52 protein-coding genes (1 of these 52 only partly in view) are annotated in these 55,962 nt (G+C 66.9%); 27 read left to right on the top strand and 25 right to left on the bottom strand.

Annotation, left to right across the window (positions count from 1 at the left end):
- Positions 1–522, top strand: a 522-nt coding sequence (locus Q0071_RS16790) for a response regulator transcription factor (RefSeq protein ID WP_298172088.1), incomplete at its 5' end; no start/stop codon positions are given.
- An 80-nt stretch (positions 523–602) separates the two neighbouring features.
- Here the strand turns inward: Q0071_RS16790 and Q0071_RS16795 are convergent.
- Entirely contained in the window at positions 603–1,448 is an 846-nt protein-coding gene (locus tag Q0071_RS16795; protein WP_298172091.1) for a helix-turn-helix transcriptional regulator, read from the bottom strand.
- A gap of 94 nt (positions 1,449–1,542) precedes the next feature.
- On the opposite strand from Q0071_RS16795, the gene Q0071_RS16800 reads away from it, so the two are divergent.
- Positions 1,543–3,885, top strand: a complete 2,343-nt coding sequence (locus tag Q0071_RS16800) for a TonB-dependent receptor (RefSeq protein WP_298172093.1) — start codon at positions 1,543–1,545, stop codon at positions 3,883–3,885.
- A gap of 55 nt (positions 3,886–3,940) precedes the next feature.
- Entirely contained in the window at positions 3,941–4,669 is a 729-nt protein-coding gene (locus tag Q0071_RS16805; protein ID WP_298172096.1) for a tRNA (guanine(46)-N(7))-methyltransferase TrmB, read from the top strand.
- On the opposite strand, the gene Q0071_RS16810 is transcribed toward Q0071_RS16805, so the two are convergent.
- The 3 genes from Q0071_RS16810 to Q0071_RS16820 form a co-directional block, all read right to left on the bottom strand.
- The gene (locus Q0071_RS16810) at positions 4,666–6,030 is read right to left on the bottom strand and encodes a PepSY domain-containing protein (protein WP_298172099.1); all 1,365 of its coding nucleotides are present in this window, start codon (positions 6,028–6,030) and stop codon (positions 4,666–4,668) included. The two genes, Q0071_RS16805 and Q0071_RS16810, sit on opposite strands and share 4 nt — an antisense overlap.
- Before the next feature lie 14 nt (positions 6,031–6,044).
- Positions 6,045–8,114 carry a TonB-dependent receptor gene (locus Q0071_RS16815; protein ID WP_298172102.1) on the bottom strand — a complete coding sequence of 690 codons (2,070 nt, stop codon included), beginning with the start codon at positions 8,112–8,114 and terminating at the stop codon, positions 6,045–6,047.
- Between the two features lie 92 nt (positions 8,115–8,206).
- Positions 8,207–8,620, bottom strand: a complete 414-nt coding sequence (locus Q0071_RS16820) for a hypothetical protein (protein WP_298172105.1) — start codon at positions 8,618–8,620, stop codon at positions 8,207–8,209.
- A gap of 187 nt (positions 8,621–8,807) precedes the next feature.
- Between Q0071_RS16820 and Q0071_RS16825 the strand changes: the two genes are divergently transcribed.
- Positions 8,808–9,356, top strand: coding sequence for a hypothetical protein (locus Q0071_RS16825; RefSeq protein WP_298172107.1), 549 nt, complete (start codon positions 8,808–8,810; stop codon positions 9,354–9,356).
- A 70-nt stretch (positions 9,357–9,426) separates the two neighbouring features.
- Here the strand turns inward: Q0071_RS16825 and Q0071_RS16830 are convergent, their stop codons facing one another.
- Complete coding sequence (locus Q0071_RS16830) at positions 9,427–11,163, bottom strand: DEAD/DEAH box helicase (RefSeq protein ID WP_298172110.1); 1,737 nt, start codon at positions 11,161–11,163, stop codon at positions 9,427–9,429.
- Between the two features lie 203 nt (positions 11,164–11,366).
- Here Q0071_RS16830 and Q0071_RS16835 point away from each other — a divergent pair, with 203 nt between their 5' ends.
- Positions 11,367–13,367, top strand: a complete 2,001-nt coding sequence (locus Q0071_RS16835; RefSeq protein ID WP_298172113.1) for an alkyl sulfatase dimerization domain-containing protein — start codon at positions 11,367–11,369, stop codon at positions 13,365–13,367.
- Positions 13,368–13,373: 6 nt separating this feature from the next.
- On the opposite strand, the gene Q0071_RS16840 is transcribed toward Q0071_RS16835, so the two are convergent.
- From Q0071_RS16840 to Q0071_RS16865, 6 genes are all read right to left on the bottom strand, one after another.
- Positions 13,374–13,868: a hypothetical protein gene (locus Q0071_RS16840; RefSeq protein WP_298172115.1), complete on the bottom strand. Its 495-nt coding sequence runs from the start codon at positions 13,866–13,868 to the stop codon at positions 13,374–13,376.
- A 29-nt stretch (positions 13,869–13,897) separates the two neighbouring features.
- A complete protein-coding gene (locus Q0071_RS16845) occupies positions 13,898–14,284 on the bottom strand; it encodes a type II toxin-antitoxin system VapC family toxin (protein ID WP_298172118.1) in 387 nt (128 codons plus the stop codon).
- A complete protein-coding gene (locus Q0071_RS16850) occupies positions 14,281–14,580 on the bottom strand; it encodes a type II toxin-antitoxin system prevent-host-death family antitoxin (protein WP_298172372.1) in 300 nt (99 codons plus the stop codon). Before Q0071_RS16850 ends, Q0071_RS16845 begins: the two co-directional genes overlap by 4 nt.
- A 24-nt stretch (positions 14,581–14,604) precedes the next feature.
- Complete coding sequence (locus tag Q0071_RS16855; RefSeq protein ID WP_298172121.1) at positions 14,605–16,449, bottom strand: long-chain fatty acid--CoA ligase; 1,845 nt, start codon at positions 16,447–16,449, stop codon at positions 14,605–14,607.
- A gap of 107 nt (positions 16,450–16,556) precedes the next feature.
- Positions 16,557–18,314 (bottom strand): gamma-glutamyltransferase family protein, encoded by a 1,758-nt coding sequence (locus tag Q0071_RS16860; RefSeq protein ID WP_298172123.1) that lies wholly within the window; start codon positions 18,312–18,314, stop codon positions 16,557–16,559.
- A 9-nt stretch (positions 18,315–18,323) separates the two neighbouring features.
- The gene (locus Q0071_RS16865; RefSeq protein ID WP_298172126.1) at positions 18,324–19,355 is read right to left on the bottom strand and encodes a quinone-dependent dihydroorotate dehydrogenase; all 1,032 of its coding nucleotides are present in this window, start codon (positions 19,353–19,355) and stop codon (positions 18,324–18,326) included.
- A gap of 442 nt (positions 19,356–19,797) precedes the next feature.
- Between Q0071_RS16865 and Q0071_RS16870 the strand changes: the two genes are divergently transcribed.
- Genes Q0071_RS16870 through Q0071_RS16915 form a run of 10 tightly spaced genes read left to right on the top strand, consistent with a single transcriptional unit; the run spans position 19,798 to position 27,986 of the window.
- Positions 19,798–20,250 carry an Rrf2 family transcriptional regulator gene (locus Q0071_RS16870; protein WP_298172129.1) on the top strand — a complete coding sequence of 151 codons (453 nt, stop codon included), beginning with the start codon at positions 19,798–19,800 and terminating at the stop codon, positions 20,248–20,250.
- Entirely contained in the window at positions 20,247–21,746 is a 1,500-nt protein-coding gene (gene sufB, locus Q0071_RS16875; protein WP_298172132.1) for a Fe-S cluster assembly protein SufB, read from the top strand. The genes Q0071_RS16870 and sufB overlap by 4 nt, the downstream gene beginning before the upstream one ends.
- Positions 21,743–22,741, top strand: coding sequence for a GNAT family N-acetyltransferase (locus tag Q0071_RS16880; protein ID WP_298172134.1), 999 nt, complete (start codon positions 21,743–21,745; stop codon positions 22,739–22,741). Before sufB ends, Q0071_RS16880 begins: the two co-directional genes overlap by 4 nt.
- Positions 22,741–23,484, top strand: a complete 744-nt coding sequence (gene sufC / locus Q0071_RS16885; protein WP_298172137.1) for a Fe-S cluster assembly ATPase SufC — start codon at positions 22,741–22,743, stop codon at positions 23,482–23,484. The genes Q0071_RS16880 and sufC overlap by 1 nt, the downstream gene beginning before the upstream one ends.
- Positions 23,481–23,867 carry a hypothetical protein gene (locus tag Q0071_RS16890; RefSeq protein ID WP_298172140.1) on the top strand — a complete coding sequence of 129 codons (387 nt, stop codon included), beginning with the start codon at positions 23,481–23,483 and terminating at the stop codon, positions 23,865–23,867. The genes sufC and Q0071_RS16890 overlap by 4 nt, the downstream gene beginning before the upstream one ends.
- Positions 23,860–24,594 (top strand): SufD family Fe-S cluster assembly protein, encoded by a 735-nt coding sequence (locus tag Q0071_RS16895; RefSeq protein WP_298172143.1) that lies wholly within the window; start codon positions 23,860–23,862, stop codon positions 24,592–24,594. Before Q0071_RS16890 ends, Q0071_RS16895 begins: the two co-directional genes overlap by 8 nt.
- A complete protein-coding gene (locus tag Q0071_RS16900; RefSeq protein WP_298172146.1) occupies positions 24,591–25,802 on the top strand; it encodes a cysteine desulfurase in 1,212 nt (403 codons plus the stop codon). Before Q0071_RS16895 ends, Q0071_RS16900 begins: the two co-directional genes overlap by 4 nt.
- The gene (locus Q0071_RS16905; protein ID WP_298172149.1) at positions 25,799–26,266 is read left to right on the top strand and encodes an SUF system Fe-S cluster assembly protein; all 468 of its coding nucleotides are present in this window, start codon (positions 25,799–25,801) and stop codon (positions 26,264–26,266) included. The genes Q0071_RS16900 and Q0071_RS16905 overlap by 4 nt, the downstream gene beginning before the upstream one ends.
- A 23-nt stretch (positions 26,267–26,289) precedes the next feature.
- On the top strand, positions 26,290–26,661 hold the full coding sequence (locus tag Q0071_RS16910; protein ID WP_298172151.1) for an iron-sulfur cluster assembly accessory protein: 372 nt from the start codon (positions 26,290–26,292) through the stop codon (positions 26,659–26,661).
- A gap of 5 nt (positions 26,662–26,666) precedes the next feature.
- A complete protein-coding gene (locus tag Q0071_RS16915) occupies positions 26,667–27,986 on the top strand; it encodes an oxygenase MpaB family protein (RefSeq protein WP_298172154.1) in 1,320 nt (439 codons plus the stop codon).
- Positions 27,987–28,050: 64 nt separating this feature from the next.
- Here Q0071_RS16915 and Q0071_RS16920 read toward each other — a convergent pair whose 3' ends face one another.
- The 4 genes from Q0071_RS16920 to thrS all read right to left on the bottom strand — a co-directional run bounded on the left by Q0071_RS16920 (position 28,051) and on the right by thrS (position 32,246).
- On the bottom strand, positions 28,051–28,359 hold the full coding sequence (locus tag Q0071_RS16920; protein ID WP_298172157.1) for a PilZ domain-containing protein: 309 nt from the start codon (positions 28,357–28,359) through the stop codon (positions 28,051–28,053).
- A gap of 107 nt (positions 28,360–28,466) precedes the next feature.
- Complete coding sequence (locus Q0071_RS16925) at positions 28,467–29,417, bottom strand: hypothetical protein (protein WP_298172160.1); 951 nt, start codon at positions 29,415–29,417, stop codon at positions 28,467–28,469.
- A gap of 91 nt (positions 29,418–29,508) precedes the next feature.
- A complete protein-coding gene (locus Q0071_RS16930; protein WP_298172163.1) occupies positions 29,509–30,210 on the bottom strand; it encodes a sulfite exporter TauE/SafE family protein in 702 nt (233 codons plus the stop codon).
- A 41-nt stretch (positions 30,211–30,251) separates the two neighbouring features.
- On the bottom strand, positions 30,252–32,246 hold the full coding sequence (thrS, locus tag Q0071_RS16935; protein WP_298172165.1) for a threonine--tRNA ligase: 1,995 nt from the start codon (positions 32,244–32,246) through the stop codon (positions 30,252–30,254).
- A gap of 161 nt (positions 32,247–32,407) precedes the next feature.
- Between thrS and Q0071_RS16940 the strand changes: the two genes are divergently transcribed.
- The 5 genes from Q0071_RS16940 to Q0071_RS16960 all read left to right on the top strand — a co-directional run bounded on the left by Q0071_RS16940 (position 32,408) and on the right by Q0071_RS16960 (position 41,432).
- The gene (locus Q0071_RS16940) at positions 32,408–33,139 is read left to right on the top strand and encodes an alpha/beta hydrolase (protein WP_298172168.1); all 732 of its coding nucleotides are present in this window, start codon (positions 32,408–32,410) and stop codon (positions 33,137–33,139) included.
- A 10-nt stretch (positions 33,140–33,149) separates the two neighbouring features.
- Positions 33,150–34,178 carry a hypothetical protein gene (locus Q0071_RS16945; protein ID WP_298172171.1) on the top strand — a complete coding sequence of 343 codons (1,029 nt, stop codon included), beginning with the start codon at positions 33,150–33,152 and terminating at the stop codon, positions 34,176–34,178.
- Positions 34,175–35,203 (top strand): LLM class flavin-dependent oxidoreductase, encoded by a 1,029-nt coding sequence (locus Q0071_RS16950; protein WP_298172174.1) that lies wholly within the window; start codon positions 34,175–34,177, stop codon positions 35,201–35,203. Before Q0071_RS16945 ends, Q0071_RS16950 begins: the two co-directional genes overlap by 4 nt.
- Positions 35,204–35,384: 181 nt before the next feature.
- Positions 35,385–40,103: an NAD-glutamate dehydrogenase domain-containing protein gene (locus tag Q0071_RS16955; protein ID WP_298172177.1), complete on the top strand. Its 4,719-nt coding sequence runs from the start codon at positions 35,385–35,387 to the stop codon at positions 40,101–40,103.
- Between the two features lie 90 nt (positions 40,104–40,193).
- Complete coding sequence (locus Q0071_RS16960) at positions 40,194–41,432, top strand: FAD-dependent oxidoreductase (protein ID WP_298172180.1); 1,239 nt, start codon at positions 40,194–40,196, stop codon at positions 41,430–41,432.
- Here the strand turns inward: Q0071_RS16960 and queG are convergent.
- On the bottom strand, positions 41,416–42,483 hold the full coding sequence (gene queG / locus Q0071_RS16965) for a tRNA epoxyqueuosine(34) reductase QueG (RefSeq protein WP_298172183.1): 1,068 nt from the start codon (positions 42,481–42,483) through the stop codon (positions 41,416–41,418). The two genes, Q0071_RS16960 and queG, sit on opposite strands and share 17 nt — an antisense overlap.
- A 46-nt stretch (positions 42,484–42,529) precedes the next feature.
- Between queG and Q0071_RS16970 the strand changes: the two genes are divergently transcribed.
- The 5 genes from Q0071_RS16970 to Q0071_RS16990 all read left to right on the top strand — a co-directional run bounded on the left by Q0071_RS16970 (position 42,530) and on the right by Q0071_RS16990 (position 47,942).
- Positions 42,530–43,564, top strand: a complete 1,035-nt coding sequence (locus Q0071_RS16970) for an ATP-binding cassette domain-containing protein (protein ID WP_298172186.1) — start codon at positions 42,530–42,532, stop codon at positions 43,562–43,564.
- Positions 43,564–44,787: an ABC transporter permease gene (locus tag Q0071_RS16975; RefSeq protein ID WP_298172188.1), complete on the top strand. Its 1,224-nt coding sequence runs from the start codon at positions 43,564–43,566 to the stop codon at positions 44,785–44,787. The genes Q0071_RS16970 and Q0071_RS16975 overlap by 1 nt, the downstream gene beginning before the upstream one ends.
- 91 nt (positions 44,788–44,878) lie before the next feature.
- Positions 44,879–46,213 carry a cytochrome P450 gene (locus Q0071_RS16980; RefSeq protein ID WP_298172191.1) on the top strand — a complete coding sequence of 445 codons (1,335 nt, stop codon included), beginning with the start codon at positions 44,879–44,881 and terminating at the stop codon, positions 46,211–46,213.
- Between the two features lie 220 nt (positions 46,214–46,433).
- Positions 46,434–46,922 (top strand): peptide-methionine (R)-S-oxide reductase MsrB, encoded by a 489-nt coding sequence (gene msrB, locus Q0071_RS16985; protein WP_298172194.1) that lies wholly within the window; start codon positions 46,434–46,436, stop codon positions 46,920–46,922.
- A 42-nt stretch (positions 46,923–46,964) separates the two neighbouring features.
- The gene (locus tag Q0071_RS16990) at positions 46,965–47,942 is read left to right on the top strand and encodes an esterase-like activity of phytase family protein (protein WP_298172197.1); all 978 of its coding nucleotides are present in this window, start codon (positions 46,965–46,967) and stop codon (positions 47,940–47,942) included.
- Positions 47,943–47,990: 48 nt separating this feature from the next.
- Here Q0071_RS16990 and rpmB read toward each other — a convergent pair whose 3' ends face one another.
- Complete coding sequence (gene rpmB, locus Q0071_RS16995) at positions 47,991–48,275, bottom strand: 50S ribosomal protein L28 (protein WP_298172200.1); 285 nt, start codon at positions 48,273–48,275, stop codon at positions 47,991–47,993.
- A 125-nt stretch (positions 48,276–48,400) separates the two neighbouring features.
- Here rpmB and Q0071_RS17000 point away from each other — a divergent pair, with 125 nt between their 5' ends.
- Entirely contained in the window at positions 48,401–48,856 is a 456-nt protein-coding gene (locus Q0071_RS17000) for a nucleoside deaminase (RefSeq protein WP_298172203.1), read from the top strand.
- Here Q0071_RS17000 and Q0071_RS17005 read toward each other — a convergent pair.
- The 5 genes from Q0071_RS17005 to Q0071_RS17025 all read right to left on the bottom strand — a co-directional run bounded on the left by Q0071_RS17005 (position 48,853) and on the right by Q0071_RS17025 (position 53,055).
- Positions 48,853–49,548, bottom strand: a complete 696-nt coding sequence (locus Q0071_RS17005; protein ID WP_298172206.1) for a ribonuclease T2 — start codon at positions 49,546–49,548, stop codon at positions 48,853–48,855. The genes Q0071_RS17000 and Q0071_RS17005 overlap by 4 nt on opposite strands.
- On the bottom strand, positions 49,548–49,976 hold the full coding sequence (locus tag Q0071_RS17010) for a hypothetical protein (RefSeq protein WP_298172211.1): 429 nt from the start codon (positions 49,974–49,976) through the stop codon (positions 49,548–49,550). The genes Q0071_RS17005 and Q0071_RS17010 overlap by 1 nt, the downstream gene beginning before the upstream one ends.
- A gap of 70 nt (positions 49,977–50,046) precedes the next feature.
- Positions 50,047–50,910, bottom strand: a complete 864-nt coding sequence (gene nadC, locus Q0071_RS17015; protein ID WP_298172214.1) for a carboxylating nicotinate-nucleotide diphosphorylase — start codon at positions 50,908–50,910, stop codon at positions 50,047–50,049.
- A 186-nt stretch (positions 50,911–51,096) separates the two neighbouring features.
- A complete protein-coding gene (locus Q0071_RS17020) occupies positions 51,097–51,894 on the bottom strand; it encodes a LytTR family transcriptional regulator DNA-binding domain-containing protein (protein WP_298172216.1) in 798 nt (265 codons plus the stop codon).
- Between the two features lie 3 nt (positions 51,895–51,897).
- The gene (locus Q0071_RS17025; protein ID WP_298172218.1) at positions 51,898–53,055 is read right to left on the bottom strand and encodes a histidine kinase; all 1,158 of its coding nucleotides are present in this window, start codon (positions 53,053–53,055) and stop codon (positions 51,898–51,900) included.
- Positions 53,056–53,149: 94 nt separating this feature from the next.
- Here Q0071_RS17025 and Q0071_RS17030 point away from each other — a divergent pair, with 94 nt between their 5' ends.
- Positions 53,150–53,773 carry an HD domain-containing protein gene (locus Q0071_RS17030; RefSeq protein ID WP_298172221.1) on the top strand — a complete coding sequence of 208 codons (624 nt, stop codon included), beginning with the start codon at positions 53,150–53,152 and terminating at the stop codon, positions 53,771–53,773.
- Here Q0071_RS17030 and Q0071_RS17035 read toward each other — a convergent pair.
- The 3 genes in view from Q0071_RS17035 to Q0071_RS17045 are tightly spaced (at most 33 nt apart) and all read right to left on the bottom strand, a layout consistent with a single transcriptional unit that may run on beyond the window.
- Positions 53,770–54,678, bottom strand: coding sequence for a hypothetical protein (locus tag Q0071_RS17035; protein WP_298172225.1), 909 nt, complete (start codon positions 54,676–54,678; stop codon positions 53,770–53,772). The two genes, Q0071_RS17030 and Q0071_RS17035, sit on opposite strands and share 4 nt — an antisense overlap.
- Positions 54,678–55,463: a thioredoxin domain-containing protein gene (locus Q0071_RS17040; protein WP_298172228.1), complete on the bottom strand. Its 786-nt coding sequence runs from the start codon at positions 55,461–55,463 to the stop codon at positions 54,678–54,680. Before Q0071_RS17040 ends, Q0071_RS17035 begins: the two co-directional genes overlap by 1 nt.
- A 33-nt stretch (positions 55,464–55,496) precedes the next feature.
- A protein-coding gene (locus Q0071_RS17045; protein WP_298172376.1) for a M48 family metalloprotease crosses the window boundary here: on the bottom strand, positions 55,497–55,962 show its final stretch. The gene runs 815 nt beyond the window's last position; 466 of the gene's 1,281 nt are visible here — the last part of the coding sequence; the start codon falls outside the window, past its right edge; the stop codon is at positions 55,497–55,499.

Raw genomic sequence — 55,962 nt, forward strand, 5'->3', positions numbered from 1 at the left:
GACGTGCTCAAGAAGCTGCGCGTCGCCAAGGTGCAGACGCCGGTGCTGATCCTCTCCGGCATTGCCGAGATGGACTCCAAGGTCCGCAGCTTCGGCTTCGGTGCCGACGATTATGTCACCAAGCCATTCCACCGCGAAGAACTCATCGCCCGCATCCACGCCGTGGTGCGCCGCTCGAAGGGCCACTCGCAGTCGGTCATCCGCACTGGCAAGCTTTCGGTCAATCTCGATGCCAAGACGGTCGAGGTCGACAGCGCCCGCGTCCACCTGACGGGCAAGGAATACGCGATGCTTGAGCTGCTTTCGCTGCGCAAGGGCACCACGCTGACCAAGGAAATGTTCCTCAATCATCTCTATGGCGGGATGGACGAGCCGGAACTCAAGATCATCGACGTGTTCATCTGCAAGCTGCGCAAGAAGCTTGCCCATGCCTGCGATGGTGAAAACTACATCGAAACCGTCTGGGGCCGCGGCTATGTGCTGCGCGATCCGGATGAAAAGCTGGAAGTCGAAGCGGCCTGATCGGCCCAAAATCCCCCCGGTGATCGACCTCCCGTGCGCAGCGGCCCGTCAGCAATGGCGGGCCGCTTGCGTTTGGGGGCTCAGCCGATCCGGTGGAAGGTATTGGTTTCCAGCTTGGGCATGGCCGTACCGGCCCAGATGATCGTCTCGGTCATCGAGCGACGATCACGCGATACGGTATAGACCCGCGTCGAAACCGGTGCGCCGTCCTTGCCCAGCGTCATCACCAGTGTTCCCGGCGCAGGCTGGCGCAGCGAGCCGCTGTCGATGAAGCCCATGTTGCCGGTCACCGGTACGGGTGCGGCGTCGAGCGCGGCAGTGGATTCGGCATGCAGCGTGCCGCCATCGGGGTTCACGATCTCGACCGCCGTGGTCCAGCGCTGATCTGGTGCCACGTTGAAACTGATGGTGACGCTGCGCGGCCGTTCCTCGGCGGGCACGCTGGCCACATCAAGCGCCCAGCGGCCGACCAGCGGCGAGATGTGCGCGGCGCCTGCGGCCGCCGGGGCAGCCTGCGGACGGGCCGCGTTGAACGGTGCGTCCGCTGCCATGAGCAGCGACCCTGCGGCGATGAGTGGCATGGCGATGAGCATGGCAATCTTTCCTTTCGGTCCTGACAGCCCGCGGCTTGCGGGCTGGACCGATCCCTCCGCCCCGGCGGATGTCATTGCCAGATCAGGATTTCTGTCCCAGATTTTCTGGGCACCCAGCTGCCGCGCCAGTTCGCGGCTGCTGCCCACCCCGGTTTTGCGGCGGGCATCGCGTAGCCGTTCGTTGATCGAGGCTTCGGTCCGGTCGAGCTTGACGGCGATCGATTTGATCGTGTGCCCCTCGGCCAGCAGCCGCAGCACTTCTAGCTCGCGCGCGCTCAGCTTCTCCGCAAGCGAACCCGGCCCACGCGCGGGGGCACCGGTCAGACGTTCCATGGCCGACATGGCCTTTGAGTGACCACATGCCCTGCCGGGCGTCCATCCCAAATTTCTTGTCTGGCGCGCCGGGAGCGAATACCAGGCCTCCTTGATGAGAGGGTCGCTCACCGCATACCTTGCCGGATGTTCCGCTGTTGCTGGCCTGCTGGCGTGGGGCTTGCCGGATGCCGCGCGCGCGCAGGAAGCAGCGGAGCAGTCCATCCTCGTTACCGCGCCCGGTGCCGGGGTGGACAGCGACGACGCGCTGGGCCTTTCGCGCGAAGATCTGGCCCGCAGCGGACGCCCCGATCTCATCGGCGCGCTCACGCGCCAGCTGCCCGGTGTCACCTTGCAGGATGCGCAGGGCAATCCCTGGCAGCCGGTGCTGGTCTATCGCGGTCAGACCGCCTCGGGCGCGCAGGGCCAGTCGCAGGGTCTGGCGGCATACCTCGACGGTGCCCGGTTCAACCTGCCGTTCGGCGATACCGTGTCGCTCGATCTCCTGCCCGATGCGGCGCTGCGTGACGTCGAATTGGTCGATTCGAGCCCGGTCTACGGCCTTAATGCGCTCGGCGGAGCGCTGGTGCTCGAAACCGCGACCGGGCGCAGTGCGCCCGGCGTGACTGGCAGCGCCTCGCTCGGCGCTTATGGTGCGCATGACGCAAGCCTCGCAGCGGGCGGCGCAGCGGGCCGGTGGAGTGTGTTTGCCGCCGTGCAATCGCGCGGCGAGAAGGGTTGGCGCGATTTCAGCAGCTCGCGCCTGGCCAGTGGCTATGCCGATCTCGGCTATGATGGCGTGGCTGCCGGGCTCCACGCCAAGCTGATCGTGGCAAGCACCGGCCTCAGCGGCAATGGCGCCTCGCCCGAGGATCTGCTCGCCGTGCGGCGCGCGGCGGTGTTCACGCATCCCGACCGCACCGAGAACCGCTTCACCCGCGTCAGCCTCCACCCCTGGGCCGATCTCGCGCCCACCACGCGGCTGCAGGCGGCCGTCTATGCGCAGTGGCAGACCAGCCGTGCGCTTAATGGCGATGCCGCCGATATCGAACCCTGCGAGGATGAACCGGGTCTGCTCTGCCTCGAAATCGAGAACGAGGGTGAGGAGGAGGCCGAAGTGCTCACCGATCGGCTGGGCCGTCCGATCGGTGCGCTGGCGGGCGATCCCACTTATGCCGTGCTCAATCGCGGCGAGCTGCACTCGCGCGCATTTGGCCTGCTTGCGCAGATCACCGACCGGCGGCCATTGCTGGGGGGCAGCAACGTGCTGACGCTTGGCACCAGCCTTGATTACGGGCGCAGCGCCTTTGCCGCGACGACTGCGCTCGGCACGCTTGATGAGACACGCGGTGTGCAGGCCGCTGGCCCGGTAATCGCACAGGATGATAACGCGATTGCGCCGGTCTCGGTCGTGACCCGCAATCTCTACGCCGGGTTCTTCGCGGCGGAGACGCTGCCACTTGGACCGAACCTGCGGCTCGAAGCGGGACTGCGCTACAACTACGCGGCGATCCAGCTGGACGACCAGCTGGGAACGGCGCTCGATGGGCGGCATTTCTTCACCCGGCTGAACCCGGGGGTCGAGCTCGACTGGGACGCTGCCCCCGGCCTCTCGCTGCGTGCTGGCTATGCCGAGACGAACCGCGCGCCCACCCCGGCGGAGCTTTCCTGTGCCGATCCCGAAGCGCCATGCAGCCTCGCCAACTTCTTCGTCGCCGATCCGCCCCTGCGGCAAGTCGTGGCGCGGACGTGGGAGCTGGGCGCATCGGGCAAGGGTGCGGCGGGCGGTTGGCGGCTGACGTGGCTCGCCTCGGTCTACCGCGCGGACAGCCGCGACGAGATCCGCCGCATCGCCTCGGGCGTGCGCGGCCGGGCCTATTTCCAGAACCTTGGCGACGCGCGGCGGCAGGGCGTCGAGCTCTCGCTGACGGCACAGCGCGGCGGGTTCAGGGTAGGCGCGACTTATGCCTTCACTGATGCCACCAACCGCTCGCTGGTGCGGATCGCCAGCCACGGCAATCCGGATGCGGAAGCGGACGGCGCGATCACGGTGCGGCCCGGCGATCGGCTGCCCGGCGTGCCGCGCCACAGCGCCAATCTCAATCTGGACTATGCCGGGAAGATGGGGGCCGGCAAGGCGGGGTCGTGGCGGCGTTTCAGCCTTGGCGGTACGCTGTCAGCGCGGTCCGGGCAGGTCTTGCTGGGCGACGAAGCGAACCGCGCCCCGCTGGTGCCGGGCTATGTACTGGTGGATGTGCGCGCCGGGATCGAACTCTTGCGCGATGTCGTGCTGTTCGGTGAAGTGCGCAACCTGTTTGACCGCGCGCACGCCACGTTCGGCACCTTTGGCGAGATCGGCTCGGTTCCACTCGCCGAAGCGCCGGGGGCTTCCTCGCCGCGCTTCCTTGGCCCGGGCGCGCCGCGCCGCTGGACGATCGGGATCAGGCGCGGGTTCTGAGCGGCCCGATCATGCGCATTGACCATTTGGGGCCTCGCTGCCACAGGCGCGCACCATGACCGCGCACAAGCCGGGCGATCCGCTCACCATCAACCGTCTCTATGGCCGCGCCAAGGGCAAGCCTCTGCGTGCAGGTCAGCAGGCCCTGATCGATACGCTGCTGCCGCAGATCGCGGTGCCTGATGAAGGGCCGGTCACGGCGGAGGCGTTGTTCGGCGACGCGCGCCCGCTGCATTTCGAGATCGGCTTCGGCGGCGGCGAGCATATGGCGGGGCGGGCGGACATGCTGCCCGATCATGGTTTCATCGGTGCCGAGCCTTTCCTCAACGGCGTGGCGCAGGCGCTGGTCCACGTCGATGGCGGGCGCGGGTCTGATGGCAGCGCCACCGGCATGCCGATCCGCAACGTGCGCATCCACCACGGCGATGCGCTGGAAGTGCTGGCGCGCGTGCCCGATGGCGCGCTGTCGTTCGTCTATCTGCTCCACCCCGATCCCTGGCCCAAGGCGCGCCACGCCAAGCGCCGGATGATGAACGACGGGCCGGTGGACCTCATCGCGCGCAAGCTGAAGCCGGACGGCGAATTCCGTTTCGGCACCGATCACCCGGTCTATCTGCGCCATGCCTTGATGATCATGCGCGGCCACACCGACCAGTTCGAATGGCTCGCGCAGAAGGCCGCGGATTTCCAGACCCGCCCCGGCGGCTGGCCCGAGACCCGCTACGAGGCCAAGGCCCGCGCGCAGGGGCACGAGGTCTGGTACTTCCGCTACCGCCGCCGCTAACGGCGCAAACGGCCCCACGCGAGCGCGGGCAGCATCGTCGCCCCGACCAGCGGAAACAGCACGGCCAGCACCGCCAGCAGCACCTTGACGCCGACCGGCATGCGATCCCCCGGCTGCAACGTCGGTGCGCCGAGTTCGCCTTGCGGACGGCGACGCCACCAAAGCACAAGGCCTGCCGAGACGCTGCCGACGAGCATCAGGCACACCGCCAGATTGGCGAGCTGGTTGGCGAGGCCATACTGCCGCCCCATGTGCGTCATCACGCCCCATTCGACCGCCTTGGCGACCGGGCTGTAATCCGCCCACGCCACATTGCCCAGCACGCGCCCGGTGCCGGGGTCCATGTAGAGCGTGCGCTGCCCCTCGGCCTTGTCGGGCACGTAGGACACGGTGAACACGCCCTTGGGCCCCTGCGGGTAGATGATCCGCACGCCTTCGCCGAAGTGGGCGCGGTCGAGCAGGGGGAGCAGCGCCTCCACGCGCGCGATGCCGATGGGGCCGCTGCCCGAACCTTGCGGCATGGCGCTGTGGCGGATCGTCCACGGCAGCTTCGGATCGGCAGGGGGCATGGCCATCATCTTGTGCATGGCATGCGGATCGGCGGCGGGCCGGCCGTCCGCCTCGGGCGGTGCGTGGAAGTTGGGCGAGGGCGCGATGAAGGGCACGACTTCACCCAGCTTTGCGAACTGCGCGCCCCAGAATGCGGACCACGGCAGCCCCGTCAGCACCAGCAGGATCACGAACCCTGCAAGGAAGATGGAGGGTATGGCATGAAGATCGCGCCATCTCCGGCGGCCGCCAGCGGAGAGGCGCGGGACAAACACGCCCCGCACCTTCCACTTGCGCGGCCACCACAGCCACACGCCTGTCGCCATCATCACCAGTGTCCAGCAGGCCACGATTTCGACCACATGGCTGCCGATTTCCCCGGCGAAGAAAGTGCCATGCACCTTGCGCACCAGATTGGTCGGCTGGAGCGCCGGGTCCGCCGTGCCGGTGATGCGGCCGCGCCCTGCATCGAGGAACACGTCCTGCGCGGAGCCCTCCGCCTGCCGCACCGTCCAGATCGTCGCCTCGTCCGCCGTGAAGGGCAGACGCACCCGCAACACCGTCGCGCCCGGATGCGCTGCCTTCACGATTGCCTCCTGCCGTTCGAGCGGCAGCGCGGCGAGGCCGGGTGCAGGCGCAAGCGTCTGCACGCTGCGGTTCCACCACGCGTCGATCTCGCGGTCGAACAGGTAGATCGCGCCGCTCAAGGTCAGCACGATCAGCAGCGGTGCAGTCCACAGCGCGGCGTAGAAATGCCAGCGCCACACCGCGCGGTAGCCATGCGGGCGGACAGGTTCATCTGCGTTTGCCATGGACCGCACCTCCTTCAGAAGCCGACCGACACGCGCACGCTCAGCGTACGCGGATCGCCGGGATAGACCGCGAATCCGTTGCCCGATGCGGTGAAGTACCGCTCGTCCAGCAGGTTGCTCAGCGTGGCATCGATGCGGAAAGGCTTGAGCGACAGGCCCACCCCGATATCCGCCAGCGTATAGGCGGGCAGCGTGGTATCGCTCCCGTCAACCAGCGCGCGGCTCGTCACATGGTTGACCCCGCCGCGCAGGGTGAGCGGCGTGCCCGGCACCGCAATGCTGGTCCGCGCGGTCAGGCTGTGGCGCGGCAGGTCGCCGATCCGCTTGCCCGCGATGCCATCATTGCTGCGGGTGACCTTGCCGTCCATCAGCGCATAGCCTGCACTCAGCTCCCACCAGCTCACCGGCTGCCATTCGCCCTCGAACTCGATCCCGCGCACACGCTGTTCGCCCGCGTTGACGCTGAAATCGGGATCGACCGGATCGGCGGTGACCGCATTGACGCGCTTGATCTGGAACACCGCGAGGCTCGCGCGCAGCGTGCCCGTGCGCACCCTCAACCCCGCTTCGGCCTGGTTCGAGCGTTCGGGCTGGAGCGGCGTCCCGGTGCGGGTGCGCGCCCCCGCGGTGTTCTCCACGTCGAAGCCGGTGTTGTATCCGGCGTAGAGCGAGACGGCGTCCGTCACGCGGTAGGTCGATCCCAGCTGCCAGATCGTCGTGCTCGTCTTCGCGCGGTTGTTGGTCGCTCCGCCATAGTCGCCGTCGCGCGCGTCGATCCAGCTATGCCGCGCCGCCCCGATCACATTCCAGCGCGGGGTGATATCGATCTGGTCCTGCGCATAGAGCGCATGGCCGTCGATATTATAGAACCCATCGAAGGCGAAGGTGCCGGCAGGGGCCGTGCTGCTGAAGCCATAGACAGGCGCCAGCACGTTGATCGGGGTTACGTTGGTAAGGTTGTACTGGGTGAAGCGGCTGCGTTCGTGGTCGTATTCATAGCCCATCAGCAGCTTGTGGGTGAACGGGCCCGTCACCAAGCGGCCCGCCAGATCGAGCTGTGCGATGGTGTAACTGTCATCCTCGCGCCCACGGCGGCCGTTGCGGTTGATGAGCGCCGGGTTTGCTGCATCGGGCGCGCGCAGGCGGATCTGCGTGAACGCGCTGTTGAATTCCTGGTATTGCAGCCGCGGTGTGACCGTCCAGCCATCGGCGAGCCGCACATCGACCCAGGTCTGCACCAGCGGTGCATCTGCGGTGAGCGTATCGACCGCCGGTTCGCCAAGGTAGAGCCCGCGCCGCAGTGCCGGAACTCCATCCTTGACCGTGCCCGCCAACGGCAAGCCCGGATTGCGCCGCGTATCGCGCTCGACATATTCGGCGACGAGATGCGCGGTCACGCTGTCTGACGGCGCGTAGCGCAAGTTCAGCGCCACGTTCTTGCGATTGAGATCCTGAAAATCGACGAACGTGCCCGAACGTTCGACTTCGCCCGTCACACGCACCGCAAGGCCGGGAGCGAGGCCGGTGTTCATGTCGAAGGTCAGCATTTTCTGGTCGAACTGCCCCGCCGTCAGCGCGAAGCTGCCGAACTGCCGCTCTTCCGGCTGGCGCGTCACCACGCTGACGATGCCGCCCACTGCCGATTGGCCGTAGAGCACGCCCGAGGGGCCCTTGAGTACTTCGACCCGCTCGATGTTCGAGAGCGCAGAGGCATCGACGTCCTCGTAGTAGCGCTGGCGGATGCCGTTGCGCATCTGGTCGGCTAGAAAGCCGCGCACCTTGAGGCTGAAGGACTGATACGGGCCGACGCGCGAGAAGCCGGGGTTGGCGCTGGGCACGGTGCGCAGGAGATCGCCGACCGAACGCGCGCCGCGCTCTATGATATCCTCGGCGGTGATGATCTGGATCGATTGCGGCAGCCGCGCGATGGGTATGCCGGACTTGGCGCCGAAATCGCCGGAAAGCTTGGTGCCGGTGACGATGATGTCGCGGTTGTCGGTGCTTTCGGGGGCTGCGGCCTCTTCGGCGCGCGCAGGAGTGGCCACCGCCATGATGGCGGCAAGGGCAATGAGTGACGTCTTCATGGGAAATCATGCTCCGCACCGGCGCGCCGTGGCGCGCGCGGTTCATCGGGAAAGGGTGCCCGGCGCGCAGGAGGGCCGGGCGGTCTGTTCCGTCAGAGGGAGAGCGGCGGTCCGCGCAATGGGGGGCGCAGGCGGGCAAGCCGCCGGCGGCGCGGGGCGGGTGTGGGCGCAAAGCCCAGCGTGAGGATGAAGGCGAGCGCGAGCGCCAGCAGGATCCCATCGGCACCGCCCGTTGCGGCCATCGACAGCGAGGAGAACGCGCATTCGCCCTTGCCCGAACTGCCTCCCGAACTGCCGCTCTTGCCCGCCGTCCCCTTCATCGGAACGGCAACTTGTGCGATCGCATCGTGATCGAGACTGTCCACGCAAATGCGGATTGTCAGGACCTTCGCCTCGGGCGCGACCATGACGCCTGCCGGCATGACCATGCGCAGGCACAGCGCCGCCCCGACCAGCACCATGGCCAGCAGGTGGTGACGCAGGACGAGGGCGCGCAAAACGGTCATTGCCGGGAGGCCCTAGCGCCGGGGCAGTCGGCTGTCACCCTGCCATGTCTTGAAAAGTATTGCCCGGAATCACCCGGCACGTAGCGCATTAACCAATTAATCTCTTCCTAACCGAGCAAGCTTACCATCTGCCCATACACCGGACGGGAACGGGATTGTCCGGCGGGAAAAGCGAAGCGAGGGGCTCATGGCCACGACGAAGACAGCGCAGACCATTCTGACCGAAATGCGGGAGTTTGCCGGATTTTCGCCGTGCGAGCAGCGTTATATCCGGCGCAGCCTCGATGTCGGCCTCGCCCGCCATGACGCCTTCCGGCGTTGGGCACGCGGACCTGCCGAAGCGGCCTCGATCCGCACCCAGTACGTGATCTATCAAGACCTCAAGCTGCTGCGCAGCCTGCTGAAAAACGAGCTCGAAACCGGCGAGGGCGCTGGCCTCGAGGACCTTGAAACCGTGATGGGCCCGCTGCTGCGTGTCACCACGTTCGATCTGGCGCAGGGCCGGATCGAATGCTTCTCTGCCTATCGCTTCCTCTACGAACGCCTGCTTGGCGCCGAAGTGCGTCCTTGGCTGCCAGGCGCGTTCTGCGGCGCCGCCGCCCTGCCGCACATCCGCCCGGAACGCCGCAAGGAACTGCTCCAGTCGATCAGCGAAGCTGCCGCGACCGCGCCTGCCTGGTCGATGTGCGCGCCGCGGTTCTTCCCGGACTATGTCGAAATGGAAGAAGCCGCCTGAGGCTGACCGTCCCTTCGTCATTGCATCACTACGTTTGCAATGACGAAGTTAGTTGTCTGCCTCTTCGCTGTTACTTCGCCCGGTCGGGCTTCGCGCGCCATGTGCCCTTGCGGTGCGGCTTCTTCGGCGCTTCGGGGCGGCCGGCCTGGCGATAGGGCTTGGGCGCGTGGTTCGGCTTGCCTTCGCGGCGATGCTTGCGGGCTTCCTCGCGCGGGGCACCGTCCATCGGCCCGATCTCGAACTCGTCGGCTTCCTCGGCGGTGCGGCGCACGGCGTCCATGAAGCGGGCGGCGATCGCGGTCGGCACTTCGAACAGCGTTTCCTGCGCAGTGATACGGATCGCGCCGATCTCGCTGCGGCTGACATGGCCGCGGCGACAGAGCAGCGGTAGGATCCAGCGCGGATCAGCGTTCTGGTCGCGCCCGAAGTTGAGCCGCATCCAGGTGCTCTGCTCGAATCCCGGGCGCGGCTCGCGCTGCGCTGGCGGGCCGGCATCATTGCCGCTCATCATGTCCTCGGGCTCGGGCAGGCGGGCGCGGTGAACCTGCACGAGCGCGGCGGCGATATCTTCGGCGCTGCGTTCGGCGAGGAGCCGGGTCGCAAGCGCACGGTCTTCTTCGCTCGCCTCGACAGGCGCGAGGAGCGCGGCCATCATCCGGTCATTATCGGCCGCGCGGATATCGGCGGCGGAAGGCGCTGGCACCCACTGCGCCGGAATGCGCGCGCCGCGCAGCATGGCTTCCACCCGCTTGCGGCGCGGATAGGGCACGATCAGCACGGCGGTGCCCTTCTTGCCCGCGCGCCCGGTGCGGCCCGAGCGGTGCTGCAGCGTTTCGGCATCGCGCGGAATCTCGACATGGACGACGAGGCTCAAGGACGGCAGATCGATCCCGCGTGCGGCGACATCGGTGGCAACACAAACGCGCGCGCGGCGATCACGCAGGGCCTGCAGCGCATGGTTGCGCTCGCTCTGGCTATGCTCGCCCGAAAGCGCGACGACCGCAAAGCCGCGCTCGGTCAGGCTGGCGTGGAGGCGGCGGACATTGTCGCGCGTGGCGCAGAACAGCATCGCGGTTTCCGCTTCGTGGAAGCGCAGCAGGTTGACGACCGCGTTCTCGATATCGGCGGGGGCGACGGCCATCGCCTGATAATCGATATCGCCGTGGCCGCGTTCCTCGGTGACCGTGGAAATGCGCAGTGCATTGTGCTGGTAACGGCGGGCGAGCGCGACGATGGGCGCGGGCATCGTTGCTGAAAACAGCATCGTGCGGCGTTCCTGCGGCGTCGCGTCAAGGATTGCCTCGAGGTCTTCGCGAAAGCCCATGTCGAGCATTTCATCGGCTTCGTCGAGCACGGCAACGCGCAGCGCGGAGAGTTGCAGCGCGCCGCGTTCAAGGTGATCGCGCAGGCGGCCCGGGGTGCCGACGACGATGTGCGTGCCATAACCCAGCGCGCGGCGTTCGCGCGAGGCGTCCATGCCGCCGACGCAGGTGGCGATGCGCGCGCCGGTCTGTTCGTAGAGCCACTCCAGCTCGCGGCTGACTTGCAGCGCGAGTTCGCGGGTGGGGGCAATCACCAGCGCCAGCGGCGCGCCGGCGGGGCCCATGCGGTCTTCACCGGCGAGCAGCTGCGCGGCCATGGCGAGACCGAATGCGACGGTTTTGCCCGAGCCGGTCTGCGCGGAGACGACAAGGTCACGCCCCTCGGCTTCGGCTTCGAGGACGGCGGCCTGCACCGGCGTGGGTGCGGCATAGCCGCGTGCTGCCACGGCGGCGCCGAGGGCGGGGGGGAGTTTGGAAAAGGGCATAGGGCTTTCGGGGGAAGGACGTGTGCCCGGACATGCGTTGGCGGCCAGAACGCACCGCCTCCACGCCGGAAGATGCGCGCCCCATAGACCAATCGGAGCGGTTTGGCTTGTGTTGATTGCAGGGGGCCGGAATTTGCCCCCTCTTGTCAGCCGCAACGCGAGCGGACAAGCTGGCGTCATAAAAACGACAGGAGGGGATGGCGATGGATTTTCGCGTGCGCGCGATGCGGCTGGCTTTAACGGCGGTGGCCGCCTTGCCGACATTGGCGCTGGCCGCACAGCCCGTCAATGGGGCCGCCAACGGGCCTGCCGATCCGGTGCTCGCGCCCAAGCCTGCAAGCGCGGCGACGCTGGCGGCGCATCAGGCGGTGGCGGCCGCCTTGCCGCAGGAAGACGGGCGCGATCCTGCCTTTGCCGCGCAAGGTTTTCTGGCGAGCGCCGGTGATCCGGTGATCCGCGACGCTGCGGGCAAGCCGGTGTGGAACATGGCCGCCTATGACTGGGTTTCGGGCCCCGCGCCCGCCAGCGTGAACCCTTCGCTGTGGCGCGAGGTGGGCTTGCTCAGGAAGCACGGCCTCTACGCGGTGGCGGACGGGGTGTGGCAGGTGCGCGGGTTCGACGTTTCGAACATGACCGTGATCCGGGGCGCGACCGGTTGGATACTGGTCGATCCGCTGACCACGAAAGAGACGGCGGCAGCAGCCTTGGCACTGGTCAACGCGCAATTGGGCGCTCGGCCGGTTTCGGCGGTGATCTACAGTCACAGCCACGCTGACCACTTCGGCGGCGTGCGCGGGGTTATTGCGGAGCCGGATGTGGCTGTGGGCAAGGTGCAGGTCATCGCGCCTGCGCATTTCATCGAGGAAGCGGCGAGCGAGAACATCCTTGCCGGCTCTGCCATGGGGCGGCGCGCGCAGTATCAGTTCGGCGGTGGGCTTGTGCCCGGCGCGCAGGGGCAGATGGGGAGCGGCATTGGCCTCGGCGTATCCTCCGGCACGATCACGCTGGTTGCGCCCACTGATTCCATCAGCAAGACCGGCGAGACGCGGGTGGTCGACGGCGTGGCGATGGAGTTCCAGATCGTTTCGGGAAGCGAGGCGCCGAGCGAGCTCAACGTCTATCTTCCTGGGCCGAAAGTGCTGCTTTCGGCCGAGATGAGCACCTGTTCGCTGCACAATATCCTCACCCCGCGCGGGGCCAAGGTGCGCGATACGCGGGCTTGGGCAGGCTATCTGGATGAGGCGCTGCGGCTTTACGGTCCTCGCAGCGATGCGGTGATCTCGAGCCATTGCTGGCCGCGCTTCGGGCAGGCGGAAGTGAGCCGGATGCTGGCGAGCCAGCGCGACAACTACCGCGTGCTGCACGATCAGACCCTGCGGCTGATGAACCGGGGCGAGACTCCGGCGGAGATTGCGGAAGCTTTGGTGCAGCCCGCCAGCCTCGCGGCGGACTGGTTCAACCATGGCTACTACGGGACCTACAGCCACAATTCGAAGGCGGTCTATCAGTTCTATCTTGGCTGGTACGATGCGGTGCCCGCGAACCTGAACCCATGGCCCGCGGCCGAGCACGCCAAGCGGCTGGTTTCGGCAATCGGCGGGCCGGCCAAAGTGACCGCGCAAGCGCGGGCGGCGATGAAGGCCGGGGATTACCGCTGGTCGTCCGAACTGCTCAGCGCTGCGGTGTTCGCCGATCCCGCCAACAAGGCCGCGCGCGCCTTGCTGGCAGACAGCTATGAACAGCAGGGCTATCAGGCGGAGAGCGCGATCTGGCGCAACCAGTTCCTTGCCGCCGCGAGCGAGCTGCGCAACGGGCGGATTGCCTCTGCCACATCAAGCCAGAGCCAGGACATGATCGCGGCGGTACCGACGCAGCTCCTGCTCGATTCGGTGGCGACACGGATCGATCCGGCGAAGCTTGCGGGGCGGCACACTGCGATCAACCTCGTAATGCCCGAGCGCGGCGAGACGGCGGGCGTGGAATTGACCGGCACTGCGATGCTGGCGCGCATTGGCGCAGCGCCGGGAGCCACCGCGACGCTGACAGCCCCGCGCCGCCTGCTGCTGGGGCTGCTGTTCCTGAAAATGCCGCTGGCGCAGCTGGAAATGGCGGGGCTCAAAGTGGAGGGCGACCGCGCGGCGGTGGAAGCGTGGCTGGCGGCGCTCGATCCGATGCCGGGGGCGTTCAATATCGCCGAACCGTGAGGGGTATCAGACCATCTTTTCGATGAGTATGGCGGCCCACACCGCCAGCGTGAGCGCGCCGCCGGCGATGGTCCAGCGGATAGCAAGGCGCAAGTGCCGGGCCTGCGCGTCTATGGAGTGAACGAAGCTGGCGAACAGGCGCTGGCGCAGCGCGGCATCGCCTTCCAGACCTTCGGCATCGAATTCCTCGCCCAGCAGCATGGCGCGCAAGGCGAGTGCGCAGGAGACGATCAGCGGCGCGATACCAATCAGGCTGGCGAGCACCAGCAGTGGCTGGGTGGCCGCGTCGACCGAAAGCGGTGCGCCGGGGCTGGCCGAGATCGGGTGGGTGCCGATGGTGATCATCAGCGCGTTGAACCCGAGCATCGCGCCCAGCCGCACCGAGAGATCGAGATCGCGGTTCTCGAGGAATTCGAGATCGGCAATGAAGCCCGGTTCGGGCGGCTCGCCGCGCATGTCGCGAAACGCGCGGAGCCTGGAGCGGAAGGACGTGGGGAGCATCGCCTGCGAGCGTAAAGCGATTTGCCAGCTCAGACCAGCCTGATCGGCCCGCGATACCGCGCGATGGCCTCGTCCGCCGTGAGCAGCGTGACGCCTTCTGCCATCGCCTGGGCGATGAGCAAGCGATCGAACGGGTCCTTGTGGATCGGCGGAAGCGAGGCAGTGGTAATAGCATGCGCGCTCGTCATCGCGAGTTCTGTCATGGCGTTGTCGAGGCAGCCACGCCGCACGAGGTGGGGATCGACATTGAAGTCCGGCCGCTGGAGCGCGTACTTGATTGCGATTTCCCAGATGCTCACGGCGCTGAAGGCGATCTCGTTGTCCCGGTCCTCGATCAGTTTGCGCGCCTTCTTGCTCAGCTTGTCCGGTGCAGCAGCGGTCCAGATGAGCAAGTGGGTATCGAGTAGCAGCTTCATGTGAACTTGTCGGGCCGATCGCCGAACATGGCTTCGATGTCGTCCTTGAACGGCGTCTTGATATCGTTCGGCGCATCGATCTGGCCTTGTAGCCAGCCCAGTTTGCGCTTTTTCGGCGCTTCCTCGAGCGGGCCGAGCCGCGCGGTGGGCTTGCCGCCTTTTGCGACGATGATGTCCTCGCCAGCAGCAGCGCGCGCCACGAGCTTGGAGAGCTGGGTTTTGGCTTCGTGGATATTGACGGTATGCACGGCTGACTCCGGACTTAGCCAGATGAACTTAGTCCAGTCTGGCAGCACGATCAAGTCGCACCTGTCGTTGGCTCACCCCTTGTACAACCCGTCGATCCGCGCTCCGTAGCGTGCCTTGATCTTGTGGCGACGGATCTTCATCGAGGGGGTCATTTCCTCGTTGTCGATGGTGAAGGGCTCGTCTGCCAAGGCGATCTGGCGGACCTTTTCGATCACCGAGAGGTCCTTGTTCACCCGGTCAACCGCCGCGCGGATCGCGGTGCGGAAAGCGGGGAGATCGGAGAGCGCGGCCATATCAAACTTTTCGCCCTGCGCGCGCGACCATTCCATCGCCCATTCGGCATCGGGGACGATGAGGCCAACGATGTAGGGCCGCTTGTCGCCCGAAACCATCGCCTGCCCGATCTCCGGCTGAAGCGTGAGCATGCCCTCGATCCGCTGGGGGGAGACGTTGTCGCCCTTGTCGTTGACGATCATGTCCTTCTTGCGGTCGGTGATCTTGATGCGGCCCTTTGCATCGAAGTGGCCGATATCGCCGGTGTGGAGCCAGCCGGCCTGCGGGCCGTCCTGCGGGATGGCGCGCAGCGTTTCGGCATCATTGCGCCAATAGCCGTGCATGACGAGCTCGCCGCGCACGAGGATTTCGCCGTCGTCGGCGATCTTCACCTCGACTCCGCGCATTGGCGGGCCGACCGTGTCCATCGCGAGGCCGACCTTGGGCCGGTTGCAGCTGATCACGGGGCCGGCCTCGGTCTGGCCATAGCCCTGCAGCATGGTGAGCCCCATGGCATCGAAGAACAGGCCGACATCGGGATTGAGCGGCGCACCGCCCGAGACGAGGGCCTTGAGGCGCCCGCCGAAGCGCTGGCGAATCTTGGGGCGCAGCGTGCGCTCGATGAAGAAATCCATCGGGGCATCGATGATCCGGCGCAGGATATTGGCGCTGCCATCGGCCTTGCGCGCGCCGATGGCGAGGGCGCGGGCCATGAGGTAGTTCGGCAGCTTACCCTGCTTTTCGACCTGCTTCATGATACGGGCGCGCAGCACTTCGAACAGGCGTGGGACGACGACCATGAGGGTCGGGCGGGTTTCCTCGATATTGCTGGCGAGCTTTTCGAGGCCTTCGGCATAATAGATCTGCGCGCCGAGGCCGATGGGCAGGAACTGGCCGCCGGAATGCTCGTAGGCATGGCTGAGCGGGAGGAAGGAGAGGAATACTTCGGTCTCGCGTCCGGAGGTGTCCCAGCCCAGATCCTCGGCGACCACGGCTCCCGCACCATCAACATTGCACAGGATCGCGCCGTGGTGCTGGCACACGCCGCGCGGGGCACCGCCGGTGCCGCTGGTGTAGATAATGCAGGCGGTCTCACCCCGGCCGATCGCGGCCACGCGCGCAGCGACCGAGAGGCGCGCCGGCGCGGGATCGCCGCTGATCAGCGCGGACCATTCATGGAACTGGATGCGCTCGGACTGCATGCGGCGCAGCGGCTCCATGCCGATGATGTGCGCCACCTGCGTCGCGCTGAGGCAGGCGGTGAGCAGCGGCTGGGCAAGCTTGGCATTGGAGACGATGACCGCGCGCGCACCCGAGTTTTCGAGCACATGGGCGTGGTCACGCTCGGTGTTGGTGACATAGGCGGGCACGGTGACGAGCCCGGCGGCCATGATCGCGAGATCGGCAATGCACCATTCGGGGCGGTTTTCCGAAACGAGCACCACCCGGTCGCCCGGATCGAGGCCGAGGCTGCGCAGCGATTCCGCGAGACAGCAGACCTGATCCGCCGCCTCGCGCCAGCTCAGCGAAGTCCAGCTGCCGCCGCGCTTGGCCCAGAGGAACGGACGATCCCCGAAGAACTCCGCCCGATCGAGGAACATGGCGACGAGATTGGGATAGGACGCAAAATCGGAAAGCTGCACGGTATGACGATCCCCTGGCCCATTGGTGCCCGCGCGGGCGGGCCTTTTGTTTGGCCCGGAAACTAGGAGTGCCGTTGCGGAAGGGCAAGCAGCCCTGTGGATATGGTTCAGGGCGAGGCAGTTGCGCCTTCGCTTCTGGGATCGGCAGCGCCGACCCAGTGGTACTTGCCGTTCTCGCCGGGGACCCATTCAATGGCATTGGCCTTGAGGCGCAGCGGCACCGCGACGACCTTGGTGTGGCCGAGTGCCTGAAGCGCCGGGACCATTGCGGCAAGCGGCGTGCCGGATTCTACCGCGAGCACGCCGGGACCGGGCATCACGATGCCCTGCGCGATGGCCGCGCGCGCGGAGAGTTTCCAGTCGAGCGTGCCGATGATCACGCGGATCACCTGCGGCGGGATGGTGTAGCCGCCCGCCGCGCCCGCGATCAGGCGCAGGTGGCCATCGGGGCCATAGACCACGACCGGGCTCATCGAGCTGCGCGGGCGCTTGCCGCCTTCGACGCGGTTGGCGGTGGGCTTGCCATTGCGGTCGGGGGCGAGGTTGAAGTCGGTCAGTTCGTTGTTGAGGTAGTAGCCGCCGACCACGAGGCCCGAACCGAAGGCGCTTTCGACGGTGGAGGTGTAACTCGCGGCATTGCCCCAGCGATCGACAGCGGCGAAGTGCGTCGTGCCGTTCTCGGGGATGGGGCCGGCCATGGCGAAGCGGTCGCTCGCGCCGCTGGGTTTGCCGGGGGCCACATCGGCCATCGTCGCGCTATCCGAAATCAGCGCCGATCGCGCGGCGACATAGGCAGGGTCGATCAGCCCGGCGGTGGGCACCGGGACGAAATCGGGATCGGCGAGCCAGGTGTCGCGGTCGGCGAAGGCGAGCCGCTCCGCCTCGGCGATCAGGTGCCACGCAGTGGGCGAGGCGGGGCCCATGGCCTTGAGATCGAAGCGTTCGAGCATGCCCAGCGTCTGCAGCACGGTCACGCCGCCGGCCGAGGGCGGGCCCATGCTGCACACCCGCCACACACGGTAGCGGCCGCAGACGGGATCGCGCCGCTTGGCCTTGTAACCCGCCAGATCGGCGGTGGACATCGGCGCAGGGTTGCGCGGGGCGGTGCCGACCTTGGCGGCGATCGCCTTGGCATTGCCGCCCAGATAGAAGCTGTCCGCCCCGAGCGCGGCGATCTTTTCGAATGTGGCGGCGAGTGCAGGGTTGCGCACCACGGTGCCGACAGGGAGTGGTGCCCCGTCCGCCCCGAAGAACAGGGCGCGCCCGGCGGGGTCGAGCCCGGCAATATCGGGCGCCAGGGCCAGCGTGCTGGCAAGCCGCGGTGTGATAGCGAAGCCATCGCCGGCGAGCCGGATCGCCGGGCCGAACAGCACGCGCCAAGGGAGCTTGCCACTGCGGGCATGTACCGTGGCGGCAAGGCGCAAGTTCCCCGGCACCCCGACGCTGCGCCCGCCGGGGACGGCGTCGCTGTGGCTCAGCACCTTGCCATCGACGGTGAACCAGTTCGGCGTCGCAGCGGCAGGCGCCATTTCGCGCCCGTCAAAGCTTTCGACCGTGCCAGCCGCGTCGGCCGTCACGAGAAAGCCGCCGCCGCCGATGCCGGAGCTCTGCGGCTCGACCACGGTGAGCGCGAGCATGACGGCTATAGCGGCATCGGTGGCCGATCCGCCAAGGCGCAGCATTTCAGCCCCGGCCGCAGCGGCGCGCGGATCGGCCGCGGTGACGACGCCCATGTCCTCCGCGGCGAGCGGTGCAGTGGGTGCAGGCGCGTTGGCGGGCCGGGCCGCGTTGGGCAGCGGCGCGCAGGCCTGGGCGAGAACGAACAGCGCGGCGGGCGCAAGCGAGCGGACGAAACGGAAAGCCATGGTGTAGCGTTATGCGCTGCCGACGGCCTCGGCAATGCTGCTCATGCCTTCGGCGCTCACGCGCTTGGCGAGGCCATCGACGATCCGCCGCACGAGGCCCGGTCCTTCATAGACCAGCGCGCTGTAGATCTGGATCAGGCTCGCCCCGGCGCAGATTCGTGCCCAGGCATCGTCCACACTGGCGATGCCGCCCACGCCGATCAGCGGAAGGGTCCCGCCGGTGGCGGAGCGGAAATCGCGCAGCACCTGCAATGCCAGCGGGCGCAGCGGTTCGCCCGAGAGGCCGCCGGTCTCTCCCGCAAGCGGCGAGCGCAGCGAAGGGCGGGTGATCGTCGTGTTGCTCACGATCAGGGCGTCGAGCCGTTTGTCGATTGCGATCTTGCAGATGGCATCGATATCGGTGCTGGTGAGATCGGGGGCGAGCTTCAGGAACAGCTTGGTCGGCAAGGCGCCGCGCGCCTCGATCACGGCATCGAGCAGTTCTGCCAGTGCGGCGGGATCCTGCAGCGCGCGCAGGCCTGGCGTGTTGGGCGAACTGATGTTGACGGTGAGGTAGCTGGCAAGCGGCGCCATGATTCGCGTCATCGCCGCATAATCGGCGATGCGGTCTGTCGAATCCTTGTTGGCCCCGATATTGGCACCGACGACGCCAGGCCGGTTCTGCCGGGCGGCGAGCCGGGCGGCGACCACCTGCGCGCCCGCGTTGTTGAAGCCCATGCGGTTGATCACCGCGTTGTCCTCGACAAGGCGGAAGAGGCGCGGCTTGGGGTTGCCCTCTTGCGGGCGCGGGGTGACCGTTCCCGCCTCGACAAAGCCGAAACCCAGGCCGAGCAGCGCGTCCGGCACTTCGCCGTTCTTGTCGAACCCGGCGGCGATGCCCACCGGGTTGGGAAAGACGAGGCCGGCGACTCGCTGGCACAGCAGTGGCTGCGGCGCGGCGCGGCCCGCACGCGGCGCGGCGGAGAGGGCAGCGATCGTGAGGCGATGGGCAGTCTCGGCGGGAATGCGGAACAGCAGGGGGCGGCAAATCGAGTAGAGCATGCTTGGGCGTTTCCCTCCGGCCCGATGACCGGGTGCGGCGTTCTATTGCCGCCCCGCGCGAGCACGCCAAGCTGCAATTGCAACCAATTTGTCGGTTAACCGGCTGTTAAGCAATGAATTCGTTCGGCTGTGGCTTGTGTGCCACCGATTTTGTCGAATCCGTACAATTCTTATGTGTTGCAGTGTCCTAATCAAAACGTGCGACCCGAAGGGCTCGGTGCAGAAATGCATTCGAGTTCTCGACTTCATGGCGGCTCGTGCCCTGGCACGGCCGCCTTTTTTTCGTCTGTCGCCCTCATCCCGCTGGACCTGACTGGCCACCCGCACACCTGACATTTTCGGGCATGGCGCACGGCTTGCGCTGGGGCCGTCCATCGCCTAGATAACCGGATCATATCAGTCCGATTTCACATCGGATCGAATTTTACCGGGAACAGCCGCAATGCGACTTTCAAGCATGGCCGACTATGCCGTGGTGACGATGACCGCCGCCGCGCGTCATTGCGGGCGCCATGGCGCAGGCGAAGCGCGGGTTTCGGCGCAGCAGCTGGCCGACGAGACCGGGCTGCCCGTGCCGACGGTGCAGAAGCTGGTGAGCAAGCTGGCCGCGGCCGGACTGCTCAAATCGTCGCGCGGGCTGGGCGGCGGGCTCAAGCTTGCGCGGCCGGCGGCGGCGATTTCGCTGGCCGATATTGTCGAGGCGGTCGAAGGGCCGATCGCGTTGGCGCCGTGCAGCGTGCATGGCCGCCACGATTGCACGCTGGAAGCCGATTGCACCGTGCGCCCGCACTGGCCGCAGGTCGATGCCGCGCTGCGCGGGGCACTCGCGGGCGTGCCGCTGACGCAACTGACGCGCCCGGTGCCAAAAGTGGCTCAGGCAGGAGCACCGGCATGAGCGAGGATACGGGTATCGAGATGGGCGTTGAAGTGCGTGATCAGGCTGCGCGTGATGCAGCGGCGCGCGTTGCCGATTACGAGCATGGCTGGTCATCGGACATCGAGCAGGAGTACGGCCCCAAGGGTCTTTCCGAGGACACGGTGCGCTATATCTCGGCCAAGAAGGACGAGCCGGAGTGGATGCTGGAGTGGCGGCTCAAGGCCTATCGCCACTGGCTGACGATGCCGACGCCGGAATGGGCCAAGCTCAATATTCCGCCGATTGATTACCAGGCTGCCTATTACTGGGCCGCCCCCAAGGCCAAGCCCAAGCTTGGCAGCCTTGACGAGGTCGATCCCGAGATCCTGCGCATCTACGAAAAGCTCGGCATTCCGCTCGAGGAGCAGAAGGTGCTCGCGGGCGTCGAAGGCGCGCGCAAGGTCGCGGTCGATGCGGTGTTCGACAGCGTTTCGGTGGCGACGACCTTCCGCAAGGAACTGGAAGCGGCGGGCGTCATCTTCCGCTCGATCAGCGAGGCGATCCGCGAATATCCGGAGCACGTGCGCAAGTGGCTGGGCCGCGTCGTGCCGATGCAGGACAACTACTTCGCGGCACTCAATTGCGCGGTCTTTTCGGATGGCACCTTCGTCTACATCCCGGAAGGCGTGCGCTGCCCGATGGAGCTGAGCACGTATTTCCGCATCAATGCGGAAAACACCGGCCAGTTCGAGCGCACGCTGATCGTGGCCGACAAGGGGTCCTATGTCTCGTACCTCGAAGGCTGCACCGCCCCGCAGCGCGACGAGAACCAGCTCCATGCCGCCGTGGTCGAACTGGTCGCGCTCGACGATGCCGAGATCAAGTATTCCACCGTGCAGAACTGGTATCCCGGCGATGCGGACGGCAAGGGCGGCATCTACAACTTCGTGACCAAGCGCGCGCTGTGCCAGGGCGCGCGGAGCAAGGTTAGCTGGACGCAGGTCGAGACCGGTTCTGCGGTGACATGGAAGTACCCCAGCTGCGTGCTCAACGGCGAAGGCTCGGTCGGTGAGTTCTATTCGGTGGCGGTGACCAACAACCACCAGCAGGCCGATACCGGCACCAAGATGATCCACAACGGGAAGAACACCCGCTCGACCATCGTCAGCAAGGGGATCAGCGCGGGCAAATCGAACAACACCTATCGCGGCCTCGTCCGCGTCGCCCCGCAGGCCGAGGGCGTGCGCAACTTCACCCAGTGCGATTCGCTGCTGCTGGGCGCTGAGTGCGGCGCGCATACGGTGCCCTATATCGAGGTGCGCAATCCGAGTGCGACGATCGAACACGAGGCGACCACGAGCAAGATTTCCGATGACCAGCTGTTCTATGCGATGCAGCGCGGCCTCGCGCAGGAAGATGCCATCGCGCTGATCGTGAACGGTTTTGCGCGAGAAGTGCTGCAACAGCTGCCGATGGAATTCGCGGTAGAGGCGCAGAAATTGCTGGGGATTTCGCTTGAGGGGTCGGTCGGGTGAGCGATGCGATGACCCTTACCGTGCGCCCCGTGGCAGCCGATGATGCCGCCGAACTCGCCGAGCTTCTCAACGCGGTGATCGCGGCGGGCGGGACGACCGCGCTGCAGGAGCCCTTCACGCCCGAGGCGCTGGATGCGGCCTATCTGACCGGGCCGAACGTCCACTGCTGCTTCGTGGCGGAGGACGAGGACGGCACCTTGCTCGGTTTCCAGACGTTGGGGCGCTATCCCGGCCTGCCCGAGGATGTTGGCGATATCGGCACTTTCGCGCGGCTCGGCGGGACGCAGCGCGGGATCGGTTCGGCGCTGTTCGCCGCGACCACTCGGCGCGCCACGGAACTCGGCCTCAGCGCGATCAACGCGACGATCCGCGGCGACAATACTGGCGGCCTCGCGTTCTACACCAAGCAGGGCTTCGTCGATCACGGCGCGACGCCGGGCGTGCCGCTCCAGGACGGGACGCCGGTGGACCGCGTGCACAAGCGGTTCGTGCTGGCGGCTGAAGCCCCGGCCAAGCGCAAGCTTTCGGTGCGCTTCGGCGGGGACGATGCGCCGACTTTGCAGAAGAAGGGGCGCGGCTGGGCGATTTCGGAATCGCGGCTCGATGTCTTGCACGAGCGTGCGCGCGAGATGCGCCGCAACCCCGGCCCGGCGCAGGAAGCGCTGGCCGATGCGCTCACCCGCGTCGAGACTGGCGGCTACAGCTTCAAGCAGCAGGCGGTGATCGGCTCGGCCATCGTCGATTTCGCCTGCAAGCAATTGATGCTGGTGGTCGAAATCGATGGCGATGCCGATGCGGCTTTCACCGCCGCGCGTGACAAGAGCCTGACCGAAGTGGGCTACCGGGTGGTGCGCATTGCCGCTTCCGATGTGCTCGCCGATCCCACCGCCGCTGCGCAGCGCATTTCCGATGCGATGCGCAGCCTCCACACTGAACGCCGCGCCAGGCGATCTGCCCCCAGGCGCGCCGCGCCGCGCTCACCCCGGAACTACTGATGCTCAAGATTGACAACCTTTCCGCCACCGTTGCCGAAAAGCCGATCCTCAAGGGGCTTTCGCTCACGATCAACGCGGGAGAAATCCATGCCATCATGGGCCCCAACGGCGCGGGCAAATCGACGCTGGGCTACACGCTGGGCGGTAGGCCCGGTTATGCAGTGACCGGCGGCTCGGTGGAGTTTGACGGGCAGGACCTGCTCGCGCTTGAGCCGCATGAGCGTGCGGCGGCGGGGCTGTTCCTCGGCTTCCAGTATCCGGTCGAGATCCCCGGCGTGTCCAACCTGCAGTTCCTGCGCGAGGCGCTCAATGCACAGCGCAAGGTGCATGGGCTTGAGCCGCTTTCGGGCGCGGCCTTCATCAAGCTCGCCAAGGAGCAGGCGGGCCTGCTGCGCTTCGACATGGACATGCTCAAGCGCCCGGTGAACGTGGGCTTTTCGGGCGGCGAGAAGAAGCGCGCCGAGATGGTGCAGATGGGCATCCTCGCGCCCAAGCTGGCGATCCTCGACGAGACGGACTCCGGCCTCGACATCGATGCGCTGCGCATCTGTGGCGAAGGCATCAACGCGATCATGAGGAAGCCCGACAAGGCCGTGCTGCTGATCACGCACTACCAGCGCCTGCTCGATTACGTGAAGCCGGACTTCGTCCATGTTCTCGCGGGTGGGCGGATCGTGAAGTCGGGCGGGGCGGAGCTGGCGTTGGAACTCGAAGAGCACGGCTACGAGGCGGTGGCGGCATGAGCCTGCTGCTTGCCCTTGCAGCGGCGGCGCAGGCGGCGGAGCCTGCTGCGCCCGCAGCCCCGGCCCCTGCGATGCCAGCGGCGTTTGTCGGCGAGTGGGCGCCTTCCGGGGCGCTGTGCGGCGACAAGTATGCGCGCCGCATCGTGACGGCCTCGATGAACACCGAAGGTGACTATTGGGGCGTGGTCAAGGCGGTCGAGACGCTGGGCGAACGGCATGTCCTGGTGCGCGAAGGCGATGACGATTTCGGCGTGTCGCTGACGGCAGACTATGTGTTGAGCCCCGATGGCCGGATGCTGGTGCTCCACGTGCTGGAGCGCAGCGGCGCGAAGGTTTCGGAAAGCCCCATCCCGATGGTGCGCTGCGAGGTGGCCCGTGGCTAGTCTCGCTCTCCCCACTCGTAAGGACGAGGCCTACCGCTACGCCGATCTGGCCGCGCTGGCACCGCTGTGGCCGGTGGCTGTGCAGGATATCCGCGTTGCCGCCGGGCAGAGCGAAGCGCTGGCGATCACCGCGCGCTCTGACAGCGCCGAGGCACGCGAACTTCTGATCACGCTGGAAGATGGCGCGAGCTTTGACCTGCGCGTTCTGAATGCCGGGTACGCTTATGGCCGGATTGCGGTCACTGCGGTGCTGGGCAAGGGCGCGTCGTTCCACTTCGGCGCGGCGCAACTGGGCGGCGGGGCGCAAACGCTCGAGATCGTCACCGAGGTACGCCATCTGCAGCCCGATGCGGTGAGCCGGCAGGTCGTGCGTTCGGTGCTCGGCGGGCAGGCAACGGGCACCTATCTCGGCAAGGTCCATGTCGCGCGCGGCGCAATCGGCACCGATGGCGAGCAATCTATCCGCGCGATGCTGCTGGAGCGCACCGCGACCGCCAATGCGCGGCCCGAACTTGAAATTTACGCTGACGACGTGAAGTGCGCGCATGGCTGCGCGGTGGGCGAGCTCGATCCGCAAGGCCTGTTCTACCTGCAATCGCGCGGGCTGCCGCCAGCCGAGGCCAAGAAGCTGATGCTGCACGCCTTCATCGCCGAAGCCTTCGTCGGTGCGCCCGATGCCGAGGCGTTGACCGAAGCCGCGCTGGCCGGGCTGGAGAACTTGCTGTGAGCACCGATACCCTTGTCCGCACTGACGCATGGCCCGGCCTGCTGAATGCCGAGGGCAAGCGCTGGCACTACCTCGATACCGCCGCCACCGCGCAGAAGCCGCAAGTCGTGATCGACGCCATGAGCCGCGCGATGGGCGCGGATTATGCGACGGTGCACCGGGGGGTCTATACCCGCTCCGCCGAGATGACGCTGGCCTACGAAGCCGCGCGGCGCACCGTGGCGGCGTTGATCGGCGGGCGCGAGGAAGAGCTGGTCTTCACGCGCGGGGCGACCGAGGCGATCAATCTCGTGGCACAGTCGTGGGGTGTGGCGAACCTCAAGCCGGGCGACCGGGTGCTGCTCTCGCAGCTTGAGCACCATTCGAATATCGTGCCGTGGCAGCTGATCCGCGAACGGACGGGCCTTGAAATCGACGTCTGCCCGCTGACCGAGGACGGTCAGATCGATCTCGATGCGGCGGAGCGGATGCTGACCCCGGCGCACAAGCTTGTGGCCTTCGCGCATGTGTCGAATGTGCTCGGCTCGGTGCTTGATGCACCGCGCGCGGTGCGGCTGGCGCATGCCGTCGGCGCAAACATCCTGCTCGATGGCTGCCAGTCGGCGGCGCGGTTGCCGGTCGATGTCGCGGCACTGGGCTGCGATTTCTACGTGTTCTCCGCGCACAAGCTCTATGGGCCGACCGGGATCGGCGCGCTCTGGGCGAAGGCGGATATCCTTTCGGCGATGCCGCCGTGGCAGGGCGGTGGTTCTATGATCGACCGCGTGACCTTTGCGCAGACGACCTGGGCGCCTGCACCGCAGCGCTTCGAGGCGGGCACGCCCGCGATTGTCGAGGCGATTGCCTTTGGCGCGGCGGTGGATTTCCTGACCGGCACGGGGCTGGACGTGATCCACGCGCACGAGGCGCGGCTGGTTGCGCTGGCGCGCTCCGAACTGGGGCGCCTCAACGCGGTGCGCCTGTTCGGGCCGCAGGACAGCGCCGGGATCGTCAGCTTCGCGCTCGAAGGTGTGCACCCGCACGATCTCGGCACGATCCTCGACGAGGAGAACGTGGCGATTCGCGCAGGGCATCACTGCGCGCAGCCGCTGATGGAGCACTTGGGCGTGCCGGCAACGGCGCGCGCGAGTTTCGGGATTTACAGTGACGAAAGCGATGTCGCGGCGCTGGTGCGCGGCATCGAGCGGACCCTAAGGATATTCGGATGAACCGGATCGAGATCGAGGAAGTCGAAGGCGTGGAGCCGCCGCGCCGTGCGCGGGTGGAGGAGGCTGTTGAGACCCCCGCCGAGAAGCTTGAGCGCAAGCGCGACTATCTGGAAGGCTTCCTGTCGGAAAAGCCCGCTGATGCCGCGCCGGGCGAGCCGGGCGGCGATATCTACGAAGGCGTAGTGGCCGCGCTGCGCGAGATCTTCGACCCCGAGATTCCGGTCAACATCTATGACCTCGGCCTGATCTACGGGGTCGATGTCAGCCCCGAAGGCTCGGTCGTGGTGTCGATGACGCTCACTACGCCGAATTGCCCGGTGGCCGAATCGATGCCCGCAGAAGTCGAGCTGCGCGTCGAGGCGGTGCCCGGCGTGCGCGACGCCGAGGTCAATCTGGTGTGGGAACCGGCCTGGGACCCGCAGAAGATGAGCGACGACGCCAAGCTTGAACTTGGTATGCTCTGAACAAGCCCCATATAGGTGAAGCCATGACCACCGAAGCCCCCGCCCGCCCCAAAGTCCGCCAGCGCCCCGCTGCGGTGATTCTCACGCCCTCGGCCGAGGCGCGGATCGCCAAGCTGATGGCGAGCGCGCCGGAAGGGGCCATCGGCGTCAAGCTATCGACCCCGCGCCGGGGCTGCTCTGGGCTGGCCTATTCGGTGGACTATGTTGAAGCGGCCAATCCGATGGACGAGCGGATCGACACACCGGGCGGCACGTTCTTCATCGACGGCGGATCGGTGCTCTATCTGATCGGCAGCACGATGGACTGGCAGGAGGATGATTTCACCGCCGGTTTCGTGTTCGAGAACCCCAATGCCAAGGGCTCCTGCGGCTGCGGGGAAAGCTTCACGGTCTGACCGGAGTGGCCACACCCATCGCCGAACTGCGCGCGCGGATCGCCGCGCAGCGCACCGACAATCCGGCGATGTATGGCGCGGTCGATTTTGCGATCCATCCCGAGCGGCTGCTGCTCGATGGGAACATCGCAGGTAGCGAACTGCGCGCCTATCCCAAGGTTGCGGCCAAGCTGCTCGAAGATCGCGCACTGATGGAGCGCATGGGCGCCTACACGATGATAGGCGATGCGCTGGCCGATCCCTATGCCGCGCTGATGCCCGAATATGGCTTCAAGCGGCTGGTCGATATGCTGGTCGAGGCCTGCGACAAAGGCCTTGAAAAAGTTGAGGGCGCACCGCCGGAACTGGTCACGTTCATCCGGTCCATGGAAGCGACGCCCGCGTGGGTGAACATGCCGATGGTCGAGGAAGGCGCGCGGCTGCAGCGCGTAACCTTTGCCAATGTCGCGCCTTGGGCGATCCGCGGGGCTTTCATCGCCACCTTCATGAACAAGTACGCCGCGCTTCCCATGGCGCTGACCGGCACGCTTTCCAACAAGACCGCCGCACGCCGGATCAAGGAAACCGCGACGTTCTTCGGCACTTCGGTGCTGCCGGGCGCGCTCGCCCGCTTCGGCCCCGGCTTCAAGGCGGCGGCGATGGTGCGGCTGATGCATTCGATGGTGCGCTTCAACGTGCTGTCGAACGGCAAATGGGATCAGACGGTCTATGGCATTCCGATCCCACAAGTGGATCAGATGCCGGCGGGGCTCATCTCGGACTTCCTCATTTCGTCCAAGGTGCTCAAGGAAGGTCGCAGCGACTTCACGCCAGAAGAGCGCGCGCAGATCGAGCTTTCGCGTTACCGCTGCTTCCTGCTGGGCTTGCCGGCGGACCTGCTGGCCGAGACGCCGCAAGGGATCGTCGATGCGTGGAACGCCCGCGCGCTTTCGCTGCGCGCCGGGTTTGATGAGGCAACTTGCGGCGGCCTGCTGCGCGCAACGATGGAAGCCGATCTGATCGACACGACAACCCCGCAAGGGCAAATGCGCGCGCGGCTCGAACGCTCGTTCGCCAAGGTCTATTTCATGCAGAACTTCTGCGACGGCAGCGAGAAGGCGGCAGCGCGCTTCGGGGTGAAGATCCGCGCCATCGACAGGATGCGCGCGGCGGCGGTCGGCGTTGGCCTGATGGGGCAGATGCGGCTCTATGGCGTCGCCGCGAAAACCCCGGTCGTGCGGCACCTGGCGGATCAGCGGCTGGTCGGCAAAGTGCGCGGCTACCTCGGCAGCCTCGGGCATGCCGAATTCACCACCGATGCGACGAAGTACAAACCTGCAGCGTGATCGGCTGTTTGAGGGTGGCCGAAACAGAGCGGCCCGGCGCCGCCTTGCGCGTCAAACCAGCAAGCTATAGCCGCCGCAGGCGGATCGGCACGGGCTCTGCCAGCAGTGCGTCGACTTGCCGCGAGCCCAGCGGGCGTGCGAACTCAACGCCGAGCCGCGCGCGGTCCGACCAGCGGATGATTGCGCGGGTGACGACGCCGCCGAAATCGATCTCGACGAACTGGCCGCTCGCGCCATCGGCAAGGTCGTTGCTTTCGATCTGGCAGCCATAGCGCGAGATATCGAAGATCCGCTGCACGCGCCCCTGGGTGCTATCGCCCCCGCGCTGACGCTGCACGCGGCGATTGTCCACCGCGACGTCTTGCGACAGCATTCTGGCCGGAATGTGCATAGAGATCCCCTTGCGATGGGGCCCTTATGCGGGAGCACGGGTAAACGCTTCCTGTTGTGGCAATGGCTAATTTCACGTGAAGGGCGGTTTCACCCCTCGGCCAGAAACGCCAGCAGAGCCGCTTCCAGCGGGTCGGTCCGGCCGTCCGCGCCGATCCTGCCATCCAGCCAGGATTGCTCAGGCGAAGTGAGGGCTGCCTCTGCCCCCGCCTCGCCGGCAAAGTCGCGCGCGGGTGCGTTCGCAAGCAGGTCCTGCGCCGCCGAGCGCAGATCCTTCGCGCCGACCCGGCTCATGCGGCTGAAGAACGATCCGAAACTGCTCGACCTCTCGTTCATGAAGCCTTCGAGTTCGGCAGCGCGGTCGCGGGTGATCGCGCTGCCGCCGGTCCAGCCCTGCAGGTAATTGCCCACGCCCTGCACGAAAAGGCGCTGCCATTCGGGCGCATTGTCTGCGCCGAGCGTGGCATCCTTGATGCGGAACAGCATTTCGGCCTCGCGCTGGCTCACCGCCGCAGGGCGGTCGCCGCCGCTGGCAAAGATCACGCGGCGCAGCAGCTTGCATTCGGCTTCGGTGATCGAGCCTGCGTCGAGCGCCCCGCCCCCGAGTATACTGGCATCGCGCGTCGGCCCTTCGCCGGTGAGCACGGCGCGCTCGATCTGGGCGAGCGCATAGTCCTTGAGGTGGTCCGGCGTGCCGAGCGCCTTTTCGAGGACGCGGACGAGGAGTTCGAGTTCGGCTGCCGAATCGAGGCGGCCATCATGATCGAGCCGGGCGATGAGCCAGTCGGCGGTCGCATCGGCGACATAGCCGCGCGGCTCGGTGCCATTGAGCGCGTATTCGCCCACCGCTTCGACAAGGAAGTCGACCCATTCAGGGCTCTTGGCGGAAACCACATCGTTGATCGCGAGAATGGCCTCGGCCTCGGTCTGGTCGATCCGGCCATCGGGCCACGCGGCGCGGCGCAGCGCCAGCACTTCATCGGCGGTGATCACGCCATCGGCAGCCGCCTGGCGAGCAAGCTCGGGGAAATTGATCGTCATCGGCAGTCCGTCCGCTAGTCTGGTGGCGCAGACCTATGGACCGGAGAGGGTTTATTTGGCGTTACCCATGGCGCTCCGCGCGCCAGGCAGATCAGCCGAACAGGCGGAGGACGGCCATCAGCGCGGATGCCGCCAGCAGGAAACCGACAAAGGTGCGCCAGACGGGATCGCTGACTTTGCCGAAGGCGAGCGAACCGAGGTGATTGCCGGCCAGTACCGGAGCGAACAGCAGGAGCGCGAAGAGTGCATCGCGCCACGAGGCGAGGCCCAGCGCAAGGGCGGCCGTGGTGCTGGCAGCGGAGGTCAGCAAGAACACGGTGAGCATCGAGGCGCGCGCCACCTCGCGCGGGATCGGGCGGCGGAGATAGTAGGGCACCACGGGCGGGCCGGGCATGCCGGCGAATCCGGTGAGGAGGCCCGCCGCCGCGCCGGTCAGCCCGGTTTCGAGGCTGCCGGGGGCGTGGCCGGGCTTTGCGGGCAGCAGGACCATCACGAAAGCGCCGATGGCCACAACCGCAATCAGGACGCGGGCAAGTGCAGGTGGCGTCGCGAACAGCGCAAGCAGGCCCAGCGGGGTCATCAGCATGGCGAGGCCGCCGATCATGCCGGCGCTCTTCTCGCCCACGTTCCACACCTTGCGCGCGCCGACGAGGCCGATCAGCAGGCCGAGCATATTGGAGACCACCACTGCTTCGCCCGGGCGGATAACAAGCGCGATCAGCGGCACCAGCAGGATCGCCATGCCGAAGCCCGCAAGGCCGCGCACGAAGGCAGCAATGAACGCCGCCAGCACGCAGAGCGCCAGCGAAAGCAGCGGCAGATCGAGCAGGGTGATCAGGCCCTGAGGTCCGGCGGGGTCGCTTCGGTCCGTAGCATTGCGATGGCTTCGGCCAGCGGCATCACCTTCTGGTGCTGTTCACCCAGCGTGCGGATGGCGACAGTGCCTTCCTCCGCCTCGCGCTTGCCGACCACGAGGAGGTAGGGGACCTTCTGCAAGGAGTGCTCGCGCACCTTGTAGTTGATCTTCTCGTTGCGCAGATCGGATTCCACGCGGATGCCGGCGGCGCGCAGCTGCTCGGTGGCGGCGAGCGCATAGTCGTCCGCGTCGGAGACGATGGTGGCGACCACGGCCTGCACCGGGGCAAGCCATGCAGGCAGACGGCCCGCGAAATGCTCGATCAAGATGCCGATGAAGCGTTCGTAGGAACCAAAGATCGCGCGGTGGAGCATCACCGGGCGGTGCTTTTCGCCGTCTTCGCCGACATAGGCGGCATCGAGCCGATCCGGCAGCACGCGGTCGGACTGGATCGTGCCGACCTGCCAGGTGCGGCCGATCGCGTCGGTCAGGTGCCATTCGAGCTTCGGCGCATAGAACGCGCCTTCGCCGGGGAGTTCTTCCCAGCCGTATTCCGGCGTGGCGAGACCGGCTTCGACCACTGCATTGCGCAGCTCGGTCTCGGCCATGTCCCACATCTCTTCGGTGCCGAAGCGCTTTTCGGGGCGCAGCGCGAGCTTGATCGAATAGGTGAAGCCGAAGTCCTTGTAGATCCGGTCCGCCAGTTCGCAGAATGCGCGCACTTCGGAGACGATCTGGTCCTCGCGGCAGAAGATATGCGCGTCGTCCTGCGTGAACTGGCGCACGCGCATCAAGCCGTGGAGCGCGCCGTGCGGTTCGTTGCGGTGGCAGCAGCCGTTTTCGTAGAGGCGCAGGGGCAGCTCGCGGTAGGACTTGAGGCCCTGCCGGAAGATGAGCACGTGCGCCGGGCAGTTCATCGGCTTCAAGGCCATCCAGTCGGCCTCGCCGCTGATCACCGGGCCTTCGTCCTCGGTGTTCGGCACTTCGTCGGGGATGACGAACATGTTCTCGCGGTACTTGCCCCAGTGGCCGGACTGCTCCCACTGGCGCGCGTCCATCACCTGCGGGGTCTTGACCTCGCGGTAGCCGGCGCCGTCGATGGCGCGGCGCATATAGGCTTCGAGCTCGCGCCAGATGCGGTAGCCCTTGGGATGCCAGAACACGCTGCCGTGCGCTTCCTGCTGGAGATGGAACAAGTCCATCTCCGCACCCAGCTTGCGGTGATCGCGCTTGGCGGCTTCTTCCAGCCGCATGAGGTGCGCATCCAGCTGCTTCTTGTTGAGCCAGCCGGTGCCATAGACGCGGCTGAGCATCGCATTGGCCTGATCGCCGCGCCAGTACGCACCCGAGACCCGCGTGAGCTTGAACGCCTGCGGATCGAGCTTGCCGGTGGAGGCAAGGTGCGGCCCGCGGCACATGTCGAGCCAGTCATCGCCCGACCAGTAGACCGTCAGTTCCTCTTCCTTGGGAAGTTCGGCGGCCCATTCGGCCTTGAAGCTCTCGCCCTGCTGCAACCAGCGGCTGATCAGCTGCTCGCGGCTCCACACTTCGCGGCGGAGCGGTTTGTCCGCTGCGATGATCTTGCGCATCGCTTCCTCGATCGCCGGAAGGTCGTCCTCGGTGAAGGCGCGGTCCTTTGGTGCGAAGTCGTAGTAGAAGCCGTCGTCGGTGCTCGGGCCGAAGGTGATCTGCGTGCCGGGGAACAGCGCCTGCACGGCTTCGGCCAGCACGTGGGCATAATCATGGCGCACGAGTTCGAGCGCATCGGCCTCGTCGCGCGCGGTCACGAGCGCGAGCGCGGCATCGCCTTCGAAGGGGCGGGTGATGTCGAACAGTTCACCATCCACGCGCGCGCCAATCGCGGCCTTGGCAAGGCCCGGGCCGATCGCGGCGGCAATGTCTGCCGGAGTGGTGCCCGGCGCGACTTCACGCACGGAACCATCGGGCAGGGTGATCTTGAACATTTCGGACATGGACGCTCTCGCTGATAATCAGGGGCGCTTTGGCAGAAACCGGCCTTCGCCGGAAGGGGGCAGAAACCGGCCTTCGCCGGAAGGGGGCAGAAACCAGCGCGCTTTCGGCAATAGTGATTGTGACTGTTTGACCTCTCTGCTGGCGCTGGCACAAGGGCGGCATGATCCAGCACCTCACGCTGCCTTCGGGCGAACGCATGGCCTATCGTTTCGCGCCCGGTACAGGTCCCGTCATCGTGTTCCTGCCCGGCTACATGTCCGACATGAGCGGGGGCAAGGCGCAGGCGGTGATCGCCTATGCCGAGGCCAAGGGGCGAGCCTGCCTGCTGCTCGACTATACCGGCCTCGGCCAAAGCGAGGGCGCATTTGCGGAGAAGTCGCTGCCGCTGTGGCGCGACGAGGTGATCGCGCTGCTGGACGCGCTGGCCATAGAAAGCCTGATCCTCGTCGGGTCCAGCATGGGCGGCTGGCTGATGCTCATGCTGGCCGAGGCGCTTGGAAACCGCGTCGCCGCGCTTGTCGGCCTCGCCCCCGCGCCCGATTTTTCCGAATGGGGCTTCGATGCAGCCCAGAAGGCCGTGTTTGCGCGCGGCGAGACTGTCTATGAAGACAATCCCTATGGCCCGGAGCCGACGCCCACTTATGCGAAGTTCTGGGCGGCGGGGCAGGAATGCCTGCTGCTGGCGCGCAGTATCGCATTCGATGGGCCGGTGCGGCTGATCCACGGGCAGGCGGACCGCGATGTGCCGTGGGACATTTCGATCCGGCTCGCCGCTGCGCTGCGTTCAGCCGATGTGCAGGTCCATCTGATCAAGGACGGGGACCACCGCCTTTCGCGCCGGTCGGAAATTGCCGTGCTGCTTGGCCAGCTGGACACGCTGGGCGAGGCCTGAAGGACCGTTGATGCTCATCCTGCTTTCTGCCCTGCTTCCTGGCCTGCTTGCTGCCGAACCCCTGCTTCCGGTGCAGGCCGCGCCGGACGTCTGGCATCAGATCGGCCCCAATCCGCGACAGTACGAACCCTCACCGCTGCCGATCCCGCGCCGCAAGCGCGTGACCGAAGTGCCGCCGCCGGTCCCCGGTGAGACGCCGCCTGCGACCCAGACCGGCATTCCCGCCGCGCCAGTGCAGACGTCCGCGCCGAGGCTGACGCGTTACACGCTCTGCCTTGCGGCGGGTGACAAGGATCTGACCACCGGCGTTGCTGCCGCGCGCGCCTGGCTTGCCGAAGCGAGCAAGGCCGCCACGCCCGACACGGCACATGGCGCCGCCGCGCAGTGCCTGGGTCAGCTGCTGTTGCAACAGGGCGATTCCGCCGGTGCCGAAGCGGCCTTTATCGAAAGCGCCGGGCAGGTGCCCAGCGACAAGCCTGCCGCGATGGCGGCGCTCCAGACCATGGCCGGCAACGCCGCGCTGGCAGGTGGGCGCGCCGAAACTGCGCTCAGCTGGTATGACAAGGCGCTCGCGCCCTTGCCTGCGACTGCGCCCAGCGCCGACGACAATGCCGTGCGCGGCGCGGTGCAGATCGGCCGGGCGCGCGCGCTCGTCGCCCTTGCGCGCCTGCCCGAGGCCAGCGGCGCCTTGCAGGAGGCGCACCGGCTGGCGCCCAATGATCCCGAAGGCTGGCTGCTTTCCGCCACTCTGGCGCGGCGCGGCAAGGATCTGGAGCGGGCGCAGCGCGATATCGAGGTGGCCGCGAGCCTTGCCGCGCACGGCGATCCGCTGGGAGCGCCGATCGGGCTGGAGGCGGGCGTGATCGCCATGCTCGATGGCCGCGAGGATGCCGCGCGCAAGTCATGGCAATCGGTCGTCGCGCTCGCGCCGGACAGCGCCGAGGCTGCGACCGCAAAGGGTTATCTTGACCAGATCGGGCCAGCACCTACATCGAGTCCTGCAGCATCCCCTGCCGCTCCCCCGGAGACCTCGCGATGAGCCCCCCTCAAGGCAATCTGGCGAACCTCAAGCTGTCCGTCCTCGATCTCGTCCCGGTGCGCGAAGGCGGCACCGTGGGCGAAGCGCTGGCCGAAGCCGCTGCGCTCGCCCGCACGGCTGAGCACCTCGGTTACAACCGCTTCTGGGTGGCTGAGCACCACGGCATGGAAGGCATCGCCGGGGCGGCTGTCTCGGTCGTGCTCGCGCATGTCGGCAATGCGACAAGCCGTATCCGGCTGGGCGCGGGCGGGATCATGCTGCCCAACCACAACCCGCTGGTGATTGCCGAGCAGTTCGGTGCGCTCGATGCCCTGTTTCCGGGGCGCATCGACTTGGGTCTCGGCCGCGCGCCGGGCGCGGATCAACGCATCCTGCGCGCGCTGCACAAGGACATCCACACAGCGGCGGAGAGCTTCCCCAACGATGTGGTCGAGTTGCAATTGCTCTTCGCCGGTGATCCGCGCCTGCCGCTTCAGGCAACGCCGGGCCTCGGTGCCAATCCGGAAATGTGGATCCTCGGCTCCAGCCTGTTCGGCGCCCAGCTCGCTGCGATGCTGGGGCTACCCTATGCTTTCGCCTCGCACTTCGCGCCCGATCATCTCGATGCGGCGCTCAAGCTGTACCGCGAACGGTTCGAGCCTTCGGCGCGGCTGGCCGAGCCCTACGTGATGGCTGCCATCAACGTGATCGCGGCCGATACCGACGAGGAGGCCGTGCTGCTGGCTTCGTCGATGGACCAGTCCTTCGTGCGGCTGCGCACCGGATCGCCGGGCAAGCTGCCACCGCCGGTGCCGGGCTACCGCGAAAGCCTGCATCCCGCTTCGCTCGCGATGCTCGATCACATGCGGCAGGTCAGCGCCATTGGCAGCGTGCAGACGGTGCGCGAGCGGCTTGCGGCGTTTCAGGCGCGGACCGGGGCGGACGAGTTGATTGTCTCGGGCTCCACCTTTGATCCGGCGCTGCGCCACCGCAGTCTGGCGTTGACGATGGAAGCGTTGAACGCCGAAGTCGCGGTCGCCGCATAATAGCGAATGATGCCTAATTCTTATGCGTCCTCCCGCTTGCCTCTGTGCCGATGCCGGAGTAGGCTACGCATGATTTGTTCATGAGTGTGACATAAAATTACGCGCTCATGACGAGATGTAAGGCGCGCTTCCGCAGGGCTTCGTTCAGGCGGGGTGACAGCGCCGGGATGCAGGAGCGACCATGGCTACGAAGACCGCCGATTCCGGCGCCGATGCGATTCTGTCGCAGGCGCTCGCTTCCCGTTTTGCAGCGTCGCTGCTGCCCGCAGAGGCGGCCGAGTTCGAGGCGGAGCGGCTCGCGGGCGCAGCGCGATTCACGCTGAGCGCTGCTGCCAAGCGCACCGGAGCGGAACCCGCCATCGCCATCGAAAGCATCGGCGGGCAGGCGGGCGCGGCTGGCGGCGCGCGCTATCTGCGCATCGCGGTGATCAACGATGACATGCCGTTCCTCGTCGATTCGATCGCGGCCACGATCTCGGCGCAAGGTCTCGCCATAGATCGTCTGGTGCATCCCGTGGTTGCCGTGCGGCGCGATCCTGATGGCAAACTGCTTGGCCTGCCCGAAGGCGAGGCGCATGGCGAACGCCGCGAATCGATGGTCTATCTCGAGACCGAGCGCGTTGATGCGCGTGAACGCCGCGAACTGCTCGCCGCGCTGCAAGCCACGCTGGCCGATGTTCACGCTGCCGTCGCCGATTGGCCGCGCATGCAGGCAGCGATGCAGGAAGATGCGCGCACCCTGCCCGATCAGGAAGGCGCCGCGCTGCTGCGCTGGCTGGCGGACGGCATGCTCACCCAGCTCGGCCATGTCGTTCAGCACCGAGACGGGACGCATGGCGAGCAGCTCGGTATCTGCCGCGCTAGCGATGCGCCGCTGCTGGCGAAGGCGAGCTACGACCGCGCCTTTGCGTGGTTCGACCGGTTGGGCGAGCGCGGGACCGAAGTTCCGCGCGCCCCGCTGATCGTCAAGGCCAACCGCATCGCACGGGTGCACCGCCGCGTGCCGCTCGATCTGTTCATCGTGCCGGTGCTCGAAGGCGGCAAGGTCGTGGCGCTTTCGGTCCATGCGGGCGTCTGGACCAGTGCCGCGCTGGCCGCCACGCCCGACCGTATTCCGCGCATGCGCAGCCAGCTCGATGCGCTGATGGTGAAGTTCGGATTTGCCCCCAATGGCCATGCCGGCAAGGCGCTGGCGCACGCGCTCACCGCGCTGCCGCACGATATTCTGATCAGCTTCGACGAAACTGATCTCGAACGCGTCGCAACGACGATGATGACGCTGATCGATCGGCCGCGCCCCCGCCTTGCGCTCGTTGCCGCGCCACTTGCGCGCCACTTGTTCGCCTTTGTCTGGCTGCCGCGCGATGTGCAGTCGACCGAGCTGCGCCACCGCGTGCAGGCCATGCTGGAAGCCTCGACCGACGCGCCGATCCTCGATTGGAGCCTTTCGGTCGAGGGTAGCACGCTCGCGCTGATGCGCTTCGTGATCGATATCCGCGACGGTGCCGCGCTACCCGATGAAGCCGCGCTCGACATGGCGCTGCAGACGATGGTGCGCGGCTGGGGCGCTGCCGTGGAAGCCGAGCTTGCCAAGGGTGAGGACCCGGCCCGCGCCGCCGCCATCGCCGCGCGCTATGCCGAGGCGTTCCCGATCGGCTATCGCAGCGCCTATGGCCCGGCCGAAGCGGCAGGCGACATCCGCGTGCTGCGCGCCCTCACCCAAACCGGCGCCCCGCGCCGCGCGGTGCGGCTCCACCGCCTGCCGGGCGAGGAAGGCCTGCGCCTCAAGCTCTACCAGCGCGAGGGCGCGATTGTGCTTTCGGACGCTGTGCCGGTGCTCGAAAACTTCGGCGTCCGCGTACTCGAGGAAGTGCCGACCGCGCTCGACAAGGGGCGGCTGGGCTTCATCCATGATTTCCTCGTTGCGCTGCCTGAGGGGATCGAATGCGAGTCGCTGCTCGAGCGCGGAGAGGTGATCGAGGAATCGCTCGCCGCCGTGCTCAACGGCGGGGCGGAGGATGACCTCTTCAACCGCCTGATCGTGACTGCCGGGCTCACCGCGCGCGGGGCGAACTGGATGCGCGCCTGGTATCGCTATTTGCGCCAGGCCGGGATGACCTTCTCCATCGCCACCGCGGTCGATGCGCTGCGCAGCGCACCCACGGTGACGCGCGGCCTGATCGGCCTGTTCCTCGCGCGCCACGATCCGGCCTTCGCGGAAGACCGCGCCGAGGCCGAGGCCGGCTTTGCCGAGCAGATCCGCACCGGGCTCGCCGGGGTTGCCGCGATCAACGACGACCGCCTGCTGCGCCAGTTCCGCGCGCTGGCCGAGGCGATCCTGCGCACCAATGCGTTCAGCCCGGCTGCGAACGAGGCGCTTGCGTTCAAGATCGATTCGGCGCTCGTTCCGGGCCTGCCCCGGCCGGTGCCGTGGCGGGAAATCTTCGTCTACAGCCCCCGCGTCGAGGGCATTCATTTGCGCGCCGGGCCGGTGGCACGCGGCGGCCTGCGCTGGTCCGACCGGCGCGACGATTTCCGCACCGAAGTGCTCGGCCTGATGAAGGCGCAGCGCGTGAAGAACGCGGTGATCGTGCCGACGGGCGCGAAGGGCGGGTTCTATCCCAAGCAGCTACCCGATCCGGTCCGCGCGCGCGAAGCCTGGCTGGCCGAGGGGCGCGCGAGCTACGAAGTGTTCATCCGCACGCTGTTGTCCGTCACCGACAACATCGTCGATGGCAAAGTGGTCCACCCGGCGGGCGTGATCATCCGCGACGGGGAGGACCCCTATTTCGTCGTGGCGGCGGACAAGGGCACCGCGACGTTCTCCGACATCGCCAATGCGATTGCCGAGTCCAAGGGCTTCTGGCTCGACGATGCCTTCGCGAGTGGCGGGTCCAAGGGCTATGACCACAAGGCCATGGGCATCACTGCTCGCGGCGCGTGGCTTTCGGTCCAGCGGCACTTCCGCGAACTCGGCGTCGATGTGCAGACCCAGCCGATCACGGTTGCGGGCTGCGGCGACATGTCGGGCGACGTGTTCGGCAACGGAATGCTGCTGTCCAAGGCGCTCAAGGTGGTGGCGGCCTTCGATCACCGGCACATTTTCCTCGATCCCGCGCCCGATCCGGCGGCGAGCTGGGCCGAACGATCGCGCATGTTCGCGCTGCCGCGTTCAAGCTGGGACGATTACGACAAGACGCTGATCTCGCAGGGCGGCGGGGTTTTCCCGCGCACGATGAAGCAGATACCGCTGACGGACGAGATCCGCGCCCTGCTTGGGCTTGAGGTAGCGGAGCTCGATCCCGAAGCGCTGATCACCGCGATCCTCAAGGCGCCGGTCGATCTGCTGTGGTTCGGCGGCATCGGCACTTATGTGAAGTCATCGGCCGAGAACAACGTCGCGGTGGGCGATCCGGCCAACGATGCCTTGCGCATCAACGGCGCGGAGGTTCGGGCGCGGGTGATCGGCGAGGGCGCCAATCTCGGCACCACGCAGGCAGGCCGTATCGAATATTCGCTGGTCGGCGCGACCGGCCGGGGCGGGCGTATCAACACCGACTTCATCGACAATTCGGCGGGTGTCGATTGCTCGGACAATGAGGTCAACATCAAGATCGCGCTCGCCTCTGCCAAGCGCGCCGGGCGGCTGGATGAGCCGGGCCGTGTCGCGCTGCTTACCGCGATGACCGATGACGTTGCGCACCTTGTGCTGGAGGACAACCGCCTGCAGGCCCTCGCGCTCTCCATCGCAGAGCGCGGCGGGCCGGGTGCGGCCCCGGCTTATGCGCGGCTGGTCGATGTGCTGGAGGAAGGCGGCGACCTTGATCGCAAGACCGAGGGCCTTGCCAGCAGCGAAGACATGTTGCGCCGCGCGGCGGGCGGGCACGGGTTCACCCGGCCTGAACTTGCGGTGCTGCTTTCCAGCTCCAAGCTGGTGCTGCAGCGCGCGCTGGAGGACAGCCCGGTCGTCGATGATCCGGTGCTGGAGGCTGATCTCTTCGCGGCTTTCCCGCCGCAGATGCGGGAAACCTTCGCCGAGGATATCCGCGCCCACCGCCTGCGCCGCGAACTGATCGCGACCAAGCTCGCCAACAGGATCGTCAACGATCTTGGCCCCGTCCATCCCTTCGAACTGGTCGAGGAAGAGGGCTGCAGCCTGGCGCAAGTCGCGGCGGCCTTCGTGGCGGCGGCGAAGCTGCTCGATCTCAAGGGGATCTGGGCCCTGCTCGATGGGCCGGATGGCGACGTGATGCCCGAACAGGTGCGCCTGTCGCTCTATGCCCGCGTGGCCGAAGTGCTGCGCGGCCATATCGCCGATGTCCTGCGCGCCGGGCGCGGATCGCTCGAGCCGGGCAAGCTGATCGATCAGTTGTCCCCGGGCGTTTCGCAGCTCGCCGCGTCCACCAGCGAACTGCTGCAGGGCGAGGCCAAGGTGCAAGCGCGGCGGCTGCTGGCCGAACTCACCGACCTTGGCGTTCCGCTTCACGTGGCGCAGCGCATCGCGCATCTCGTCGATATGGACGGGGCGATCGGCCTCGCACACCTCGCCGCCGCGCGCGCGATCGATCCGGCGGCGCTGACGGCGGCGTTCTCGGCGCTCGGCGCGGCGCTCGGACTTGATTGGGCGCAGCAGGCGGCCAGCCGGATGAGCCCCTCCGATCCGTGGGAGCGCCTGCTCGTCGCGGGCCTCGCGCGCGATTTCCAGCAGATGCGGCTCGATTTCCTCGCCCGCGCCGCCGGGCAGGATCCGGGCGCGGCAGTGGCGCAGTGGCTGGAAGCGCACGCCGCCCCGGTACACAATTTCCGCGCACTGACCGGCCGGGCGCAGGCGACGACGGGCGTTGCTCCGGCGATGCTGGCGCAGCTTGCAAGCCAGGCACGAACCTTGCTGGCGCGGTGATGTGCTGGGCCGGGGCGGACAATCTGCTTTCGGCTAGTTGACCTGCCGCGACTTTTCGCCAAATCCGCGCTCACGAAAAGGAGTGCGGGCATGAGCGAGACGGATCTGACGGCCGATGTGGTGATTGTCGGCGCGGGCCATGGCGGGGCGCAGGCGGGAATCGCGCTGCGGCAGAACGGGTTTGCCGGCACGATCCTCGTCGTCGGGCGCGAGCCGGAACTGCCCTACGAGCGACCGCCGCTCTCCAAGGAATACCTCGCGCGCGAAAAGACCTTTGATCGGATCATGATCCGGCCCGAAGCGTTCTGGGCGGACAAGGCGGTCACCATGCTGCTCGGCACCGAAGTGACCGCGCTCGATCCCGCCGCGCATGTGGCGACGCTGAGCGATGGGCGCACGCTCGCTTATGGCCACATGATCTGGGCGGCGGGCGGCGATCCGCGCAAGCTGACCTGCGAAGGCCACGATTTCGCCGGCGTTCATGCCGTGCGCACGCGCGAGGATGTCGACCGCCTGATGGGTGAGCTCGATGCGGGTGCGCGACGTGCCGTGGTGATCGGCGGCGGCTATATCGGGCTCGAAGCGGCGGCGGTGCTGACCAAGCTCGATTGCAACGTTACCCTGCTCGAAGCCCTGCCGCGCGTGCTGGCGCGTGTGGCGGGTGAGGCGCTCTCGTCGTTCTATGAGGCTGATCACCGCGCCCACGGCGTCGATCTGCGCACGGGCGTCATGGTCGATTGCCTGGTGGGTGCGGACGGCAAGGTTACCGGCGTGAAGCTGGCGGACGGCACCGTGCTGCCCGCCGATCTGGTGATCGTGGGCATCGGCATCATCCCTTGCGTTGAGCCGCTGCGCGCGGCGGGCGCGGAAGGCGTCAATGGCGTGACGGTCGATGCTCAGTGCCGCACCTCGCTGCCCGATGTCTATGCAATCGGCGACTGCGCGGCGCATGCCAACGCCTTTGCCGATGGCGCGGTGATTCGCCTTGAATCGGTGCAGAACGCCAATGACATGGCAACCGTCGCGGCCAAGACGATCTGCGGTGTGGAAGCGGCCTATCACGCGGTGCCGTGGTTCTGGTCGAACCAGTATGACCTGAAGCTCCAGACCGTCGGCCTTTCGACCGGGCATGACGCCGTCGTCACGCGCGGCGATCCCGCCACGCGCAGCTTCTCGGTGATCTACCTCAAGGCGGGCAAGGTCGTCGCGCTCGATTGCGTGAACATGATCAAGGACTACGTGCAGGGGCGCAAGCTGGTGGAAAACGGCGCCGTGATCGCGCCCGAGAAGCTCGCGGACGCGGGCACCCCGCTCAAGGAACTGGCATAACCTCGACCAGCCGGTCGAGCGCCCAGCTGGCGGCATCGGCCACGGCGGGATCGGGATCGGCCAGCAGACGCTGCACCGGGGCCATCAGCGCGGCGTCGCCGCTGTTTCCGGCGGCATAAAGGCAGTTCCTCACGAACCTGTCGCGCCCGATGCGCTTGATCGGAGAACCGGCAAAGAGCGCGCGGAAGGCGGCATCGTCTAGCGCCAGCAATTCCGCGAGGCGCGGCGCTGCGAGTTCGGCGCGGGGCAGGAACGCGCGGTTGGTCGCCGCCGTGCTGGCAAAGCTGTTCCACGGGCAGACCGCTAGGCAATCGTCGCAGCCATAGATGCGGTTGCCCATCGCCGCGCGGAATTCGGCAGGGATCGGCCCCTTGTGCTCGATCGTGAGGTAGGAAATGCAGCGCCGCGCATCGAGCCGGTAGGGCGCGGGGAACGCATCCGTCGGGCAGGCGCGCTGGCAGGCGGTGCAGGAACCGCAGCGGTCGGCATGCGGCGCGTCAGGCTCCAGCATCAGCGTCGTGTAGATCGCGCCGAGGAACAGCCACGAGCCGTGGCTGCGGCTGACGAGATTGGTGTGCTTGCCCTGCCAGCCGATCCCCGCCGCTTCGCCCAGCGGCTTTTCCATGACGGGCGCAGTGTCGACGAATACCTTGACCTGGGCTCCCGGCACTTCGGCCACGATCCACCGCGCAAGCGCCTTCAGCGCGCGCTTCACCACATCGTGATAGTCTGCCCCTTGCGCATAGACCGAGATGCGCGCGCGGTCTTTCGCGTCCGCCAGCGCCATGGGATCGGCGGCGGGCGCATAGCTCATGCCCAGCGCGATCACGCTGCGCGCGGCAGGCCAGAGCGATTGCGGACCGCGCCGATGCTCCAGGCGGGTCGCCATCCACTCCATCGAGCCGTGGTTGCCGCCTGCCAGCCACTCCTCCAGCCGTGCCGCGCGGACCGGATCATCGCTGGCAGGCGCAATCCCGCAGGCGGCGAAGCCAAGCCTGGCAGCTTCCTCCTTGATGCGTTCCGTCAGCATGGTTTCCGCGCTGTTAACCATGTTTGCTGCGCCCCTCGTTCATGCCTGACGGTTAACGGCATACGCCATGAAGATCGAACCCTTTGCTTCCTTTACCGGGACGCCCGTGCTGGACAACGTTCCATCTCAAGAGCTTGCCATCGAGGCGCGCGGCCTTGTGAAACGCTTCGACGGCTTCACTGCCGTCGACGGCGTCGACATTTCGGTGCCGCGCGGCGCGATCTACGGCATCCTTGGCCCCAATGGCGCGGGCAAGACGACGACGCTGCGCATGCTGCTCGGTATCATCGATCCCGATTCGGGCTATCGCCGCGTGCTGGGTCATGAGCGCCCGACCGAAGTCGCGCGCCGCATCGGCTATCTGCCGGAAGAGCGCGGGCTCTATCCGGCGATGAAGGCGACCGAAGCCATTGCATTCCTCGCCGCACTGCGCGGGGTGCCGCTTAAGGAAGGGCGCCGCCGGGGGCGTGAACTGCTCGAACAGCATGGCCTTGGCTATGCGGCGGACCGCCAGATCCGGCAGCTCTCCAAGGGTATGGCACAGCAGGTCCAGCTGCTCGGCACGCTGGTGCACGAGCCCGCTCTGGTGGTGTTCGATGAGCCGTTCTCGGGTCTCGACGCGCTCAATCAGGGCAAGCTCGAGCGGATGATCCGCAGTCTTGCCGAACGCGGCACCACGGTGATCTTCTCCACCCACGTCATCGCCCACGCCGAGCGGCTCTGCGACCAGATCGCGATCATCGCCGGCGGCAAGGTGCCATTCGCGGGTCCGGTAGACGCCGCGCGCGATCGCCTGCGTCCGCAAGTGCGCCTCGAAACCCGCGTGCAGGACGGGCCGTGGCGCGCCGCGCTGCCCGCCGATGCGCGCCACGAAGGCCGTTTCTGGTTCTTCACTCTGCCTGAAAGCGGGGTCGAGCCGCTGCTGCGCGCGCTGATCGAAGGCGATGCCGGCATTCTCTCGCTCTCCATCGAGCGGCCGGGCCTGCACGATGCGTTCGTGTCGATCGCCGGCGAGGCAGCTGCCCGCGCGCTGGAGGAATCGGCGCAGGAAGCGGCCGAGAAGGCCGCCGAACAGACCGGATCAAAGAAGGGTCGCCGCTGATGCTCCGCAACCATTTTGCCGCCGCCTGGGTGATCATGCGCCGCGATTTCTGCGCGGTTATCTTCTCCAAGACGTTCATCTTCTTCCTGATCGGCCCGCTGTTCCCGGTATTCATCGGCGCGATGGCGGCGGCGGTGGGCTCGCAGGTCTCGCGCGATATCGACAATCCGGTGATCGGCGTTGCCATGCCCGCGCACCAGGGCGATTCGCTGGTTGCCGCGCGGGGTGGCCTTGCGCCGAAGATGGCGGGCTTCGTGCCGGAATATACCGTGCTGGCGCGCCTTGCGCCGGGTGAAAAATTCGATGCGCGCACGGTGCTGGCTAGCAAGGGCGTGAAAGGTGCGCCGCAACTCGCTGCCGTGATCACCGGCACGTTGGACAAACCGGTGCTGACCGGCAGCTCCGAGCGGGTCGACCAGTGGCGCGGGCAGGTCGCGCTGATCGCGGCGGAGGCCGGTGCGCCGGGGCCGCGCACCTATCCCGAGGTGGCGGAGGACAAGATCGCCACCACCGCGGCCAAGCAGCACGTCGATCTCGCGGTCACGGCGCAAGCGGGCCAGGTGCTGCTGTTCCTGCTCACGATGCTGCTGGCCGGCATGGTGCTGTCCAACCTCGTCGAGGAAAAGGCCAACAAGATCATCGAAGTACTCGCCGCCTCGATCCCGATGGACGCGCTGTTCCTCGGCAAGCTCTTCGCGATGCTCGCGGTCAGCCTCGTCGGTATCGCGGTGTGGGGCTCGGTCTATGGCGTGCTGATGCTGGCCGGCATGAAATCGATCCCGCTGCTGGCGACGCCAGCTGTCGGCTGGCCGCTGTTCTGCGTCCTCGGCTTTCTCTACTTCGCGATGGCCTATCTGCTGCTCGGCTCGCTGTTCCTCTCGATCGGCGGCATGGCGACCACTGTGCGTGAAGTGCAGACGCTTTCGATGCCGGTCACGATGATGCAGCTCATGGTGTTCTTCTTTGCCAGCTACGCATTGGCCCGGCCCGGCACGTGGATCGAGACCGCGAGCTACGTCTTCCCGGTCAGCTCGCCCTTCGCGATGCTGGCGCAGGCGGCACAATCGCCGGTGCTCTGGCCGCACCTGATCGCGCTCGTCTATCAGGCGGTGTGGGTTGGCGTGATCATCCGCGTGGGGGCTCAGCTGTTCCGCCGGACGGTGATGAAATCGGGCCCGGCGCGGGGGCGTCGGGGCTGGTTCCGCCGTCCGGCGAAGGCCTAAACCTTATTGACAGCCATGTAGGTTGCAAGGATAGTATTCACCGAGTGACAAGGGCGGCCGCGCGGAGCTGCCCGCACCCGGAAGGATAGCCATGGCCACCCAGCTCGCGCCCGAAGCGCCGTTCACTTATCGCTCATCGCCCACTGCGAACGAAGCGTTTGAGGCCTGGCTTGCCGCCAATCCGCAGGCCGCGCCGCACCACACGCAGCCTTGGGACGTCAGCGCCTCGGTGATCTATGTCGAGGACCGCTGGGGCCCGATCTTCGCTGAAATGCGAGAGCAGGCACCCGTCAACAAGGTCACCGGCACGCCGTATGGCGACTACTGGAATGTCACCACGCACAAGGCGATCCAGCACGTCGAATCGCTGCCAGAGCTGTTTTCCTCGGGATGGCAGCATGGCGGCATCACCATCGGCGATCCGCCGGAAGGCACCGATCCGGTCAAGCTGGCCGAGCGGCAGATGCCGATGTTCATCGCGATGGACCGGCCCGAGCATACCGGCCAGCGCCGCACCGTGGCGCCCGCCTTCACGCCCGCCGAAATGGTGCGCATGGAAACGGAGATCCGTGCGCGAACCGGCGAAGTGCTCGACAGCCTGCCCTGGGGCGAGAAGTTCGACTGGGTCGACAAAGTCTCGATCGAGCTCACCACCGGCATGCTCGCGATCCTGTTCGGCTTCCCGTGGAAGGACCGCCGCCTCCTCACCTTCTGGTCCGACTGGGCCGGTGATGTAGAGCTGACGCTGGCGCCGGACCTTGCCGACCAGCGCTTCGAGATCTTGAGCGAGATGGCGCGCTATTTCCAGGGCCTGTGGATGGAGCGCATGGGCAAGGCGCCGACGCCCGATCTCATCTCGATGATGATCCATTCGCCGGCCATGGCGACGATGAGCCCGATGGAATTCATGGGCAATCTCGTGCTGCTGATCGTCGGTGGCAACGATACCACGCGCAACACGATGTCCGGCATCGTCCACGCGCTCGATCAGTTCCCCGATCAGCGCGCGCTACTCGAAGCCGATCCCTCGCTGATCCCCAACGCGGTGCAGGAATGCCTGCGTATCGTGACGCCGCTGGCGCACATGCGCCGTACCTGCACGGCGGATACCGAGCTGTTTGGCCAGCAGGTCAAGGCAGGCGACAAGGTCATCATGTGGTACCTTTCGGCAAACCGCGACGAGACGGTGTTCGAAAACCCCGACAAGCTCATCATCGATCGCCCCAATGCGCGCCGCCACCTTGCTTTCGGTTATGGCGTTCACCGCTGCGTTGGCGCGCGGCTTGCCGAACTGCAGCTGCGCGTGCTGCTCGAGGAAATGCACGAACGCAAGATGCGCGTGCGGGTGGCGGGCGATGTGAAGCGGGTGCGCGCCAACTTCGTCCATGGCTTCCGCAAGCTGGAAGTCGTGCTCGAGAAGCGCTGAATCAGGGCCCTGAACCTTTCCTATCCGATTCGGTCAGATTCGGTTCAGGTAACTAGGGCTAGGAGGGTGGCGTCCCGCCGGTGGGCTTACCCGCCCCCCTCCCCAGCCCACCTGGCGGGACATCTCCCCACCTCGATTGGCTCCACCCGAACGGTCCTCTTGATCGGCTCGGCAAGGCAGGGAATGTAACGGAATGACTCATTCCCCCGAACCGGCTGCCATGAGACCTTCGCGCCGCAATTTCCTCGCCTTCCTCGCCGCCACGGCGGCCATGACAGCTGCCGCCTGCGGTGCGCCCGCCGCCGCGACGCGCAAGGGCACCTTCCCGCTGCGCCATACCGAAGCGGAGTGGCGCAAGATCCTGACGCCCGCGCAGTACTATATCCTGCGTGAGGAGGGGACCGAGCGGCCGTTCACTTCGGCGCTGCTGGGGGAACATCGCAAGGGCACTTTCACTTGTGCGGCTGACGGCAATGCCGTGTTCGCCTCCTCGACCAAGTTCGACAGCGGCACCGGCTGGCCCAGCTTCTGGACCCCGATCAAGGGCGGCATCGCCACGTCGGTCGATACCTCGTTCGGCACGACCCGCACCGAAGTGCATTGCACGCGCTGTGGCGGCCACCTCGGCCACGTGTTCGATGATGGCCCGCCGCCCACGGGCAAGCGCTATTGCATCAATGGTGATGCGCTGAAGTTCGTGCCGGCCTGAAGGCGCTACCTTTTGGCGGTGCGCTGTGGCAACGCCGCCGCAATGCGCGCGTTCAAACTCGCCCTGCTGATCCTCGCGCTTGTGCCGGTCACCTGGTTGCGGGCACCGAAGCCTGAACCCTCCAGCGATCCGGTGGTCCATCTCGCCGATCTGATGCCCACGCTGCGCAGCGATCTACCGCAGATGGGTGCATTGCAGCTGGCAGGCGTCTGGCAGATCAAGGGCCGTGCGCGCAGCCTCGGCACGCTATCTGGGCTGGCCCGGACGGACGATGGCTTCGTGGCCGTGGGCGACCGGGGCGGCGTGCTCTGGTTCACGCGGCCTGACAGGGCGGGGGCAGGGCGCGCGCATCTCGATCGTCTGATCCATCTTGAATGGCGCAAGCACCGCTATGCCACCGATGCCGAATCGGTCTTTGTGGAGCCGGCGAGCGGCGATCTCGTTGTCGGCTACGAGGACAAGCCGATGCTGCAGCGCTTCAGCCCGGATCTTGCGCGGCATGAGGCAATCCCGCTGCCAGCGCTGGCCGAATGGCCGGAGAATCAGGGCGCCGAGGCGATGACGCGCCTTGCCGACGGGCGCACCCTGATCATTGGCGAGACCTATTCCCGCTGGCTGGACCGGACCCGCCATCCGGCTCTGATCTTTCCGGGTACGCCCCGGCCGTTCGAGGACCCGGAGCGATTTGTGCTCATCATGCCGGACGGTTACCGGCCGAGCGAACTGGCGCAGATGCCGGATGGCCGGCTGCTCGTGCTGGGGCGCCATTTCGGCCTCCTCGGCTTCCGCTCGGTCATCGTGGTGTTTGCCCCGCAGGATGTCCGCTCCGGCGCTGAGTTGACGCCGCAGGTGCTCGCCCGGATCGATGATCCGCGTATCCGCGATAACTACGAAGGGATGACCGTGACACGCGAGGCCGATGGCAGCCAGGCGATCTGGCTGATCTCGGACAGCAACGAAATGGTCTGGGCGCAGCGAACGCTACTGCTCAAGCTGCGAATCGGGCCGGAAGTCCGCTAGACCCCGGCCCGTTCAGCGCGGGCGGCAGCTGGCCGCCCGGCGGATTGATCAGGCGGCAGTCGCCTTGGCCAGCTCGCGCTTCACCTTCAGCGCGCGCGGGCTGAGCTTGGTGTCCGACTGCTTGAGCAGCCAGTTGTCGAGCCCGCCGTTGTGCTCCACCGAGCGCAGGCCGTGGGTCGAGACGCGGAACTTGAAGCTGCGATCGAGCTTCTCCGACATGAGCGTGACGTTCTGCAGGTTGGGCAGGAACAGACGCTTGGTCTTGTTGTTGGCGTGGCTCACGTTGTGGCCGACCTGGCGGCCCTTACCGGTCAGTTCGCAGATGCGCGACATGGCTGAAAACTCGCTTGGATTTGAACGATCATGGATCGGGAAGGGCGCGCTTTTGCCGATCCGGGGGGCAAAGTCAAGGATTCGCACGTTGCGCTTGCAGCCCCACCCGCGCTAGCCCCGCCGGCATGACTCGCTGGCCCCTTCCCGAACCCATGCGCATGGCGCTGGAAGCCGCGGCACAGGCGGCAGAAGTGGGCGAAGTGCCCATCGGGGCGGTGATCGTCAAGGACGGCGTGGTGATCGCCGCTGCGCATAATACGCCGCGCGCGGACCATGATCCCACTGCCCATGCCGAAGTCATGGCGATTCGCGCCGCCGCCGCGGCGCTGGGGCAAGCGCGGCTCACGGGCTGCGACTTGTGGGTGACGCTGGAGCCCTGCGCGATGTGTGCGGGTGCGATTGTCCACGCCCGGCTTGCGCGGATCTACTACGCGGCGAGCGACCCCAAGGGCGGGGCGGTGGAGCACGGCGCGAAAGTGTTCGACGCGCCGGGCTGCCTGCACCGGCCGGAGGTCTATTCGGGCATCGGCGAGGCGGAAGCTGCGGAACTGCTGCGAGGCTTCTTCCGCGAGCGGCGTTAGCTGCCGCGCCAGATCTTCAGCGGGGCGGCGTCGCTGGCGCCCCGATCAGCGCAGGGTGCTGGCAGGAAGTCCTTGCCGTAACAGACGTGGACTTCCTCCAGCCAGCCGCGCGCGTTCGCCTTCACGCGGATCGCGGCGGCGGGCAGGAACGGGGTGGCGGCGCGAAACGCGGTGCGCAGGTCTCCGGCGGTGAGGCCGGGGCGGCGCGAGAGGCGCATCATGTCAGGATAGCGCAGCGAACGCAGCAGGGCGGCGCCGGCCTTGAAGTAGCCCTCTGGCCTGCCCGCCATGCAGGCGCCGTGCTTGGCCCATTCGTGCGCGAGGAGCGCGGGCGAGGGGGTCATGCACAAGTTGCGGCGCACCGTTTCGGCGGAGAGCGGCGCGGCCTCGCACCACTGCGGCCAATTGCCGGGCGTCGCTTCGGGCCACAGGCCGTGGAGGATGAAGCCGAAGCGCCCCAGTTCGCCGCCGCACTGATAGGCGGCACGCGGATCGCGCGCGCGGCTGCGGCAGTATTCCGGCGACCAGCTGAGCGCGAGGGTATAGCCCGCGATCGGCAGCACCCGGCGCGGGCCATCCGGCACCGGCAAGGCGGGCGCGGCCAATTGCGGCGGCAAGCGGCATTGCGGAACCTCGGCCTGCGCCGAAGCGGGAAGCGCGAGGGCCAGCGCCGCAAGAGCGATCACGCGCATCAGTTGAATGTGGACACGTCGACCATCTGGTTCTGCCCCTTGCTGCGCAGCCAATCGGCGGCATCGCGCCGGAACAGGAACACCACCGCAACAAATTGCAGCAGCGTGACCAGCGTGGTCAGCAGGGCTTCGAGAGGAGAGGAAGAGAACATCATCGCCAGCATGGGGACGGTGCCGATCATGCCGAGCAGGGTGATGACCACGAGAAGCCATTTTGCGATGTTGCTGGCCCGGCGCGCGATCAGATACCAGAACAGGAACGTCAGCCCGTAGCCGACCGCCATCAGGATCAGCAGCGCGAAAGGGCTCATGGCGTCACTGCTGCTGAAGCCGAGTAGCCCGATGGCATTGAGCAACTGGGTCAGCAGACTGATTGCAGTGCCACCGAGATAGAACTGTTCGAAGCGGATGATCGACTGCGGTCTCAATGCGCGGGTCCCCGTGATCGCTGTGCGGCCAGACTAGCATGCAGCGAGCAGGCGGCAATTGCGAGACAGTTCAAAGCGGCGTGAAATCGAGGCCGATATCGGCTGCCGGCGCGCTTTGCGTGAGGCGACCCACAGAGACGTAGTCCACGCCCGAGGCGGCGATTGCGCCGATGGTTTCGAGGCGCACGCCGCCCGATGCCTCGCACGGCGCGCGGCCTGCAACGAGCGCAACGGCCTCGCGCAGCAGGTCCGGCCCCATATTGTCGAGCAGCAGGCGGGTAGCTCCCGCATCCAGCGCGGGCTCGATCTGGTCGATGTGATCAACCTCGCAGATCACCTCGCGCACCCCTGCGGCGAGCGCGCGGCGCACCGCCTCGGCCACCCCGCCCGCGACGAGCACGTGGTTATCTTTGATCATCGCCGCGTCCCACAGCCCCATGCGGTGGTTAACCCCGCCGCCGGTGCGCACGGCGTATTTCTCAAGATGCCTGAGGCCCGGAATGGTCTTGCGCGTATCGAGCAGCTTCGCGCGCGTGTCCCCCATCGCATCGACATACTGGCGCGTGAGCGTGGCAACGCCCGAGAGGTGCTGCACGGTGTTAAGCGCGCTGCGTTCAGCGGTGAGCATGGCGCGGGCTGAGCCGGTGAGGCGCATCAGCGCGGAACCGGGGGCAACTTGCGCGCCCTCTTCGACAAGCACTTCGATTTCCATCGCCGGATCGAGCGCGCGGAAGAAGGCGGCAGAGATGGGGAGCCCGCAGACGGTGATCGCATCGCGGCTGTCCATCACCCCGGCAAAGCGCGCGTCCGCCGGGATCACGCTTTCGCAGGTCACATCATGCCCGCCGCCGGGCAGACCCTGCCCAAGATCCTCGGCCAGCGTGGCGGCGACGAAGGCATCGAGATCAAAGCCGGGGAGGGTGAAAGTGGTCATGCAGAGGGCTTACCCACGCGCCGTAGGTGTGTCGAGATACTGCACCAAAGGTGCTTCGCTCAGTTTCTCGCAGAGACGCAAAGGGAAAGGAGGCCACAGAGGGGAAGCGCGCCAACTCTGCGCCCTTCCTTCTTTCTCTGCGTCTCTGCGAGAAACCCGTTCAAAGCCTGCGGCGCAATCCTGCACTCAATGCACGAAGCGCGCCACCACATCGCGGTACGAGCGCGAAACCTTCACTTCCGAGCCCGAATCGAGCACGAGGAAGCATTCGCCGTTGGTGTGCGGCTTCACCTGCCGCACGCGGTCGAGGTTGACGATCTTCGAGCGGTGCACGCGCTGGAACACGCGCGGATCGAGCCGGCGTTCGAGGTCCTTCATCGTCTCGCGCAGGATCAGCGAATTGTCGCCGGTGTAGATGCACATATAGTCGCCCGCCGCCTCGATCCGCTCGATCGTATCGACATCGACGCGGAAGATCTGGCCGCGGTCCTTGATGTTGATGAGCTTCTCGAATCGGCCGACCGCAGGCTCGCTGTCGTCGGGCATCGAATCCATCGCATCGGGAGCGACTTCGGCGAGCACGGTCTTCAATTTCTCCGCCTCTTCCAGCCCGCGCTTTTCAGCAAGGCGGGTGCGCGCGCGGTCGAGCGCGTCGGCAAGGCGGGCTGGCTCGACGGGCTTGAGGAGATAGTCGACCGCATTGGCCTCGAACGCGCGGATGGCGTGCTCGGAATAGGCGGTGACGAAGACGAACAGCGGCGGATCGATCTCGATCACCCCGCTCACCACGCTGAACCCGTCGAACCCGGGCATCTGGATATCGCAGAACACCAGATCGGGCTTCTCGGTCTTGATCTTGCGGATCGCCTCGCGCCCGTTGGAGCAGGTGTCGATGATCTCGACATCGGGGAAGGCTTCAAGCCGAAGCTGGAGGCCCTGGATCGCGAGCTTTTCGTCATCGACGAGGATCGTGCGAATGGTCATGCGCTACCTTTGCTGTGTCGCGAGCTGCGCGGCAGACTGCTGATGGGGGGCTATCTCACGCGCTTCGAAGGGCAGTTCGATCACCACCATGAAGCCTCCACCCGGCCGCTCGCCGATTTCGAACCGCTGGTTCTCGCCATAGGCCTGGGCGAGCCGGTCGCGGATATTGGCGAGGCCGACGCGCGTGGAGTCCGATTGAGAACTGGTCACGCCGAACAATGTCGAGGGGTCGGTGCCCGGTTGCAAGCCCGGGCCGGTGTCGGACACGGTGACACGCAGCACCGGGCCGACGAGTTGCGCCGCGATGGTGATCGTGGCCCCTTCCTCGAGCGGGCTGACACCATACTTGATCGCGTTTTCCACCAGCGGCTGGAGCAGCAGCGAGGGCATCAGCGCGGGCGAGGCCTCATCGTCGATGCGGAATTCGGTGCCGAGGCGCTCCTCGAAGCGCATCCGCTCGATATCGAGGTAGAGCTTCAGCGTCTCGACTTCCTGCGCCACCGTCACGCGCCCGGTCGGCTCGTTTATCAGGGTGTAACGCAGGAACGAGGAAAGCCGGCTCAGCATCGCATTGGCGGGCTCTGTCTGCTTGAGCAGCACCAGCGTCGAAATCGAATTGAGCGTGTTGAACAGGAAGTGCGGGTTGAGCTGGTAGCGCAGCATGGCCAGCTGCGCCGAAGTGGCCTGTGCTTCCAGCCGCATCAGCTGGTCGTTCTGCTCTTCCACCTGCACATAGAAGTTGATCGCGTAATAGAGCGCCGACCACGCGCCGAGCAGCGTGAGATCGAGGTAGAACACGCCGAGGAACAGCTGCGCGAAGCCGGAATCGCCGTCCGTCCGGTAGAGGCTTATCACCCAGGAATCGATGAAGGCATAGAGCCCGACTGCGATGGCAAGAACGACCGAGGTGATGCCCCAGGTGATCAGCGGCGTGCGGTTGATCAGCGCGCGGTAGATCACCGAGAGGATCAGCGAGATTGAAAAGCCGGTGATCGTGGCGATCAGCACAATGATGAGGAACGACCAGGGCTGCGCATTGGCAAGGCTGGACAGCGCGCGCAGCAACATCGCGCCGCCCCAGCCAAGCATCTGCAGACGCCAGAAGGCGCGGTTCTTGTTGCCGAAGAACGGCGTGGGGCGCAGCGGCAGCTTCATTGCCATGGGGGATGTGTAGCCCACAGTTTGCCATCGCGCCACAGGTGGGCTTTGCGTGGCTGGGTAAACCGGTTATCCTCCCGCAAAACGGGAGAGAACCATGGATCATCACGGCAGTTCCGAAGAGCGCGCGCAGTTCCATTCGATGGAGGAAGGCACGCAGGAAGACTGGGCGATCATCGCGCGCGATTATGTCGGCTTTGCCGCCGGTCTGCCCGACCGCGTGCTTGCACACCTGAAGCTGCTCGATGGCGATTTCGGCGGCTTCCCGATCGACCGCCTGACCCACAGCCTGCAGACGGCGACCCGCGCGCACCGCGATGGCCGCCCCGAAAGCTATGTGGTGATGGCCTTGCTGCACGACATTGGCGACACGCTGGGTTCGTACAATCACCCCGAAATCGCCGCCGCGATTCTCCAGCCCTTCGTGAGCGAGGAAGAGCACTGGATCTGCCGCAATCACGGCGCGTTCCAAGGTTACTACTACTTCCACTATCTCGGCATCGATCGCAACGTGCGCGAAAAGCACCGCGACAATCCCCATTTCGATGCCTGCGCCGAATTCTGCGCCAAGTACGACCAGAGCGCGTTCGATCCGGACTACGACACCCTGCCGCTCGATTTCTTCGAGCCGATGGTGCGCCGGGTCCTCGCCCGCCCGCGCAGCGAGACGTCGATAAAGGCGATGGAAACGACCGCCGCGAAGGCCGGCGTTCCGGCCTAAGGCTCGCGGCGGAACCGCAGCGCCCAGTTCGTGTCGGGCTGGGCGCGCATCTCCGCGATCTCCGCCGCCATCTCGCGGGCGCGGGTGCTGGCCTTTCCGTGGCTCGCGCCGGGGATCACCAGCAGGCCGCGCGGACCGATGCGGCGGATCATCGTGAGTGCGGCTTCCGGCGGGTAACCGGCATTCGCCATGATCCACACCGAAAGTCGGTCCGCCTCGCGCTCGGTGCGGCGGACGGCTGCGGTGGGCCGCTTGCCCGGTCCGAGTAGGGTTTCGTGATCGAGTGCGGCGTGGGCCAGTTCGTGCGCCAGCACCGCCGCAATCATCGCTTCGTCGCCGCCGAGCTGGTCCAGCGCCTCCCGGCCGATGCGTACCTGACTGCGGGTTGCGCCGGCATTGTCCTTGGCATCATCGAGGATGAAGCGCACCCCGCACGATGGCGCGGCGGGTACAGTCACCACACGGCCGCCGTCCAGCGAGAGAGCAACCTTGCCGCCTTGCGCCGCCGCCTGCTCCAGCCGCGATTGCAGCGCCCAGACGCGGTCCCAGCTGCCCTGGCGCGGCGCAGGGCCGACCGGTTCGCCATCGACTGCCAGCACCACCGCGTTGGCGGCGAGGCCCGCCGCTTCTGCCGGGCCACCCGCCGCCACGGCTGCCACCGCGATATCCCCGGCCAGGCCATAGACCGCGCGCGCCACAGCCGGATCGGCGAAGGTCTGCACGTCGCCCAGCAGCAGGCCGATCCCGGGTGCGCCGCGTGCGCAATAGGACGCATTGGCATGGCTCAGCCGCCAGCCGATCGTCTGGACCTGCGCATCGTCCTGCTGGAGATCGTCGACGGGTTGCGCGGCGGCTGGCACCGCGAAGGCGAGCGCTGCCGCCAGAATCGTACGCTGGGCGCGCATCAGCCTTTGCGGGCTGCGTTGACCGCCTGTTGCAGCGCCTCGCGCCCCACTGCGCCGGTCATCAGCTTGCCGCCCACGCTCCATGCCGGTGTGCCGCTGATGCCAAGCTGGCGTGCAAAACCAAGGTTGCGCTCCAGCTCCTGATGCACACCGGGCGCTTGCGCGAAAGCAGTGGCGGCGGCGCTATCCACGCCGGCCGCAGTCGCGGCGGCCGCGATGCTGGCGCTGCTCGGCCGCTCGCCGGAGAACATCGCCTTGTGGAAGGCCGGATACTTGCCTTGCGCCGCAGCGGCGAGGCCCATGCGCGCGGCGGGTTCGCTTTCAGGCGCGATGATCGGCAGCTCGCGGACCACCACGCGCAGATCGGGATTGTCCTTCACCAGCGCTTCGACATCGGCCACGCTGCTGCGGCAATAGGTGCAGGCAAAGTCGGTGAACTCCACCAGAGTGACCTTGCCCTGCGGATTGCCGAGCACCGCACCGGGGAACGGAGTCTCGATCGCGCCGCGCAAGGGGGCGAGCCGCGCCTCGGCTTCGCGCGCCTGGAGCTTTTCCATCGCCTCGGGCAGCACTTCGGGGTGCTCGAGGATGTAGCTGCGCACCAGCGCCTCGATCGCGCCGCGCTGGCGGGCATCGATTCCCGCCTCGGCCAGCTGGCTTTCGAGCCTGGTGTCCTGCGCGGGCGCTGCCGCTTCGCCGCCTTGGCCATGCATGGCCCACCACCCACCAGCAGCACCCGCTGCGCCGATCACCAGCGCAAGGGCAAGAAACGGACTGAAACGCATCAACCAAACTCCTGCTGGGCCGCTTGCCCCGCGCTACCGCGACTTCTTCATCCGCTCAATCATCGCGCGTGCCGACATCGCGATATCCTGCGCGCGCAGCCAATCGGGCGAGCCCTTGGGCAGCGCGCCTTCCGCCGCCTCGGCGCTGCGCAGCGCCTCGGGCAGTTGCATTTCGCCCAGCTGCTGCTCCGCGCTGGCCAGCCGGGCGCGCGGAATATCGCCCTGCGCTTCATAGACCACGCCGAGCTGGTACCACGCGAAGGGATTGTCGCGATCACGCGCCACAGCGGTCTTGAGCACGCGCTGTGCCTCCGGGAAATTGGCCTTGTCTTCCGTCGCCAGCAGCGCATGGCCCAGCGTGGTGGCGATCAGCGGCGCGTTCTGGGTCAGCTCGGTCGCGCGGCGCAGCGGTTCGAGCGCGTCCTTCGGCCGCCCCGATTCGAGCAGGACCTGCCCCTTCAGTTCGAGCGCATAGGGATCGTTGGGGTCCATCTTGAGC

It is taken from the genome of Novosphingobium sp., from assembly GCF_027486195.1.
Taxonomy (GTDB): Bacteria; Pseudomonadota; Alphaproteobacteria; order Sphingomonadales; family Sphingomonadaceae; genus Novosphingobium.

Excerpts from the sequence above, each read along its gene's own strand:
- Q0071_RS16795 (WP_298172091.1), bottom strand. The coding sequence starts at position 1,448 with ATGGAACGTCTGACCGGTGCCCCCGCGCGTGGGCCGGGTTCGCTTGCG.
- Q0071_RS16800 (WP_298172093.1), top strand. The coding sequence starts at position 1,543 with ATGAGAGGGTCGCTCACCGCATACCTTGCCGGATGTTCCGCTGTTGCT.
- Q0071_RS16805 (WP_298172096.1), top strand. The coding sequence starts at position 3,941 with ATGACCGCGCACAAGCCGGGCGATCCGCTCACCATCAACCGTCTCTAT.
- Q0071_RS16810 (WP_298172099.1), bottom strand. The coding sequence starts at position 6,030 with ATGGCAAACGCAGATGAACCTGTCCGCCCGCATGGCTACCGCGCGGTG.
- Q0071_RS16815 (WP_298172102.1), bottom strand. The coding sequence starts at position 8,114 with ATGAAGACGTCACTCATTGCCCTTGCCGCCATCATGGCGGTGGCCACT.
- Q0071_RS16820 (WP_298172105.1), bottom strand. The coding sequence starts at position 8,620 with ATGACCGTTTTGCGCGCCCTCGTCCTGCGTCACCACCTGCTGGCCATG.
- Q0071_RS16825 (WP_298172107.1), top strand. The coding sequence starts at position 8,808 with ATGGCCACGACGAAGACAGCGCAGACCATTCTGACCGAAATGCGGGAG.
- Q0071_RS16830 (WP_298172110.1), bottom strand. The coding sequence starts at position 11,163 with ATGCCCTTTTCCAAACTCCCCCCCGCCCTCGGCGCCGCCGTGGCAGCA.
- Q0071_RS16835 (WP_298172113.1), top strand. The coding sequence starts at position 11,367 with ATGGATTTTCGCGTGCGCGCGATGCGGCTGGCTTTAACGGCGGTGGCC.
- Q0071_RS16840 (WP_298172115.1), bottom strand. The coding sequence starts at position 13,868 with ATGCTCCCCACGTCCTTCCGCTCCAGGCTCCGCGCGTTTCGCGACATG.
- Q0071_RS16845 (WP_298172118.1), bottom strand. The coding sequence starts at position 14,284 with ATGAAGCTGCTACTCGATACCCACTTGCTCATCTGGACCGCTGCTGCA.
- Q0071_RS16860 (WP_298172123.1), bottom strand. The coding sequence starts at position 18,314 with ATGGCTTTCCGTTTCGTCCGCTCGCTTGCGCCCGCCGCGCTGTTCGTT.
- Q0071_RS16865 (WP_298172126.1), bottom strand. The coding sequence starts at position 19,355 with ATGCTCTACTCGATTTGCCGCCCCCTGCTGTTCCGCATTCCCGCCGAG.
- Q0071_RS16870 (WP_298172129.1), top strand. The coding sequence starts at position 19,798 with ATGCGACTTTCAAGCATGGCCGACTATGCCGTGGTGACGATGACCGCC.
- sufB (WP_298172132.1), top strand. The coding sequence starts at position 20,247 with ATGAGCGAGGATACGGGTATCGAGATGGGCGTTGAAGTGCGTGATCAG.
- sufC (WP_298172137.1), top strand. The coding sequence starts at position 22,741 with ATGCTCAAGATTGACAACCTTTCCGCCACCGTTGCCGAAAAGCCGATC.
- Q0071_RS16890 (WP_298172140.1), top strand. The coding sequence starts at position 23,481 with ATGAGCCTGCTGCTTGCCCTTGCAGCGGCGGCGCAGGCGGCGGAGCCT.
- Q0071_RS16905 (WP_298172149.1), top strand. The coding sequence starts at position 25,799 with ATGAACCGGATCGAGATCGAGGAAGTCGAAGGCGTGGAGCCGCCGCGC.
- Q0071_RS16910 (WP_298172151.1), top strand. The coding sequence starts at position 26,290 with ATGACCACCGAAGCCCCCGCCCGCCCCAAAGTCCGCCAGCGCCCCGCT.
- Q0071_RS16920 (WP_298172157.1), bottom strand. The coding sequence starts at position 28,359 with ATGCTGTCGCAAGACGTCGCGGTGGACAATCGCCGCGTGCAGCGTCAG.
- Q0071_RS16925 (WP_298172160.1), bottom strand. The coding sequence starts at position 29,417 with ATGACGATCAATTTCCCCGAGCTTGCTCGCCAGGCGGCTGCCGATGGC.
- thrS (WP_298172165.1), bottom strand. The coding sequence starts at position 32,246 with ATGTCCGAAATGTTCAAGATCACCCTGCCCGATGGTTCCGTGCGTGAA.
- Q0071_RS16940 (WP_298172168.1), top strand. The coding sequence starts at position 32,408 with ATGATCCAGCACCTCACGCTGCCTTCGGGCGAACGCATGGCCTATCGT.
- Q0071_RS16945 (WP_298172171.1), top strand. The coding sequence starts at position 33,150 with ATGCTCATCCTGCTTTCTGCCCTGCTTCCTGGCCTGCTTGCTGCCGAA.
- Q0071_RS16950 (WP_298172174.1), top strand. The coding sequence starts at position 34,175 with ATGAGCCCCCCTCAAGGCAATCTGGCGAACCTCAAGCTGTCCGTCCTC.
- Q0071_RS16955 (WP_298172177.1), top strand. The coding sequence starts at position 35,385 with ATGGCTACGAAGACCGCCGATTCCGGCGCCGATGCGATTCTGTCGCAG.
- Q0071_RS16960 (WP_298172180.1), top strand. The coding sequence starts at position 40,194 with ATGAGCGAGACGGATCTGACGGCCGATGTGGTGATTGTCGGCGCGGGC.
- queG (WP_298172183.1), bottom strand. The coding sequence starts at position 42,483 with ATGGTTAACAGCGCGGAAACCATGCTGACGGAACGCATCAAGGAGGAA.
- Q0071_RS16970 (WP_298172186.1), top strand. The coding sequence starts at position 42,530 with ATGAAGATCGAACCCTTTGCTTCCTTTACCGGGACGCCCGTGCTGGAC.
- Q0071_RS16975 (WP_298172188.1), top strand. The coding sequence starts at position 43,564 with ATGCTCCGCAACCATTTTGCCGCCGCCTGGGTGATCATGCGCCGCGAT.
- Q0071_RS16980 (WP_298172191.1), top strand. The coding sequence starts at position 44,879 with ATGGCCACCCAGCTCGCGCCCGAAGCGCCGTTCACTTATCGCTCATCG.
- msrB (WP_298172194.1), top strand. The coding sequence starts at position 46,434 with ATGAGACCTTCGCGCCGCAATTTCCTCGCCTTCCTCGCCGCCACGGCG.
- Q0071_RS16990 (WP_298172197.1), top strand. The coding sequence starts at position 46,965 with ATGCGCGCGTTCAAACTCGCCCTGCTGATCCTCGCGCTTGTGCCGGTC.
- rpmB (WP_298172200.1), bottom strand. The coding sequence starts at position 48,275 with ATGTCGCGCATCTGCGAACTGACCGGTAAGGGCCGCCAGGTCGGCCAC.
- Q0071_RS17000 (WP_298172203.1), top strand. The coding sequence starts at position 48,401 with ATGACTCGCTGGCCCCTTCCCGAACCCATGCGCATGGCGCTGGAAGCC.
- Q0071_RS17005 (WP_298172206.1), bottom strand. The coding sequence starts at position 49,548 with ATGCGCGTGATCGCTCTTGCGGCGCTGGCCCTCGCGCTTCCCGCTTCG.
- nadC (WP_298172214.1), bottom strand. The coding sequence starts at position 50,910 with ATGACCACTTTCACCCTCCCCGGCTTTGATCTCGATGCCTTCGTCGCC.
- Q0071_RS17020 (WP_298172216.1), bottom strand. The coding sequence starts at position 51,894 with ATGACCATTCGCACGATCCTCGTCGATGACGAAAAGCTCGCGATCCAG.
- Q0071_RS17025 (WP_298172218.1), bottom strand. The coding sequence starts at position 53,055 with ATGGCAATGAAGCTGCCGCTGCGCCCCACGCCGTTCTTCGGCAACAAG.
- Q0071_RS17030 (WP_298172221.1), top strand. The coding sequence starts at position 53,150 with ATGGATCATCACGGCAGTTCCGAAGAGCGCGCGCAGTTCCATTCGATG.
- Q0071_RS17035 (WP_298172225.1), bottom strand. The coding sequence starts at position 54,678 with ATGCGCGCCCAGCGTACGATTCTGGCGGCAGCGCTCGCCTTCGCGGTG.
- Q0071_RS17040 (WP_298172228.1), bottom strand. The coding sequence starts at position 55,463 with ATGCGTTTCAGTCCGTTTCTTGCCCTTGCGCTGGTGATCGGCGCAGCG.